This is a genomic window from Simiduia agarivorans SA1 = DSM 21679, from assembly GCF_000305785.2.
In the GTDB taxonomy this organism is placed as follows: domain Bacteria; phylum Pseudomonadota; class Gammaproteobacteria; order Pseudomonadales; family Cellvibrionaceae; genus Simiduia; species Simiduia agarivorans.
In genome coordinates, this window is sequence record NC_018868.3 from 2027329 (window position 1) to 2075000 (window position 47672).

Consider the following 47672-nt stretch of genomic DNA (forward strand, 5'->3'; position numbering starts at 1 on the left):
GTCAACGATGTTCTTATACATCTTGGTCCGGCCGTTCACGTCATCCGACTTAACGGTAAGCATTTCCTGCAGGGTGTATGCGGCACCGTATGCTTCCAGTGCCCACACTTCCATCTCACCGAAGCGCTGACCACCGAACTGCGCCTTACCACCCAGCGGCTGCTGGGTAACCAGGCTGTAAGAGCCGGTCGAACGCGCATGCATCTTGTCGTCCACCAGATGGTTCAGTTTCAGCATGTACATGTAGCCAACCGTGGTCTGACGCTGGAAGGCGTCACCGGTGCGGCCATCGTACAACTGTACCTGACCACTCTCTGGCAGATCAGCCAGACGCAGCAGGGCTTTGATCTCAGTTTCCTTGGCGCCGTCGAACACGGGGGTAGCCATGGGCACACCGGCACGCAGGTTTTGCGCCAGAGCGATCACTTCGTCGTCGGACAGGGAGGCGATATCCTCCTTGCCAACCACTTCGCCAGTCTTGTTGTAGATCTCTTCCAGAAACTTGCGCAGATCGGCAACTTTACGCTGCTCTTCCACCATGGCATTGATCTTGTCGCCGAGACCTTTGGCCGCCATACCCAGGTGCATTTCCAGCACCTGACCCACGTTCATCCGCGAAGGAACACCCAATGGGTTCAGTACGATATCCACGGGCACGCCGTTTTCATCGTAAGGCATGTCTTCAACCGGCATGATCACGGAGATAACACCTTTGTTACCGTGACGACCGGCCATCTTGTCACCGGGCTGGATGCGACGCTTGATAGCCAGGTAAACCTTAACCACCTTGAGCACACCGGGTGACAGGTCGTCACCGGTTTCCAGCTTGCGCTTCTTGTCTTCGAACCGCTCGTCGAGGATCTTGCGACGCTCAATCAACTGCGCTTCGGCGGCATCCAACTGCTCGTTGAGCGCGTCATCAGCCATGCGCAACTTGTACCACTGCTCGAACGGCAGATCGTTCAGAATCTCGTCGGTCAGGGCTTCGCCTTTTTTGACACCCTTACCGGAAGACACTTTCTGACCAACCAACGCGGCGCGCAGGCGCTCGAAGGTGGCCGCTTCCATGATGCGGTACTCTTCGTTCAGGTCCTTGCGCACCTTGTCCAGCTGGGCTTTCTCAATTTCTTTCGAACGCTGGTCTTTTTCAATGCCGTCGCGGGTAAACACCTGCACGTCGATCACGGTACCGCGGGTACCGGTGCCAACACGCAAAGAGGTGTCTTTCACGTCAGACGCTTTTTCACCGAAGATCGCACGCAGCAACTTCTCTTCCGGCGTCAGCTGGGTTTCACCTTTCGGCGTTACCTTGCCCACCAGAATGTCGCCCGGGCCCACTTCCGCACCGATGTACACAATGCCGGATTCGTCCAGTTTCGCCAGCGCACCTTCACCCACGTTGGGAATATCGGCGGTGATTTCTTCGCTGCCGAGCTTGGTGTCACGGGCAATACAGGTCAGTTCCTGAATGTGAATGGTGGTGAAACGATCTTCCTGTACCACGCGCTCGGAGACCAAAATGGAGTCTTCGAAGTTGTAACCGTTCCAGGGCATGAACGCGATGCGCATGTTCTGACCCAGTGCCAACTCGCCCATATCCACTGACGGACCGTCTGCGAGCACATCGCCGCGGGCAATCACGTCACCGGTTTTCACGATCGGACGCTGGTTGATACAGGTGTTCTGGTTTGAACGGGTGTACTTGGTGAGGTTGTAGATATCTACACCCGCATCACCGGTTTCCACCTCGGCGTCATTCACTTTGACCACGATGCGCGAGGCATCCACACGGTCAACCACGCCACCACGCTTGGCTACCACACACACGCCGGAGTCAACCGCAACGTGACGCTCCATACCGGTACCCACCAATGGCTTTTCAGCCTTCAGCGTAGGTACAGCCTGGCGCTGCATGTTAGAACCCATCAATGCACGGTTGGCGTCATCGTGTTCCAGGAATGGAATCAGGGACGCAGCCACCGACACTACCTGACGTGGACTCACGTCCATGTAGGTCACTTCGGACGGCGCCTTGAGGGTAAATTCGTTCAGGTGACGAACGGATACCAGCTCTTCGGACAGCTTGCCGTTTTTATCGACGCCGGCGGATGCCTGAGCAATTACCTGCTCGGCTTCGTTAATCGCAGACAGGTATTCGATATCGTCGGTAACCTTGCCGTCGATCACTTTGCGATAAGGGCTTTCCAGGAAGCCGTAATCGTTAGTGCGGGCAAAGGTTGCCAAGGAGTTGATCAGACCGATGTTCGGACCTTCAGGCGTTTCGATCGGACATACGCGACCGTAGTGGGTCGGGTGTACGTCACGCACTTCGAAGCCTGCGCGCTCACGGGTCAGACCGCCTGGGCCAAGTGCCGATACACGGCGCTTGTGCGTCACTTCAGACAGCGGGTTGTTCTGGTCCATGAACTGGGACAACTGGGAAGAGCCGAAGAACTCTTTTACTGCCGCAGCAACAGGCTTGGCGTTGATCAGATCCTGTGGCATCAGGCCTTCACTTTCGGCCATGGACAGACGCTCTTTCACGGCACGCTCAACGCGCACGAGACCAACGCGGAATTGGTTTTCTGCCATCTCGCCCACGGAACGCACGCGACGGTTACCCAGGTGATCGATATCGTCCACCACGCCTTTGCCGTTGCGGATTTCGATCAGGGTCTTCATCACGTCCACGATGTCGTCGTTGGACAGAACGCCTTCGCCGGTTTCGTCTTCGCGACCCAGGCGACGGTTGAACTTCATCCGGCCCACGCCAGACAGGTCGTAACGCTCCTGACTGAAGAACAGGTTCTGGAACAAGGTCTCGGCGGATTCCTTGGTGGGCGGCTCACCCGGGCGCATCATGCGATAGATTTCAACCAACGCCTCCAGTTCGGAGCGGGTCGGATCAACGCGCAGCGTATCGGAAATGAACGGACCGCAATCGATGTCGTTGGTGTACAGGGTTTCGATACCGGTAACATTGGCTTCGCGCAGTGTCTCGAGCACCTCATCAGAGATCTCGGTATTACACTCCAGCAGCAGCTCGCCCGACTTCTCGTCGATAATGTCTTTTGCCAGCGCCTTGCCAACCAGGTAATCGTTTGGCACCACCAACTCGGTAATACCGGCTTTTTCCAGATCGCGGATATGCTTGGCGGTGATGCGACGACCTTCTTCGATCAGAACCTTGCCTTTCTTGTCTTTGATGTCGAAGGTTGCCACGTCACCACGCAGGCGGGAAGGCACCAACTCCAACACAAATTCACCGTCTTTATTGATGGTGTACTTGCTGGTTTCAAAGAACATATCCAGCATCTGCTCACTGGTGAAGCCCAGCGCGCGCAGAAGAATAGTGGCCGGCAGTTTACGGCGACGGTCGATACGAACGAACAACAAATCCTTCGGATCGAATTCGAAGTCCAGCCAGGAACCGCGGTAGGGAATCACGCGCGCGCTGAACAGCAACTTGCCTGAAGAGTGGGTTTTGCCCTTGTCGTGGTCGAAGAATACACCGGGTGAACGGTGCAGCTGGGAAACGATCACACGCTCGGTACCGTTGATCACAAAGGTACCGTTGTCGGTCATGAGCGGAATTTCGCCCATGTACACTTCTTGTTCTTTAATGTCCTTGATGGACTTGTTCGCTGATTCTTTGTCATAAATGATCAGCCGAACTTTTACGCGCAGGGGAGCCGCGTAGGTCACGCCGCGCAGAATACATTCATTAACGTCGAATGCCGCTTTGCCCAAGGCATAGCTGACATATTCCAGGGCTGCGTTCCCTGAATAACTCACAATAGGGAATACCGACTTGAATGCTGCGTGCAAACCGAAGTCTGTGCGAGCATCGGCAGACGCGTCTGCCTGGGTAAACTTTCTGTAGGAGTCCAACTGAATCGCCAGGAGGTAAGGTACATCCATTACACTCGGCAGTTTGCCGAAGTCCTTGCGGATACGTTTTTTCTCAGTATATGAGTAAGCCATCAGTATTCCCCAGCTTGTTCACGATTTGGGCTTTTGGAATCTCTGAGCCGATAAGTGCGGGTGGCACTTAATTGCTACATTTCGCCAGCATTTGCTGAACGCGAAAACACCGGTTTTCGCTCGACCTTTTACCGTAGGTCGTAAACGGCAAAAAGGCCGGCGGGTTTTACACCCGCCAGCCCGAGTCAGCAGTGTTTGCTACCGACTGCGCTATGCAAAACCGAATTACTTCAGCTCTACAGTTGCGCCAGCTTCTTCCAGCTCTTTCTTAGCGGCTTCAGCTTCTTCTTTCGCAACGGCTTCCTTGATGGTCTTAGGTGCGCCGTCTACCAGCTCTTTAGCTTCTTTCAGGCCCAGACCAGTGATACCGCGAACGGCCTTGATCACGTTAACCTTCTTGTCGCCAGCAGCAGCCAGTACGATGTCGAACTCGGTCTTCTCTTCAGCAGCCGCACCAGCGTCACCGCCAGCAGCAACAGCTACAGCAGCCGCTGCAGAAACGCCGAATTTTTCTTCCATAGCAGAAATCAGTTCCACAACGTCAGTTACGGACATTTCAGCAATTGCATTGATGATATCGTCTTTAGTCAGAGACATGACTCAATTCCTAAATTGTTTGAGCGTTAGCTCGAAAATGTTTATGCCTGCAGATAATCGTATTGATTAAGCTGCGGCTTGCTCTTTCTGGTCGCGAATGGCCGCAATAGTGCGGACCAGCTTGCCAGCAGCTGCTTCTTTCATAGTGCTCATCAGGCGTGCGATAGCTTCGTCGTACGTTGGCAGGCTTGCCAACAGTGCGATATCTACCACATTGCCTTCGAAAGCGGCTGACTTCAGCTCCAACTTGTCGTTACCTTTGGCGAAGTCACGCAGAATACGCGCGCCTGCACCTGGGTGCTCGTTGGAGAACGCAATGATTGATGGACCCACGAATGAGTCAACCAGACATGCGTAGTCAGTGCCCTCTACTGCGCGACGAGCCAGCGTGTTACGTACAACTTTCAGCCATACGCCGTTATCACGGGCTTCTTTGCGCAGCGCAGTCATAGCCGACACGGTTACACCGCGTGCGTCAGCTACTACTGCAGACAGAGCGCTCTTAGCAGCTTCCTGGACTTCAGCGACAATCGCTTTTTTGTCTTCGAGTCCTAGTGCCACGATCTTACTCCTGGATTTGATTAGCTCAGCTAATCGTTAACAAATCGGCACAACCACCACATAGCTGCTGTGCCGCGTTTTTCGGTGTATCAAATCCAGCAAAAAACTGAATTGGGCCACCATCTGCGTAGGCGAATTACCATTAAAGGACAAACCTGCCTACGGTCTTTGATGGACCAGCTGACGCTGGCCCCCAAAGTACTTTTTGCTCTGGTCTTAGATGTCCAGAGACGCCTGATCGATCAACAAACCCGGGCCCATGGTGGTGCTCAGGGTGATACGCTTCAGGTAAACACCTTTGGAAGAGGCTGGCTTGGCGCGCTTCAGATCGCCTACCAGCGCTTCCAGGTTTTCTTTCAGTGCCTTCTCTTCGAAAGACAGCTTGCCGATACCGCCGTGGACGATACCGCCCTTCTCGGCACGGTAGCGAACCTGACCGGCCTTGGCGTTGTTAACCGCAGTCACAACATCGGGGGTCACAGTGCCGGTCTTGGGGTTTGGCATCAGGCCACGCGGACCCAGAACCTGACCCAGAGCACCTACTACGCGCATAGCAGCAGGTTCGGCGATAACAACATCAAAGTCCATCAGGCCGCCTTTGATCTCGGCTGCCAGCTCGTCCATGCCCACGTGCTCTGCGCCCGCAGCCTTGGCCGCTTCTGCATTGGCACCCTGAGCAAACACGGCCACGCGTACAGACTTACCGGTGCCGTGTGGCAGAGTAGTCGCACCGCGAACGGTCTGGTCGGATTTACGTGGGTCAATACCCAGATTGACGGCAACATCTACGGTCTCACCGAATTTAACGGAAGACACTTCTTTCAGAAGAGCTACGGCTTCGGAGATGCTGTACAGCTTGGCGCCGTCTACTTTTTCGCGGATAGCGCGCTGACGCTTAGTTAACTTAGCCATTCTTACAGACCCTCCACTTCCAGACCCATAGCGCGAGCAGAACCGGCGATAGTGCGCACTGCGGCGTCCATATCAGCAGCGGTCAGGTCAGGACGCTTGGTGTTAACGATCTCTTCCAGCTGAGCGCGGGTCACAGTGCCCACTTTCTGGGTATTCGGGCGGGGTGAACCGCTCTTGATACCAGCAGCCTTCTTCAGCAGGTAAGATGCCGGCGGCGTCTTCATGGTGAAGGTAAAAGAGCGATCACTGTATACACTGATCACAACGGGCACAGGTGCACCTACTTCCATATCACCGGTCTGGGCGTTGAACGCCTTACAGAATTCCATGATATTCACACCGTGCTGACCCAGGGCTGGACCCACGGGCGGCGACGGGTTGGCCTTACCGGCCCCTACCTGCAGCTTAATATAAGCCTGAATTTTCTTAGCCATGATGTACTCCCATAGTTTGGGTGATTAACGCCTCGGATGGCATTGGCAGCGCCATCGTCTCCGGCTCCCCACACTCTGTACTTGACGAGCAAAATACAGAGACGCGAAAACCTCCCCGCACGGAGCCCGTGCAGGAAGGTGAATTTTACGAATTTACACTCAGGTCTTTTCGACCTGACCGAAATCCAGTTCTACCGGTGTGGAGCGACCGAAAATCAAAACTGCTACGCGCAGCTTGCTCTTTTCGTAGTTAACTTCTTCAACCACACCGTTAAAGTCGTTGAACGGGCCATCGCATACGCGGACCATTTCACCGGGCTCAAAAATTGTCTTGGGCTTGGGCTTATCTGCAGAATCATCAACACGCTGCAGAATGGCCTGAGCTTCTTTCTCGGTAATTGGCGCAGGCTTGTCGGCCTTACCACCAATGAAACCCATCACGCGAGGCGTTTCTTTTACCAGGTGCCAAGTGTCGTCATTCAACTCCATTTGGACCAACACATATCCCGGGAAGAATTTGCGCTCGCTCTTACGCTTTTGTCCGCCGCGCATCTCAACCACTTCTTCAGTGGGAACCAGCACGTCGCCGAACATATCCTGCATATTATGCAGTTCGATACGCTCCTTCAGCGAAGAGGCAACCTTCTTCTCAAACCCCGAGTAGGCGTGTACTACATACCAGCGCTTTGCCATTGCTCACCCTTAGTTATCAACCGATAATCAGTGATGCCAGCCAACCCAGCACTGAATCCAGAGCCCACAAAATCAACGCCATAACGAATACAACCGCCAGCACGATCAATGTGGTTTGGTTGGTCTCCTGGCGCGTGGGCCATACTACCTTGCGCACTTCCACCTGAGCTTCAAGCATCAGATTCCAGAACGCAGCGCCCTTGGCGGTTTTCACAGCGATGAAGATAGCAACCAAACCGGCAGCCACCAGACCGAGGATGCGATACAGCAATGCCACCTCACCGAACTGGGAGTTGGCAACCGCCATGCCGGCCACTATAGCCAACACCAGCAACCACTTAATCAGATCGAAACGATATTCCGGGGCTTCGACTTTCGCATTCATCAGGGAAACAACCCTTCATCACTCTTATAAAATGGCAGGCCAGGAGGGACTCGAACCCCCAACACCCGGTTTTGGAGACCGGTGCTCTACCAATTGAACTACTGGCCTGTATTAGCTCACGCTAAAACTAAAAACCGGCAAACCGGGGCTTCACCCCAGCCTGCCGGCACAGATCATTACTCGATGATCTTGGAAACAACGCCCGCACCTACGGTACGACCGCCTTCACGGATCGCAAAGCGCAGACCGTCTTCCATTGCGATAGGTGCAATCAGGGTAACTTCCATCTGGATGTTATCGCCTGGCATTACCATCTCAACGCCTTCTGGCAGCTCAACTGCACCAGTTACGTCAGTGGTACGGAAGTAGAACTGAGGACGGTAGCCTTTGAAGAATGGCGTGTGACGACCACCTTCGTCCTTGGACAGTACGTATACTTCGCCCTGGAACTTGGTGTGCGGCTTGATTGAACCTGGCTTACACAGAACCTGACCACGCTCTACGTCGTCACGCTTGGTACCACGCAGCAGAACACCTACGTTCTCACCAGCACGGCCTTCGTCCAGCAGCTTGCGGAACATTTCAACACCGGTACAGGTGGTCTTGGTGGTGTCGCGGATACCAACGATCTCGATTTCCTCGCCCACTTTCACGATACCACGCTCTACACGGCCGGTTACTACAGTACCGCGACCAGAGATAGAGAATACGTCTTCGATTGGCATCAGGAAGGCACCGTCGATGGCACGCTCTGGCTCAGGAATGTAAGAATCCAGAGTCTCTACCAGCTTCTTAACAGCGGTAGTACCCATTTCTTTGTCGTCCTGACCGTTCAGGGCCATCAGCGCAGAACCGATGATAATCGGGGTGTCGTCGCCTGGGAATTCGTACTGGCTCAACAGCTCACGAACTTCCATCTCAACCAGTTCCAGCAGCTCTTCGTCGTCTACCATGTCAGCTTTGTTCAGGAATACCACGATGTAAGGTACACCTACCTGACGGGACAACAGGATGTGCTCGCGGGTCTGCGGCATGGGGCCGTCAGCAGCGGAACATACCAGGATAGCGCCGTCCATCTGGGCAGCACCGGTAATCATGTTCTTAACGTAGTCGGCGTGGCCCGGGCAATCTACGTGTGCGTAGTGACGCACAGGTGAATCGTACTCTACGTGAGCAGCAGAGATGGTAATACCACGCTCACGCTCTTCTGGCGCAGAATCGATACCGTCGAAAGCAACTGCTTCACCGCCCCAAACTTCCGCACATACGCGAGTCAGAGCTGCGGTCAGAGTGGTTTTACCGTGGTCAACGTGACCGATGGTGCCCACGTTTACGTGGGGCTTGTTACGTTCAAACTTAGCCTTAGCCATTGCCATCGTCTCCTGTTTAGAGGGGCGCGAAACCGTTTTTCAAACAAAACAAAAATCCGCAAAAGGCCAGCCTTTGCGGAAACTGGAGCTCTTGACCGGAGTTGAACCGGTGACCTCACCCTTACCAAGGGTGTGCTCTACCAACTGAGCTACAAGAGCGTAAACCTTACATCTATTCACCCCAGCCAGAAGACTGGAGCGGGCAGCGGGAATCGAACCCGCATCATCAGCTTGGAAGGCTGAGGTTCTACCATTGAACTATGCCCGCATTGACTGACGAACATTTCCGGCAACAGCCAATCCGAAACTGAGCACCACCTTGGCGGCGCCTGCCAGATTCAACATCTGGACTTCAATAATGGTGCAGGGGGATGGATTATTCCCTACGGTCGCCGCTATCGCGGCGCTCGCCTGCGCTTCGCTGGTCGTCGAACCATCTCTCTGGTTCTCACTCCATCCCCAACGGGGATGCTTTCCAGCGACTGCCAGATTCAGCATCTGGACTTCAATAATGGTGCAGGGGGATGGATTCGAACCATCGAAGCTTTCGCGTCAGATTTACAGTCTGATCCCTTTGGCCACTCGGGAACCCCTGCCAAAGAGCCGGCAATTCTCCGGCTCAAGCTTGTGCTTGTCAACCATTTTTATGAATAAATTCACAGGCTTAGAGCACAATGCTTAATAAAAATGGAGCTGGTGAAAGGAGTTGAACCCTCGACCGCCTGATTACAAGTCAGATGCTCTACCAACTGAGCTACACCAGCAAAAAACCACCCAAAACACACCTTTTCAGGCCTGCCTGTAATGTGGAGGCGCGATTCTAGAGAAACTTATCCGAGGACGCAACAGCTGAACACAAATTTTGCCTAATCTCTTGTTTGGCGTCGGGCGGCAGCAGATTTGACCAGACCTCATCGCCAATCCGGGCAGCCTGGCCCGGTCCCAGCACCAGCCAGAGCTCTTTTTGAATGCGGGGTTTGGCCAACATTTTGGCGTCATACCCCAATCTGCGCATTTCGGCCATTCGCTGCTCGGCCAAGGGCTTTTGGGTAAACACCCCGAAGGAAATACCATTAGCCAGCTCGCCCCCGGGAATCAGGTAACTATCGATCTGCTTGGCCTGCAACTCGTGCAATCGCCGCAGCGCCTCCTGCTGGGATGGCTCGGGCGGGTTGTAGACCCAATAAGACTCGCCTGCATGTATTTCAAGGGACTGCAGATTAGACTCGGCCCCCAGCGCACGCAGACGCTCGCGCACAATGGCACCGCGATCCGAATCCACAAAAGGTCCCACCAGGGTACACACAGCTTCGCTGCTGTCCGGGGCGGGCTTCTGGGTTTTCTGCAACGCGGCCTGCACATCGCTATCCATTTCGGCAATCAGCGTCAGCGACTGCCCAGCAGGAGCCACATCCGGCGCGGCACGCACCACAGCCGCGGGCTCGTCCGCCGGCGACAGCAGGGTCCAGCCCAGCACCAAAAGGTTTAATGCCAACAATCCAAAAAATACCAATCGCATACTGAAAACCAGTGATCCTTGTTCTTTAACTCTATTCCAGCCTAGGGCAACACCAAGGCCAACCCATCCAGCACCAGATCGGGGACCAAACGCGAAGGCGTGAACTCCCGGGCCAGCAGGCCGCCCGCGCCGCCGGTAAACAGATAGTAATCCACCGGGCCAAATCGCCGTGCCGTCTCATGCACTAACCCGCTCAGCATCAGCGCCAAGGCACCAGACACCGCCTGCTGCGTATCCACCCCCGGTGCCAGCGGCATAGTGCCGGGCAAGTCCGGTACCTTGACGGCATGGGTGCCACTGTACAGAGCTGTGCGCATCAACTGAAGCCCGGGGCCAATAAAGCCACCCAAATGCCGACCAGGCTCACACACGTCCAGTGTGACCGCACTGCCTACATCAACCACCAACAACCGCGCGTCTGGCACCAATGCGAGCGCAGCCTGTACAGCCAGCCACCGGTCTATGCCCAGCCGCTCTGGCGCTGCATAACCACAGCTAACGCCATTAGCACCCGGCACCACCTGCGCCAATGCCACCGGAATACCGGGCGTGCACGCCAGGTAATTCACTAACGCACCGGTTCTTGCCTCGCCGGCCACAGAAGCCAAGCGCGCCCTCGTCAGCCCCGCAGGCAAGCCAAGCCCGCTGAAATCAAAACCGGCCTTGGCCTTCAGCGCCGCCCAGGGTTGTCCACCCCGCTGCGCGCCATCCGCCGTGCGCCATTTAACCGCCGTGTTCCCGCAGTCAAACTCAACGATCATGACCTGCCCGCAAACTCAGCTCTCCGCCATGCATTGCCTGAACACCATCATCGGTTTCCAGCAGCAGGGCGCCGGAGGCATCGACACCCCGCGCCACCCCCCGATGCACAGTGGCGGCACTGGACAAGGTCACAGGCACACCGGCAAATGCGTCGAGCCCCATCCACTCGCTGCGGAAAGCACTGAAACCCTCCCGGGCAAACTGCTCCAGCGCTGCGTGCATCTGGCTCAGTACCGCAGCCGCGAGATCATTGCGGGTCACCTTGACACCCAGCGAGGCCAGATCCACCCACGGCTGGTCGATCGCAGTCGCTGGCGGCATCGCCACATTCAGCCCGACCCCGACAACCACCCGGCACTCACCGGCCGGGTCACCCGTCATTTCAAGCAGAATGCCGCCCAACTTTTTACCGTTCACCAACAGGTCGTTCGGCCACTTGAGCTGCAGCCCCGTCAACCCAAGCGATGCGAGAGCACGGGCGCAGGCCACCCCCACCGCCAGACTGAGTCCGCTCAGGGCGGCAGCGCCACCAAAGAAGTGCCAACCCATGGACAGATACAGATTGGCCGCAAACGGGCTGACCCAGGCGCGCCCGCGGCGCCCGCGACCGGCAGTCTGTTGCTCTGCCAGCCAAACCCGCCCGTGAATGCCTTGCGCACTCGCCTCCACGGCCCGGGTATTGGTGGAGTCGGTGCAATATAGATGAACAATATCCAGGTGGCTTCGGGCCGGGGCGGACAACTGTGTGGTAATAATGGCCGGGTCGAGCAGGTCAAGGACGGCGGGCAGCCGATACCCTTTACCTTTGACCGACTCCACCGCCAGACCGTATTCATGCAACTTCTGTAGCTGTTTCCACACCGCCGTCCGGGATACGCCGAGCAGCTGCCCCAAATCCTCGCCCGAATGGAATTCGCCGTCCGCCAAACGCAACACCAGCGCATCCAGCGCCCTCGTCTCAGCCATCAGGACGCGCCACCCACATAGTTGCGGTGATAGCGGCTACCCAGGTTCGTCAACACTTCATAACCAATCGTATTCATGTGTTCGGCCACCAGGTTGACATCCAGTACCGGGCTCAACATATCGACCCAGGCCTCGCCGATGGGCGGCAGCTGCGCCTCAGGGATGGCGCTGACATCAAAAATCGTGGCGTCCATGGAGACCCGACCGATGATTGGCACCCGATGCCCGGCCAATTCGCCTTCGCCGCGATTACTCAGGCGCCGCAATAATCCATCGGCGTAGCCGCCTAACACCACAGCCAGTCGCTGACCCGCCTGAACCTGAACGGTGGCACTGTACCCGACCCACGAGGGCTCGGTAATGGTACGGTACTGAATCACCGGCAAACGCAAACTGACCACGGGGCGCATGGGGTTAGGCAAGGCCGGCGTCGGGTTCACGCCGTACATGGCGGCACCGGGGCGCGCCAGGTCGAAGTGAAACTCCTGACCGAGGAAAATGCCGGAAGAGTTGGCGAAGCTCAACACCACCTCGGGCCAGCGGGCCTTCACCGCCGGCACCAATTGGCTGTATTGGGTGAGCTGTTGCTGATTCAGCGGGTGCCCGGGCTCATCTGCGCAGGCCAGATGGCTCATGAAGATTTTTACATCCAGTCGCTCGGCGTCAGCGCTCTCAATAAAACGCTGCAACTCCTGCGGCGACATTCCCAGCCGGGTCATGCCCGAATTGAGATTTATTACGCAGGGCGCACTGGTGCCGCTGGCCGCCGTCGCCACCAACCAACGCTCGATGGCATCGAGGGAAAACAGGCTGGGCCACAATCCCGCCTCCACAAAGCCCTGCTCTCGCCCGGGCCGCACGCCGCCCAGCACCACTATGCGGGCTTGCGGTAAAGCTTCTCGCAGGAGAAGGCCTTCGTCAGTGGTGGCCACAAAAAAATTGGCACAACCCGCGCGCCACAGCGCCTGCGACACCGGCACCATCCCGAGCCCATAGGCATTGGCTTTGACCACTGCCGCACACACACTGGGCGCCACACGGGCCGCCAATTGCCGCCAATTGGCGACGATCGCATCGAGATCAATGGTCAGAATTCCGTCGTGCATAGGCACCTCCACTGCAGGCGCACAATATTACGCACTAACCCACACTGACGGTAGCCGCTCTGACAGTTTCTTTTTGCCGGGTGACACCAACCGACGAGTGATAGGCCGCCATCAACACAGCGCTGAACAGCAAAACCGCGCCGGCCTGGTGCAGTGCGCCCAGCCAGATGGGCACCGCCAACAGTAGCGTGCTGATGCCAAGACAAACCTGCAACGCCAATGCTGCGAGCAGAAACAGCGCCCATGGACGCGTATGTGCACTATCCCGCCACAAACGCACGGCCAACAGGACTAACAAGACAGTGAGCAGGTACGCCAGCAGACGGTGGTTGAACTGTACTGTGGTGATCTGCTCAAACGCAGCCAGCCAGGCGGGCGAATAGTCATAGAGGCCGGGCGGAATCCACTGGCCCGCCATCAGCGGCCAGGTATTGTAGGCATGTCCTGCGCGGATCCCAGCCACCAGCCCGCCAGACAAGATCATCACAAAGGTGGCCGGCACCGCCAGCCGGGCCAGCCAGTGACGTGCACCCGATTGCGCAGGCCACAGCAATCGGGCAATCAGCCAGAGTATGTAGCCATAAATAAGCACCGCCAACCCCAAATGGGCGGTCAAACGGTACTGGCTGACGCGCGGGTTATCCACCAGCCCGCTTTTGACCATATACCAACCCAGCACGCCTTGCAGGCCGCCCAATACAAACAAAGCCGACAGATGTGGCTTAAACGCCGGACGGATCTGACCACGCCACCAGAACACCACCAACGGGAAAAAAAACAGCACGCCTATCAGACGGCCCAGCAACCGGTGCAGATATTCGAACCAGAAAATCTGCTTGAAGCCCGCCAGGTCCATGCCGGTATTGACCTTTTGGTACTCGGGATACTGCTGGTACTTTTCGAACTCCTGCAGCCATTCGCCTTCGTTCAAGGGTGGCAACACCCCTACTACAGGTTTCCACTCCACGATGGACAAGCCCGACTCGGTCAGGCGGGTTACTCCGCCCAACACAATCATGCCGTAAATGGTGAGGGCGCATACGAACAACCAGATCACCAGGTTGCGGTCATTCAGGCCCGGGGTGCGGTCAATCATTTTTATTCTCCAGCACTGCATAAGCAGCCACAGTCTAAGTTTGATTCCGTATAACTCACAAGTGCCAGGCTGGATAAACTTAATTGAATATCCTGCAGGTCAAACATATGAGTACCGCACGCTTGGGCGATATTTTGCTCGCCCGTAACTGGATTGGTGAAGAACAGCTGAACCGCGCGATCAGGGAGCAGGCCCGCAGTCAGTTGCCGCTCGGGCAGATCCTGTTGGCACAGGCCAGCATCAGCGAACGCCAGTTAAAGCGGGCGCTACGCTGGCAGCGCTTTGCCCGCGCAGCGTTGCTCATGGGCAGCCTCGGCGCGGCAGCGGCACCGGTTGGCGCATCAGAAGCCCAACGGCTGACGGATCAACTGGTGGAGCGGATCGGCGCGCAATCGAGCAGTGCGCGTACTGGCGCCAAGAAGTCCACCGGCGAACGGCAAAACCCCGTTAAAACACTGCTTGGCACCCCCACATGGACGCTGTTGCAAGGCCGTTACTCTCTGGGCGCCGATAGCAGCACCGAAGGCGTGCGATACCAGGCCCGCTGGAGTGCAAGCAAAGTATCACTGGAGATTCGCTACCAGTTTTGATCTGCGACCAATTCCGCTAAGCTAGTCGCACCACAGGATTGATTCGGGACCGGCATGGTGCAGGGAGAGTTCCAGTTCACGCTTAATGATCGCGCCGGTGAGCTGCAGATCAACGGCGATTGGTTGCGCGGTAGCGCGCCCTTGGGATCACAGCTGCTATCACAACTGCCCGAAAACCTCACAAGCCTCAGCCTGTCTGCTGAGCACTTAGGACGCTGGGACACCGCCCTGCCCGCGGCCTTGTATCCTTTAGCCCGCCACTGCCAAACACAAGGCATCCCGCTGACAACCGACCAACTCCCCGCCAGCCTTCAGCAATTACTGGCACTGGCTACCGGCGTCAAAGTGGCCGATGCCGATCAGACCGAGGCCCGGCACAGTCTGCGCCAACGCTGGATAGAAGCCACCATCCGGGCCGGCCACCGGATACAGGACCAGATGATATTCATCGGCGATCTGACGCTGGCCTTTGGCCGATGGCTCGGCGGGCGCACCAAAACGCGCCGGCGGGACATCGCGTTTTTCATACGACAATCCGGTCCCGAGGGCCTGGCGATCATCTCCCTGATTGCGCTGCTGGTCGGCATGATTCTGGCTTACCTGGGTTCCATTCAGCTGCGCCAGTGGGGCGCACAGGTTTACGTTGCCAACCTGGTGGCGCTGGGCATGGTGCGGGAGATGGGCGCACTGATGACCGCGGTGATCATGGCTGGCCGCACCGGCGCGGCCTACGCCGCGCAGCTCGGCACCATGCAGGTCAACGAAGAAATAGACGCACTCAAGGTCATGGGCGTGAGCAGCATGGAGTTTCTGGTGCTGCCGCGGGTGCTGGCGCTGGTATTCGTGATGCCACTGTTGTGCATTTATGCCGATATCATCGGCATCATCGGCGGCTCCATCGTGGCGGCCGGCATGGACGTAGGGCTGCTGCAATACCTGCAGCAAACCCAGGGCGCCGTGGACTGGCTGGATATTTTTACCGGCATCATCAAAAGCCTGGTATTCGGGCTGCTGATTGCCCTTGCCGGGTGCCAGGCGGGAATCAATTGCGGCCGCAACTCCACCGCAGTCGGAAGAGCCACTACCGAGGCAGTGGTTCGCGCCATTGTTTACCTGGTGGTAGCAGACGCAGGCATCAACATTATTTACGACAAGCTGGGCATATGAACGACACGGCAGCCTTTGTTGAAGTGCGCGACCTGGCCATTGGCTACGGGCAACGGCGGGTTCAGCAGGCGCTGAACTTTACCGTCAACCGGAACGATATTTTTTTTGTGATTGGCGGCAGTGGTTGCGGCAAGACCACGCTGCTGAAAAGCATGATCGGACTGCTGCCACCGTTACAGGGACAGATTTTATACAACGGCACTGAGTATTACGGCGCCAACCACGACACCCAACTCTCACTCATGCAGAACTGGGGTATTACCTTTCAGACCGGCGCCTTGTTTTCCAGCATGACGCTGGGCGAAAACGTAGCCCTGCCCCTGCAACTTTATACCGACTACAGCGAGCAGCAGATCGCTGAAGCCGTGGATTACAAATTGGCGCTCGTGGGCCTGGCGGGCTATCAAAAATATTACCCCGCCGAACTTTCCGGTGGCATGCAAAAACGCGCCGGTCTGGCACGCGCCATTGCGCTCGACCCCGAGCTGCTGTTTTTTGATGAACCTTCGGCAGGGCTCGATCCCATCAGTTCGCTCAGACTGGATCAATTAATCGTAGAGATTTGCCAAGCGCTGAATTCAACGGTCATTATAGTGTCCCACGAGTTACCCAGTATTTTATCCATTGGCACCAACGGGGTTTTCCTGGACAACCAGACCAACACCATGCTGGATGCCGGGCCACCGCAGCAAATGGCGGCCCGCGGCGCCCACCCCCGGGTTACACAATTTCTCAATAGAGAGACGTCATGAGTCACAACAGGAAACTCAGTTTTGCCATCGGCGCGTTTATTTCCGGCGCCCTTATGCTGGCGTTCTTTGCCATGCTGTTTTTCTCCGGCGGCCGGCTGTTTGCCCAAAAGGAACCGGTGGTGATGTACTTTGGTGGTTCAGTGCAAGGCCTACAGGTGGGCGCCCCGGTAAAACTGAAAGGTGTCATCATCGGTGAGATCACGGATATCCGCATCAGTTTCCAGGAAAGTGCCGCCTCGGTATTCACCACCGTGGAAGCCGACCTTGTACTCAAGCGTGTCACCGCCCAAGGCCGCGAAGCCGGCACCCAGTTTCTGACCGAAGCCATCGCCAACGGCCTGCGCGCGCAATTGAACTTTCAGAGTCTGTTGACCGGGCTGCTGTATGTGGAACTGGATTTTCATCCGGACGTCGACGCCCTCTTCAAAGGTGTTGCGAGTGATGCCATTGAAATCCCGACCATGGCCACCAACTTTGAGCAGCTGTCGGCCAAATTCCAGAATATCAATATCGAAAGTCTCGTCAGTAACATCAACACGCTGGCTGTGCGCGTGACCGAGCTGGTGGAAAGCGGCCAGATTGAAACCACGTTCGAGGGCGCCAAACGCACCCTGTCTTCCATCGAGGCGGCGGCAAACAATCTGAACCGCGAATTGAAAACCACCAGCGACGAACTCAATGCGGGGCTGCAGGACACCCGCCGGCTGGTGAATCGGCTGAACCAGGAAGTGCCCAATATCAGCAATGACCTGCAGGCCAGTCTGGACCAGCTGCATCAAAGCCTGCTGAGTTTTGACAAGGCCGCCAAGAATATCGACCACACGTTTTCTGAAGACTCTATCGTGCTCAACCGACTGGATCGCAGCCTGCAGGATGTGAGCCGGGCCGCGCGCGCGTTGCGGCAACTGTCCGAAAGTCTTGACGCTGAACCGGACGCCCTGTGGCGTGGACGGGAGGAAGAACGCTGATGAAACACCTGTTATTGATTGTTATTGCCAGCGGATTATGGGCCTGCGCAGCCAGCCCTGCACGCCAACACTTTTTGCTCCAGGCCCAATCACCTGGTGCCTGGCAAAGCGCTACCCCGGTCACCCGGGTGGTGGGTGTGGGGCCGGTAAAAGTGGCTGATTATCTGACCCGGCCGACACTGACCGTGCAGAATGCAGACGGCAGCCTGTGGAGTCCTGCGCGCATGATGTGGGCAGAACCCCTGCAAGCGGGGATTGCCCGGGTCATTGCCCTTAACCTAACCGGCCAGCACGCGGACACCGGCTTTACCTTGTTTCCCTGGCGGCGGGACCAGGCCCCATCCATCAGTGTACGATTAGATATGCACGACCTCAGTCGTCGAGACCAGCAACTCTGGCTCAGCGCCAGCTGGTCCCTATGGACCGTTGACCAACCCGCACCTGTGATTCAGCAGCATTTTTATCGATCTACGCCACTTGATCGCGACAACCAGGCTGTGCCGCGGGCGCTCAGCGCACTCCTGCAACAACTGAGCGATGAGATCGCGCCCCATCTGGCCAATGCCACACCGTCGCCGGCAAAATGACGGTCAGAAGGGCGCGTAAGGACACAGTGAAAAACAGCCATTCGCCTGGACGCGCCGCCACCCTCCGGTTTTGCTTGCCCACACGAAAACTGCACAAGTAGCCTGTAAAGGGCCTGCTAGACTTGGCCTATGAACCGGCCACCCCCACTTCGCATCCTGCTTCAGTTGCTCCTACCGGCGCTGGCCTACTACCTCGCCGGTAAGCTGGGCCTGCTGTTGGCCATTCCACCCGGCTTCGCCTCCGCCGTCTGGCCCGCCGCGGGGGTCGCATTGACGTTTGCGTTGCTCAGACCAGGCCTCATTACACTGCTCGGCATTGGATTCGGGTCGTTTGCCGTTAACCTCGGTGTCATCAGCAACGTAGCACAGCTGAATCTGATCAGTCTGATCACGCCGGCAGTGATCGCCTGCGGCGCCATACTCCAAGCCGCGGCCGGCGCCTGGTTGTTCCGGCAACTGCTTGGCCAGGCACGGACCTTCGACGCCCCACAGGCGATCGCCCGCTTCATGCTGATTGTTGCACCCGCAAGCTGCCTGATTGCCGCCACAATCGGCGTCAGCATCCTGTATGAGCGGGGCATTATTACGCCGGATAACGCCTTGTTCACCTGGAGCACCTGGTGGGTGGGTGACGCGATCGGCGCATTACTGATTACCCCGTTGGCGCTAGAAATATTTTCGCGCAAAGCCTCGCCATTCCGCGCCCGCCGCTGGCAAATTCTCGTGCCCTCCTGCGTCCTGTTGCTGTGCGTCTCACTGCTGTTCAGCTTCTCCAAGCAAAGCCGGCATCAACAGATTGAGGCAGATATTGATGCCGATTGCGCCGAGCTGTTTCATGCATTGGAGCAGGTGTTTTCAGGAGCAACACAAAACCTCGCGGCGCATCAGGCACTGTTTACCAGCCAGAGTGAGTTTGACTGGGCGGCGTTTGAACGGTTTTCACAAACCCTGTCGATCCACAACCACGGCTTGTTCGGGGTAGCCTGGAACCCCAGAGTGACAGCGGAACAACGCGCACAATTTGAGCGGGACACCCAGGCGCAGGGGCTCGACGGCTTTCACATACGCCAGTTGAATGGCCGCAACGAGCTGGAATCGGCGGATCTGAGAGATACCTACTACCCGGTACAATATATTTTCCCTTTGGAGGCCAATACACGCGCGCTGGGCTTTGACCTGGCGAGCCGCCCGGACCGACGAGCGGCACTGGACCAGGCGATCAGCACCGGACGTCCGGCCGCCACCCGGCCGCTGACACTGGTACAGAATAACGGCGAACATGAAGGACTCATTCTCTACCTGCCGGTCTATCGTGAACAGCAATTACTGGGCTTTGTCAGTGGCATTTTCAGGACCATCGATCTGTTCAACCAGGTGACGCAACAAGCGCAAGCACTGCGGTACGGGCTGCAGTTACGCGACATTACCGAGGCCGATCAACCAGTGCTCATAATCGCCGCCCCCCAGCCCCCGCTCGGCGGATTCAGTGCGCGCCACTTCACCCTGGATTTTGGCGGTCGCACTCTGGAGGCCAGCATCTATCCAGACCAAACCTACCTGTTGGCAACCAAAGACTGGACCAGCTGGAGCATACTGACGCTTGGCTTCCTGATTACCGCGCTGCTCCAGACCTTGCTGCTGTTACTGACCGGGACCAATGAGCAAATCGGGCGGGAAGTGCTACGTAAAACACGCAGCCTGAAAAAAGCGGTGAAGCAAGCTCAAGCCGCCGACCAGGCCAAATCAGATTTCCTCGCCAACATGAGCCACGAACTCAGAACCCCGCTCAACGCGGTCACATTATTAATCAATCGCTGCCTGAAAACGGACCTGGACCAATCTCAATCCAGCCTGCTTACCAATGCCCGCCTGGCAGCCGACACGCTGATGTCGCTGATAAACCACACGCTCGACTACTCGAAAATCGGTGCGGGTCAACTCACGCTGGAACACATTGATTTTTCACTGCAGAAAATTCTGGAAAAGATGACGGCCATTTTTTCCATTCAGGCCGAAACCAAGCAGGTGGCGTTTGAGCTCGACGTGCCTCACCCCCTTCCCCCATTATTCAACGGTGACCCACTCCGGATTGAGCAAATACTTTTCAACCTGTGTGGCAATGCCCTGAAATTCACCCCGCAAGGCCAGGTAACCCTGAGCGTCAATTATGTTGCCTCTACGCCCGCCGGGCCACAGGTAGAGATTATTGTGTCGGATACCGGCATCGGCATCAGCCATAACAAACAGGCCCAGTTGTTTAACGCCTTCTCACAGGCCGACAGCTCCACCACCCGCCAATATGGCGGCACCGGGCTTGGGCTGGCTATCTGTAAAAGCCTCACCGATCTGATGGGGGGCAGGATTGCGATAGAAAGTCAGGAAGGAACAGGCACTCGCGTGAGCGTCACATTGCCACTCAAACCGGCCGCGACCGCAACGGACTATCCGGTTCAGGTGCCCCTCGCCGAACAACCTTTGGCAGATAAACACCTGCTGCTGGTCGAAGATATCGCCATTAACCGCGAACTAGCCACGTTCCTGCTGGAAGACTTTGGCGCCAAGGTTACCGGGGCAGAAAATGGCCGCCATGCGCTGGCACAGCTGGCCCTGCACCCGGATATTGATCTGGTACTGATGGATATTCAGATGCCCGAAATGGACGGCTACCAGGCCACGGCCGCCATCCGGCAAATGCCCGGCCATGAGAATCTGCCGATCATCGCCATGACCGCCAATGCCGTTAACAGTGATATCGACGCCTGCCTTGCGGCCGGTATGAACGACCATGTGGGTAAGCCCATCGACGAAGCCGCACTGATCAGCACAATCTGCAAGCACCTGCCGCAATGATCGGTAAAAAATACGGCCAATAAAAAAGGGGCTGCCTTGCGGCAACCCCTTTTCAAATATGGTAGCTAGAGGCGGACTTGAACCGCCGACCCCAGCATTATGAGTGCTGTGCTCTAACCAGCTGAGCTATCTAGCCATACTACCCGCACAAGACCAGCCTGCTCGAGAGGGCGCGAATTTTGGCAATTCACCCTTGTGATGTCAAGGGTAAAGTGTACTTTTATCGCCCCCTCAACAGCGCCGCCAGCATGGAGCCCAGTACCACCAGCAAGGCGCCCAACCAACTGAGCCAATTCATGGGCTCGGGCTCGAGGAAGCTCGGCGCCAACAGGTCAACCACGTGCACGCTGAGCATGGTAAACACCGGCACCAGGGTGATCGACGCACTCACCCGGCTGGCTTCCCAGTGCTGGAGCGCGATGGCGAAAGTGCCGTAGGCCACAATGGTGTTCAGGGCGGCAAACAACAGGCATGCCCAGGCCAGAGGGCTCAGACGGGCAAAAGCAGTATAATCCGCAAAGGGTGCAAAACTGATGGCGCCCACGGTAAAGATCAACCACAGGATCTCCATGCTGCTGAACTGGCGCTGCAGCTGCTTCTGAATCACCCCATAGACGGCCCAAACCACTGCGGCAATGACAATCATAAATAAGCCAAAGGCATAGCGCCCCTGCCCGCCGATGAGCGATTGCCAGATCTCGTCCAGACGCAAATTGAAAAACAGCACCAGGCCCAACCCGAACAGCAACACACCCACGGCCTGCCCAGGTGAAAAGGACTCTTTGAAAACCAACAAGCTCAGCAACAGCATCAACATGGGCGCCAGCTGGATCAACACCTGTGATGCCGATGCGGTGGTGTAATCCAGGCCGATCACATACCAGAGGAAGTTACTGAGCAGGCAGATACTCGCAAGCAGGAATGGGCCCCGGGCACCTGGGGCCAGCATGCGTCCCACGGGCAAGCCAGTGGTACGCAGCAAATAAAGGCCAATCAATAGCGCCGAGACAGTAAACCGGAACCAGGTCACGGTGGTGGGGTCCATCGGCCCCAACACCCCCTTCAGGGCAATCGGCAGAAGGCCCCACATAATGGCTGTGCACAACGCCAGTGCAAACCCCAACTGCCAACGGCCACTTACCTGATGCACTCAACGCTCCCATACATGGTACTTAAGTAGAGGGCCATGAGACGAATAAGCGTTTCCTGCCCTCATTGATTGCCACATTGGTCGTGCAATCTATATATTGTGACCGATAGGTCTCAGAAGGTCATTGACCATTTTGTGTAATCCTTTATGTTAGACCGGATGGCAATGGATATTGCCCGCCGGGGTACCGCGTTTGTGGTCCCGCCCCGGACCACAATAAAGGCACCTTGCTAACAATAACAACCAAGAGAGCCGATTTATGACATCGCACAAGAGCACGTATCGTTTTACCCGCGGCGTTCTGTCGCTGGCAGTAGCCACTGCCATCGCCGGCGTAGCCACGCCCAGTGTCGCCCAGCAGGATTTTGCACTGGAAGAAATCGTCGTCACCGCCCAGAAGCGCGCGGAATCCGTCGATGACGTCCCAATTACCATCAACGCCTTCGCCGCCGACGGCATCCGCGAAATGGGCGCCCAGAACGTCAATGACATGGGCACGTTCATCCCCGGCGTTGAAACCAACGTGGGCGACACCAGCCAGGCGAGCTTCACCATTCGCGGTATTTCCACCAATGACTTCGGCTCAGGCTCAGACCCAGCCGTTGCCGTCTATGTAGACGGTGTTTACACCGGTCACGGCGGTTCAGCACTGGTCAACTTCAATGACATCGATCGCGTTGAAGTGCTGAAAGGCCCGCAGGGTACGCTGTTCGGCCGTAACGCCGCCGCCGGTGCAATCAGCATCACCACCAAAGCCCCGTCTCAGGAGACCGAGGGCTATGTGGATGTCCAGATGGGCAACTACAACAAACAGAAAATTGCCATGGGTTTCAGCACCGGCCTGAGCGACACAGTGGCATTCCGCGTAGGTGGCTACACCAACAAGCGCGACGGCTTTATCAATAACGCCTCAGACACCGGGATTGCCGGTGACAGCCTGTGGACCGAAGACGACCATGGCGTGGTAGCTTCATTGCTGTGGCAACCCGGCGAGAACACCGATGTGATCCTGCGCGGTGACTACAACAAAGAAGACACCGATGGCCCTATCGGCTCTTCCTTTACACTGGCACCCGACAATATTTACGACGATTACACCACTGACAACGCCGGTTTTAATGATCGCACCATCCAGGGTGCCAGCCTGACTATCACCCACGGCTGGGATGACTTCACGTTGACATCTATTACCGCCCAGCGTGGTTACGAATTCCATCAGAATGAAGAGGAAGACGGTACCGACAACGCGCGCTTCTTCCTGACCACTGACACGATTGAAGACCAAAGCCAGTTCAGCCAGGAATTCCGGTTGAATTTTGAAAATGAAGATATCAAGTGGTTCGTAGGCGCCAGCTACTTCAAAGACAAGATTGACCAGACCTATCTGGTGGATGCCACCACTATTACGCTGGATACATTCTTCCTGGTGGATGCTTTCGGTGCAGTATTTGAAAATCCTGCTGCCTATGTAGCGGCCAATCCGCAGTTGACTGGCGGCGGCATGCAGGGCTTTCTGACCACTGGCATAGCACCAATGCTGAATGCCCAATTGGCTCCCTTCGGCTTGTCTATGCAGGCTGTAGATATCGGCAATGCCACTGTAAGCAACCTGAATGCGGCCAACGGCGGAACGCCTTGGCAGGAAGCGATGCACAACAGTCGAGAGCTCACGAGCTACGCAGTTTATGGTGATGTGACTTACTCCATAACCGACACCATCGATGCGACCCTGGGTCTGCGCTGGAGTAAAGACGAAAAAGACTTCGCGATTCAGTCCAGCTACACCAATCTGATCCAGATCCCGACATTGACTGTCAATGCTCTGAACACCAGCCTGCCTACTTCTGCTATTCCAGGCGCTCCGCAGGCTATTCCGTTCGGCCTGATCTTCTTTGAGCAGATTGGCACCCCAGGAAACCCCGAGCTGAAAAATGACGCCTGGAGCTCTGTCGACCCACGTCTGGTTGTGAATTACCGCCCAACCGACGACATGATGATCTTCGGTTCACTGGCCAAAGGCTACAAGGCCGGCGGCTTTAATAGCCTGGGCGACGACCCAAGCTTCGATAATGAAGATGTGATCAACGGTGAAGTTGGTATGAAATCCAAATTCATGGATGGTCGCATGCGTCTTAACGCTTCCTACTATTACTTCGAATACGACAACCTGCAAATCCTCAAGCTTTCCGGGCCTGCAGGCGTGATTCCCACTTACAACATCAAAAACGCCGACGCGAAAGGCCAGGGTGTTGAGCTGGAATGGCAATTCCTTGCCACCGAAAACCTGATGCTGGCCGCCAACTATGGCTGGACCACCACCGAGTACACCCGCTACGAACAGTTTGATGGTGACGAACCCGGATTTACCCTCGTGGGTGAGCCCTTGTCTTCTATGCCTGAAAACAAGTTCAACGCCATGGCGGAATACACCTTTAACTTCGCCAATGACCTGGCCTTCCGCATTCGTGGTGATTACAACTACACCGGCGACCGTGTGAATAACTCAGGCGTAGGTGCAGGCCAAGAAATCGAAGGCTTCCAGGTAGTCAACCTGCGCGCCACGCTGGAAAATGCAGCGGGCGACTGGTCTCTGGCCCTGTACGCCAACAACCTGTTTGACGAAGAGTACCTGTGGGATATCGGCGGTACTGGTGACGGTATCGGCTCTCCTGTGGCGACCCGTGGCCTGCCACGCATGTACGGCCTGCAGGCACGCTATAACTTCTGATCGGGTAGCTGATCTGAAGGCATAGTTTTACAGGGGGCTACGGCCCCCTTTTGTTTTAAAAATAAAAAATACGCGGCTAACAACCTATTTGTCGCGAGAGGCAAACAACGAGAGAGCAATACCATGGCGAGTTTAATCACAGTGCTGGCCGCCCCTTTCTATCTGCTGTTAATCGGCATTGAGCTGTGGGTAGACAAAAAGCGCGGTACCGGGCACTACCGGATCAACGATGCATTCGGCAGCATGGCGCTGGGCATCATCTCGCGCACCCATCGGTTGATTCTATTTGCGTTTGGCGCCTACATCCTGAGCGAATTTGTCCCCAAACTGACGGTCATCGATTGGCAGGAAAATTTACTGCTGGCGTGGGTCATCGCCTTCGTTGGTTACGATCTGACCTACTACTGGAGTCACCGCTTTGGCCATGAGATCAACTGCCTCTGGGCCGGGCACGTGGTGCACCATCAGTCCGAAGACTACAACCTGACCACTGCTTTACGCCAAACCAGTGGCGGCTTCTTCGATTGGATCTTCAGCATTCCGCTCTACATGCTTGGCATTCCGGTGGATATCATCGTTGCCAGCGCCGGATTCAATCTGATCTATCAGTTCTGGGTGCACACACAACATATCGACAAGTTGGGCTGGATGGAAAAGTGGTTTGTCACACCCAGCCATCATCGCGTGCATCATGCACAGAACCCCATTTATTGGGATAAAAACTACGGTGGTGTCTGGATTATCTGGGACAAAATGTTTGGCACCTTTCAGCCCGAACGCGAAGATACGCCGATCATCTATGGTGTCAGCCGGCCGCTCAACACCATGAACCCGCTGAAAGCCAATTTGCAGGTATGGTGGTATCTGTTGCGCGATGCCATCCAGTGCAAAAGCTGGTGGGACAAAATCAGAATCTGGTTTATGCCCACTGGCTGGCGCCCGGCCGATATGGAAACCCGGCTGCCAATAGCCAAAACTGACATGGACAACTTCACTAAATACGACCCGTTTACCAGCGATAAAATAAAATTTTACGCGCTGTTCCAATTGGCCGCGGGGATGGTGCTGGGCATCTATTTCATCTTTCATTTCGCCAACCTTGATTTCTGGCTCAAGCTGCTGGGCTGGCTATTTGTCACCCTGCCATTAATCAGCGCCGGCCACTTGCTGGACGGCGGCAACATCCGCTGGGAAATTGCGCGCTTCATCTTGTCGTGCCTGGGCTTTTTCGCCTGCCTCGGGTTGATGAGTACACCCAGCTTGTACCTGCTGGGCGGCTATTTGCTTCTCAACATCCCACTGCTCGTGCTACTGTCCCCTTCACCTGAGCCCCGGCCAGCCTGAACGGCCAGCCGGTTGCGCAATGGAATGAAGAAAAAAACAATAAACAACAAGGACACCCCATGAACAAATCCTTTATTGCAGCAATGGTATTGCTGGCGGCTTTACCTGCCGCCTTACAAGCCCAGACAGTCGACGCCGACAATCCGGCAAGCGAAACCAGCACCGAAGTACAGAGCGAAGAACAAGCCTATCAGGCGTGGGCCGAACAGTTCCTCAACAGTCTCGATCCACAGACCGGCACCATCGAGTTACCGGGCGGCATTGCCAGCCTGGAAGTACCAGACAGTTTTTATTACCTGTCGCCCGAAGATGCAAAAAAAGTACTTGAAGATGCCTGGGGCAATCCGCCTTCGGAATTAGGACTGGGCATGCTGTTCCCCTCAGCCTACACCCCGCTGGATGGCGACTCCTGGGGCGTGACTATCGACTTCGAGCAGCAGGGCTATGTGTCTGACGAGGATGCAGCCGACATTGACTACAACGATCTGCTGGCAGAAATGCAAGCCGATACCCGGGAAGAATCCAAATACCGGGTTGAACAGGGCTTTGAAACACTGGAGCTGGTTGGCTGGGCCGCACAACCTTACTACGACGCCAACACCCACAAACTGTATTGGGCCAAAGAATTACGCTTTGGCGATATGGAACAAAACACGCTGAACTACAACGTCCGTGCGCTTGGTCGCCGCGGTGTACTGGTGATGAATTTCATTGCGTCTATGCCCCAACTGCCTGAGATCGAAGCCTCCCGGGACCAGGTGCTGGCCATGGCGACGTTCAATGACGGCCACCGCTACAGCCAGTTCAACCCCGATATCGACGAGGTGGCAGCCTATGGCATTGGCGGACTGATTGCAGGTAAGGTATTGGCGAAAACCGGATTCCTGGCGATCGCGTTGGTTTTCCTGAAGAAGTTCTGGTTTGTATTATTGTTGCCATTGCTGTGGCTGAAAAACCTGGTGTTCAAAAAGAAAACTGCCTGACCCTACGCAGGTAAAAAAAAGCCCCGGAAATCCGGGGCTTTTTAGGTTTCACACGTTAAACAGGAAGTGCAACACATCCCCGTCTTTCACCACGTAATCCTTACCTTCTTTGCGCGACTTACCGGCAGTCTTGGCTCCCTGCTCACCCTGATACTGAACAAAGTCGTCATATGCAATGGTTTCGGCACGGATAAAACCGCGTTCGAAATCCGTATGGATCACGCCCGCAGCCTGCGGGGCGGTGGCGCCTACCGGAATCGTCCAGGCACGCACCTCTTTAACACCCGCGGTAAAGTAGGTGTGCAGATTCAGCAGCTTATAACCCGCACGGATAACACGGTTCAGGCCCGGCTCTTCCATGCCCAACTCGGCCAGAAATTCTGCCTTTTCATCGTCTTCCAGCTCGGCGATTTCAGACTCGAGCTTATTACAAATAGGCACCACCACCGCGCCCTCTTCGGCCGCGATCTTATTCACCACATCCAGGTACGGATTGTTTTCGAATCCATCCTCATCCACATTGGCAATGTACATGGTGGGTTTCACGGTCAGTAGATTCAACTCTTTGAGCGCAGCCAGTTCATCGGCATCCAGACCAAACGAACGAAGTGGTTTGGCTTCATTCAGGTGCGGTAGGATTTTTTCCAACAGAGCTTTTTTGGCAATGGCATCTTTATCCTGCCCTTTGGCTGCCTTGGTGAAACGCTGCAACGCGCGCTCACAGGTATCCAGGTCGGCAAGTGCCAATTCTGTGTTAATCACATCGATATCGGCGGCCGGGTCCACCTTGTTGGCCACGTGGATGACATTGTCGTTTTCGAAACAACGCACCACATGCGCAATGGCATCGGTTTCCCGGATATTGGCCAGGAATTTGTTACCCAGGCCTTCACCCTTGGAAGCACCCGCCACAATGCCGGCGATATCAATAAACTCCATGGTGGTAGGCACCACGCGCTCGGGCTTTACAATTTCGGCCAACTTATCCTGACGCGGATCGGGCACTGGCACCACACCCGCATTGGGCTCAATAGTGCAGAAAGGAAAGTTCTCTGCATCAATACCCGCTTTGGTCAGGGCATTAAACAGTGTGGATTTGCCCACATTGGGCAGGCCGACAATGCCGCAATTAAATCCCATGATACTTTCCTCAGAAAATTATTTTTTGGTGTGCAGCTCACGCATGGCAGCTTCCATATCGCCGTCCACTATGGCGCGAATCTGGCGCAGACTGTCTGCAATGGCGTCATCGATTAATTGTTGCTCGGCCTGCGGCGCGCGCTTGAGCACATACCCCGAGACCTGACTGGCATTACCAGGATGACCTATACCAATGCGTAAGCGTTGAAAATTTTTGTTGTTGGCCAGAGCAGAAATTATATCCCGCAGACCATTGTGCCCACCGTGTCCTCCGCCGACTTTCAAACGGGCAACACCTGGCGCCAGATCCAACTCGTCGTGAGCAACCAGAATAGATTCGGGCTCAATCTTAAAGAAGTTACACATCGCACCCACCGATTGACCGCTACGATTCATGTAGGTGGTAGGCACTAATAAACCCACATCGCGCGAGCCGATGGTAATGCGGGCCGTCAGCCCGAATGCCTTGCTATCGGGCACCAGCGTGGTGCTGTATTGGCGAGCCAGTTCAAAAACGAAATCGGCCCCGGCATTATGACGGGTCCTGTCGTATTCCTGGCCTGGATTTCCCAGGCCAACAATCAATTTGACAGTCTCAGTCATAACAGCGGGGCCGATTCAGGCTAGTGCGTCGAATTACTCGGCGTCAGCTTCGCCTTCAGCTTCGGTAGCAGTGTCGTCAGACCCCATGCCGCGCGGCTTGATGATGGTCACTACGGGCAGGTCATGGCCGTGTGCCAGTTCAACAGACTCCAGCGCCTTGGGCAGGTTAATCTCGGAGATGTGCAGGGTAGCGCCCAGCTCCAGATTGGCCACGTCCACTTCGATGAACTCTGGCAGGTCTTTTGGCAGAACGTTAACTTCCAGTTCGGATACCAGGTGAGACACGATGCCACCGCCCTGCTTAACGCCTTTGGCGGAAGCTTCGTTAATGAAGTGCAGCGGTACGCTCACTTTCATCTTCTGGCCTTTCACCACGCGCTGGAAATCAGCGTGCAGGATTACCGGCTTGGCAGGGTGACGCTGCAGATCCTTCAGGATCACGTCTTCGGCCTTGCCATCCACAACCAGTGAAATGATGTGTGAGTAGAAGGCTTCGTTTTCCAGATGATGAACCAGGTCTTTGTGGCTGATCTGGATATTCTGTGGCTCTGACTTACCACCGTAAATGATGGCAGGGACTTTACCAGCGAGACGACGAAGGCGGCGGCTCGCACCTTTCCCTTCTACGTCACGCTTTTCTACGTTCAGAGTAAAAGCATCAGACATTGTGTTGTCCTCAATAGTTCCATCAACACCTGCGACCGGTGACTGATGGGGTTAACAGGCGGGTGCCTGCAGTTGCGAGTGCCGGTTCCGCTTACATGCGGAACATGGCACTCAGTGATTCTTCATTGTTCAGGCGACGCACCGCCTCTGCCAGCATTTTGGACAGGGTCAGCGTACGCACGCGGCCACAGCCTTTGGCCTCTTCGCTCAACGGGATAGAGTCGGTTACCACCAGCTCGTCCAAGGTTGAGTTGTTCAGATTGGTGATAGCCTTGCCAGACAATACCGGGTGGGTACAGTAGGCCACGACTTTTTTCGCGCCGCGATCTTTCAGTGCTGCCGCCGCGCTGCACAGGGTGCCAGCGGTATCGACCATGTCATCAATCAGCAGACAGGTGCGACCTTCCACCTCACCGATCAGGTTCATCACCTCGGCCATGTTGGCCTTGGGGCGACGCTTATCGATGATAGCCAGCTCGATATCCAGCTGTTTTGCGATAGCGCGGGCGCGTACAACACCACCGATATCGGGGGATACCACCACCAGGTCTTCAAAGCCCTGGGCTTCGATATCTTCAATCAGTACCGACGAGCCGTAGACGTTGTCCACCGGCACATCGAAGAAGCCCTGAATCTGCTCTGCGTGCAGATCGACGGTCAACACCCGGTCTACACCCACAGACACCATCATGTCTGCAACCACCTTAGCGGTGATGGGTACCCGGGCAGAACGCACGCGGCGATCCTGGCGGGCATAACCAAAGTAAGGCACGACAGCGGTGATGCGACCGGCAGAGGCCCGACGCAGCGCATCGACCATCACGATCAGTTCCATCAGGTTGTCATTGGTGGGTGCGCAAGTGGATTGCACCACGAACACGTCGCAACCGCGCACGTTTTCGTTCAGCTCAACGGAGATCTCCCCGTCGGAAAACTTGTTCACACTGGCATCGCCAAGCGGCAACCCCAACTGATCCACAATCATTTGGGCCAACGCCGGATTGGCGTTACCGGTAAAAACCATGAAGTTGTTCACGCGGGTTACCTTCGCTGCCAGTTATAGTCGCTGATAATTTTCAACACACCAATAACAAATCAGGTGCAACCGTTGGGATGCACCTGATTTAAATATGGCTGGGGCAGAAGGATTCGAACCTTCGCATGACGGGATCAAAACCCGCTGCCTTACCGCTTGGCTATGCCCCAGTATCGTCAATTTGCTGTAACAGGTCATGTAACGGCGATGTGTTTACAGCTTGCGCTACAAACCCTTGCCACTGCTTCGGCATCACGCACAAAACGGATTGTGCGGCCTCTGCACTGGCGAAGGCGCAGTACACACTGGCACCTGTTCCAGTCATCTGAGCAGCACCAAATTGATTAAGCCAATCAATGACTTGGCGCACTTCCGGGTGGAGTCTGGCTACCAGATCCTGACAGTCGTTCCGACCACCCTGCTCAAGAAAGGCCGCTACTGTAATGTCGGCCGAGTCTCTTGTCAAATCTTTGTGGGAAAATATTTCAGCGGTGGAAACATGGCAATTTGGGGTGACCACCAGGTACCAGATCTCGGGCATTTGCACTGGCTGAAGGCGCTCACCCACCCCCTCGGCCCAGGCTGTTTTGCCTTCGATAAAGACCGGCACGTCGGCACCCAGCTGCAAGCCCAACTCCGCCAGATGCGACAGACTGAGCCCGGTTTGCCAGTAGTGATTCAAGGCAACCAAGGTGGTTGCCGCATCGGATGAGCCGCCACCAATGCCACCGCCCATGGGCACCCGCTTATCCAAATCGATTATTGCACCTTTCTGGCAACCGGTGGCGGACTGCAGCAATCTGGCCGCCCGCACCACCAGGTTTTGCTCGTCGTCGACCCCTGGCAAGGGATTGCGCAGGAATACCCTGGCATCTTCCAGCGGTCTGAAGCTCAGAAAATCGCCGTAACGGAGCAGTTGGAACAGGGTTTGGAGGTTGTGGTAGCCATCTGCCCGCCGGCCGGTAATGTGTAAGCACAAGTTAAGCTTGACCGGTGCCGGCCAGCGCAGACCGGATCGCTCAATCATTGGCACCACCCAATTGCCAGCCCTTGATCACCAGCGTCAGGCGCACGCCAAGCGTATCGGCTTCGGCTTTCACGCGCCCAGGCATTGCCTGACCATCGACCCATTGGTACTGGCTGTAGTGCAGCACCCAATCGCCCTGCGCCTGACTGACCAGCAACCCTTGCTCGTCGCGGATCAACTCAACCACCTCTCCCCGCGCGGGCGCAGGCAGGCCGCGAAGCCAATAACGCAAATCGCTCACGGGCAGGCGCCAACCGAATTGTTGTTGCACCAGCGCCTCGGCACTAGCGCCGGCCCAACGCTGGTCGCCCTGCACCAGCAACACGCCGGCGGGAGAGCCGGTAATTTCCGCCGCGCCCTGCCCAAGCGGGCCCTGCAAGCGGATCTGGTAATCGTCCTGCTGTTGCCGCCAGTCCAGGTATACGCTGCCGCTTTCGCCCGGTACGCGAAAGCCCATTTTGCCTTCGAATTGCCACTGCTCCAACGCCAACAAAGCATCATCGCGGCCTTCAAGGTCTGCCTCAGAAGGCACTGGCGTCAGGCTACTGCAGGCCTGCAATAGCAACAGTAACAACAACCACCCCCAGCGGGCATTTACCGTGGGCCTGGCTAACGCTGTAATCATCAGTGGGCGCACTAGAGTTCAGCCCCCAGCCGGCGCAGTGTGTCCGGAATAACCTGATTCTGAGGATTCAATGCCATGCCGCTGGCCCACACGGCGCGCGCTTCGGCCTGATTACCTGTCACCCACAGCACTTCTCCCAGGTGGGCCGCGATTTCAGGGTCGGGAAACAGCTGTAAGGCTTCTCGCAACCTTAACAGCGCTTCTTCATAGTTACCCAGGCGGTAATGCACCCAGCCCAGGCTATCAATAATGGCGGCATCGCCGGGCTTGAGGCTGTGGGCCTGACTGATCAATTGATAGGCCTCATCGTACCGGTCAGTGCGATCGGCCAGGGTGTAGCCCAGTGCGTTCAAGGCCGTGGCATTGTTGGGCTCATAACGGATCACCTTGCGTAAATCCTGCTCTGCCAGATCGAGCCGGTCGAGCTGTTCATTCACCAGCGCGCGGCTGTATAGCAAGCGGGTACTGGTGGGGTAGGCGGTCAAGCCGCTCGACAATACCTGCTCGGCCGCGTCGTAATGCTGGTATTTGCCGTAGACCTCGGCCTCCAGCGCAAACAGGCGCTCGGCCTGCCCCGCCAGCTTGGCGCGCACCGCGTTCATCCGGGTATTTGCGGCCTTGAGTTCACGCGCCGCCACCAGAATTTCGAGCGTCTGCACCAATGCCGGCATGAAGTCCGGTCCGAGCTCTACTTTCAGGTAATGCGACAGGGCGTCCTGATAGTCGCCGTTGGCCTGTGCGATACGCGCCATATAATAGTGGGCGGTGGAGCGCCGTGACTCCTCCTCCATTAACTGCATCAACAGCGGCTCCGCTGCCGCATAGTCCTGTTGTTCAAAGCGGATTAACGCCAGCGACAACATCAGGTCTGGATCGCCTGGGTTGTTGTGCAGCAACATCTCAAATTGATCGGCCGCTTGCGCAAGATCGGTTGCGGCCAGCAGGCGGGCGTATTGCAGCCGCAGGCGCTGGTCATCCGGTGATTTATCCACCAGCCCGGCCATTTGCCGGAGCGCCCCCACCTGATCCCCTTGCTGATAGCGGATGCGGGCCTGCAGCGCCTGCGCCTGTAGATGCTGGTCATCCAGCGCCACGGCTTTGGCGACAGACCTGGCGGCGGCATCCAGCTGGTCGACCTGCTGTTGAACCAATGCCATCGCCATCCAGTACTCCACAGCCGACTTTTGCGTCGGTTCAAGCGTGGTCAGCGACTGCAGCAGTTTCTCCCGCTCGATGTCAGTGCCCTTGCCGGCATAGGCGGCCACGGTTTGCAGCAACAGCGGGTTGCCCTGCCGGGCCAGGAAAGCCGCATGGTCAAAGGCCTCACCCAGACGCCCCACTTCCGACAGTTCAGATGCCGCAATGACTCTCGCCTCTGAATTCTCCGGCTCTATCTCAACCCACAATAAGGCCATCTCCAGAGACGGTTTACGCAGCTCCAGAAAGCGGGCAATGCGGGTTGCACGCGCCACCACACCGGGATCGCGGGTGGACAGCGCCTGCTGCATGTAGTTGTTGAGCGCTATGTCATAACGTTCCCGGTTACCCGCCAACTCAGCCACCATCAGCGAGTAGAACGTCTCGGCCGGGAAGGCACGCTCGGGAACCGGCTTAGCCGGCTCTATGGGTACCTCAGCGTCTGCCACCGGCACATCGGCTGGACTATCCTTTACATCCGTGGTCCCACAAGCAACCAGCAACAATGCCAATGACAGGCCCGTGAGAGGTTTGAATAATTGCGCCATACAACTCCAATGTGTGTGTTGAATACCGGCAAAGACCGAAAGCTTACCACTAAGGCGCCCACAGGCTCACCTGTTCTGCGCACGCACCTTTGCGCGCCCGCCTTCTTAGGCAGTTTAGACCAGCGACAGTTCCGCCTTTTACTTGTGTTTGCCGCACGCAAACGGGACAATTGCGCTTTTGCGTAACCCCTGTCCTTCATGACCTTTCTGGCCCTCGGTATCAACCATCACTCTGCCCCGCTGGCATTGCGGGAAAAGGTCGCCTTTTCGCCCGAAGGCGTGATGGCAGCCCTGCGTGATGCGGCCGACGCCCTCAAGCTGGACAATGTGGCCATCCTCTCCACCTGCAATCGCAGCGAGATCTATTGTTACGGGCTGGACGAATCGACCCGATTACTGGACTGGCTGAGCCAGTTCCACCAGGTCAATGCCGACGAGCTGCGCCCGTTTCATTATGCCCACGCGGGTGATGCGGCCATCAATCACATGATGCAAGTGGCCTGCGGGCTGAACTCGCTGGTGTTGGGCGAACCCCAGATTCTGGGCCAGATGAAGTCGGCTTACGCCGTCGCATGCGAAGCCGGCACCGTGGCCAGCCCCCTGCATGCCGCCTTTCAACAGGTTTTCAGCATTGCCAAAAAAGTGCGGACCGAGACTGCCATCGGCGAAAACCCGGTATCGGTGGCCTACGCGGCGGTCAGTTTAGCGCAACAGATCTTTGCCAATCTGAGCGAACAAAGCGCCCTGTTAATCGGCGCCGGTGAAATGATTGAGCTGGTGGCGCGCCACCTGCGGGAGCAGGGCGTCACCCGTATCATGGTAGCCAACCGCACATTGTCGCGCGCGGCCGATCTGGCCGAGCGCTTCGGCGCCACCCCCATTTTACTCAGCGACATTCCCGAGCAATTGCACAAGGCAGACATCGTGATTTCCTCCACTGCCTCGCAGCTGCCGATTCTGGGCAAGGGTGCGGTGGAGTCGGCGCTGAAACAACGGCGTCACCGCCCGATATTCATGGTGGACATCGCCGTGCCGCGCGATATCGAACCGCAGGTCGCGGAGCTGGACGATGTGTTCCTGTTCAGCGTGGATGACCTGAAAGAAGTCATTGACGAAAACCGGAAATCACGTGAACAAGCGGCCACAGCCGCTCGTGAAATTATCGATCAGGGCGTCGAGCGTTTCCTGCGCGAACACAACAGCCAGGGCGCCGGCCATACCATTCGCGCCTTGCGCGAGCAAGCCGAGCAGATGAAGCAGGACGAATTGCGCAAAGCACTCAGGGCACTCGCATCCGGTACGGCGCCCGAGCAGGTGGTGAACCAATTGGCCAATGCGCTGACCAACAAATTACTCCATCAACCCAGCACCGCACTGCGCGATGCCAGCGCGGAAGGCCGCGCAGACATGCTTACCTTAGCGCAACAATTATTTGCGCTCGACGGCAGCCAACAGGACAAAAAATGAAAGACTCCATTCGCCTCAAACTGGAATCGCTGGCGGATCGCTACGAAGAAGTATCGGCACTCCTGTCCGACCCGGACATCATCGGCGACCAGAACCGGTTTCGCGATTTATCGCGCGAGTACGCAGAACTCGAGCCGGTGATTCAGTGCTTCCGCAAATACCTGAGCCTGACTGCAGACCGCAACGAGGCAAAAGAATTACTGAAAGACAGCGACCCCGAGATGCGCGAAATGGCGCAGATGACCATCGACGAGTGCGATGAACAACTGGAACCTTTGGCGGCAGAATTACAGGTACTGTTGCTACCCAAAGATCCCAACGATCATAAAAACGTGTATCTCGAAATCCGCGCCGGCACCGGTGGTGACGAAGCCGCCATATTCTCCGGCGATTTGTTCCGGATGTATTCAAAGTATGCCGAATCCCGTGGCTGGCGCATTGAGATAATGAGTGAAAGCGCCGGCGAACACGGCGGCTACAAAGAGATCATTACCCGCGTGGTGGGCCAGGGCGTATATTCGCAACTGAAATTTGAATCCGGCGCGCACCGGGTGCAGCGCGTACCCGAAACGGAATCGCAGGGCCGCATCCACACCTCGGCCTGCACGGTGGCGGTGATGCCAGAAGCCGATGAGCAGGAAGAAGTGAACCTGAATAAAAACGACCTGCGCATCGACACCTTCCGCTCCTCTGGTGCCGGTGGCCAGCACGTGAATACCACAGATTCGGCGATTCGCATCGTGCACATACCCACGGGCATCGTGGTGGAGTGCCAGGACGAGCGCTCGCAGCACAAAAACAAGGCACGCGCCATGAGTTTACTGGCGGCCAAAATCGCGTCGTCGCAACAGGAGCAAGCTGCCGCTGCCATTGCATCCGAACGTCGCAGCCTGGTGGGCAGCGGTGACCGGTCCGAACGCATTCGCACCTACAACTACCCGCAGGGTCGGGTCACGGACCATCGCATCAACCTCACCTTGTACAAACTCTCGGAAATCATGGAAGGCAAACTGGACGAAGTGGTTCAACCCCTGGTGCAGGAACACCAGGCCGACTTGCTGGCATCACTCGCCGGCAACGGGTAAGTCACATGCTTTCCATCCGCGATGCGCTGACCTATGCCAATCAGCTCTCCAGCGACAGCGCTCGACTGGATGTTGAGCTACTCCTGTGTCACGTGCTGAAGCAGAACCGAACCTGGCTCTTTACCTGGCCTGAAAAGACACTGAACGCTGAACAGGAAACCCGGTTCCTGCAACTGTTTGCGCGTCGCGCTGCCGGCGAGCCCGTGGCCCACATTACCGGTCTGCGGGACTTCTGGTCGCTGACGCTCAAAGTCAACAATTCGACATTGATTCCGCGCCCGGATACGGAAACGCTGGTGGAATGGGCACTGGCATTACCTCTGCCCACACACGCCAATGTACTGGATCTGGGCACAGGTACCGGCGCCATTGCGTTGGCACTCGCATCGGAACGGCCCGGTTGGTCCATCACCGCGACTGATATCAGCGCAGATGCACTCGCATTGGCGCAGGACAATGCGCGCACCCACCAACTGGACGTGACTTTCATTGAAAGCAATTGGTTTGCAGCCATCGCACCGCAAAGATTTGATCTGATTGTCAGCAACCCACCCTACATCCCGGCCGGCGATCCCCACCTGCAACAAGGTGACGTGCGCCATGAGCCTTTGTCTGCACTGGTGGCGGACGATCATGGCCTGGGCGATATCGCGCGAATCTGTCAGCGGGCGGGTGATTACCTAGCACCGGGCGGATGGCTCGGCCTGGAACACGGATTCGACCAGGCCGCCGGCGTGCAAGACATTTTGGTCGGCGCGGGTTATCGCGAGGTGCACAACCTTGTGGATCTGGCCGGACAGCCACGGATTTCCGTCGGCCAATCCCCAGAAAAGGTGACCTCATGAATAATGATGATCTGCTCCGCTACAGCCGACACTTGCTGCTCGATGAAATCGACATCGCCGGTCAGGAAAAATTGCTGGCCGCGCGCGTGCTGATTATTGGCGTAGGTGGGCTGGGCTCACCGGCAGCGCTTTACCTCGCCAGCGCCGGCGTGGGGCAATTAACCTTGTGCGATGACGACCAGGTTGAACTCAGTAACCTGCAGCGTCAGATAGCGCACGATGAGTCCCGCCTAGGTCAAGCTAAGGCCGAATCGGCCGCCGCCCGGCTCCGGCTGATTAATTCCCGCATAAAAATCTGCGCGCGCACCGAGCGTCTGCAAGACGACTCTCTGTTACAGGCCGTGGCCGAGCACGATCTGGTGTTGGATTGCACCGACAACCTCAACACCCGTTTTGCCATCAATGCCGCCTGCCACGCACACAAAAAACCGTTGGTCTCCGGTGCCGCGATCCGCTGGGACGGGCAGATCAGCGTATTCAATCACGCCGCTGCGGATTCGGCTTGCTACCGCTGCCTTTATCATCCGGATGCAGAACAATCACTGACCTGCTCGGAATCCGGTGTTGTGGCTCCACTGGTGGGCATTGTGGGTGCCATGCAGGCGCTGGAGGCCATCAAACTGATCGTCGGTACAGGCGAATCTCTGACCAACCGGCTGCTGTTGCTGGATGGCAAGTACCTGCAGTGGCGCGAGATCAGGCTGGTGCGCGATCCCCACTGCCCCGTGTGTAGCATTTAATAGAGAAAGCCGGCAGAATCGACGGATCATCACAAAAACGCACGCAAAGGAAGGAAACGTGGAACAACGCTTCGACATCTACATTACCGGCAACTTTTCAGAGGGAACTGACCCACAAGCGGCAATCGCCGCCTTTGCCAAAGCCGCCGGTCTCGATACTGACAAAGCACAGCAACTGTTCGACCAGGCGCCCAGTGCCATCAAGCGCAACGTGGATGAAGCCACGGCAACCAGTTATCAACGCAAGTTGGCCTCGATTGGGATCGAGACAGAATTGCGTGCTGTCGCAGATTCGACAGAAGCCCCAGCCCTTACCGCCACCGACGAAAGTGACGCCACAGAGTCCGGTGAGCACAAGCAGATTGAGCCGGCAACGGCAGCACTCGACGACAACACCGGTCAACGGCGACTGATCAACTTTGTATTTTCCGGCGAAGGCTACGAATACTTTAAAATCTGGATCGTCAATATCCTTCTTACCGCTGTGACCATGGGGATTTACGCGCCCTGGGCCAAGGTACGCGACACCCAGTATTTCTACGGTAACACCACGCTGGATGGCGCCAGCTTTGCGTTCACCGCAGATCCGGTCAAAATGTTGATTGGGCGCTTGATCGCACTGGGATTATTCATCGTCTATATGGTGATGTCAGTGATGCTGCCGCTGGTTACCAGCATACTCAGTATTGGTTTTATTTTTATCCTGCCGTGGGTGATGGTGAAGTCCATGGCGTTTTATGCCCGTAACACCAGCTACCGCAACATCCGGTTCCGCTTTACCGGCGATTATTGGGGCGCCTTTAAAGTCGCCATACTTTGGCCTCTGGCCGGCATGCTGACCCTGACCCTGCTGTTGCCGCTGGCGGTAAAAAAACAGCAGGAGTACATGATCAACAACCACAGCTACGGCAACAAGAGTTTCGCATTCGCCACTGATACCTGGAACTACTACCGTATCTTCCTGATCTTTATCGGCATTGTTTTCGTTGGGGGTATTTTCACCGGCGTGTTTGCCGGCATCGCGCCTGCCATTGCCCCCATAGGCTTATTTGTCGCCTATGTGGGCGCCATTGTGTACATGATGGTGCAAATGCAAAACCTGGTGATGAACAACTCGTCACTTGCTGAGCACAACTTTGTTTCCGATTATCAGTTCAAATCCTTCGGATTGTTAATGCTGGGTAATTTCCTGCTCACCATCGTCACGCTGGGTTTCTACATTCCATGGGCAAAAGTGAAACTCGCACACTACGCAGCCAATCACACCCAATTGGATGCCATGGGCGACCTGGATAAATTTGCCGCCATCAGTCAGCCTGATCCCTCCGCCTTCGGCGAAGAGTTCGGCGATGTATTCGATATGGAGGTGGGCTTTTGAGCCTGCTGACTATCGAGGGGTCCTGGCAGGATGGCGCGTCGAGCGCCGCCTGTCCTGCCCGGTTAGTGGTTACTGAACAGCAGGTTGAACTGACGCCTGCTGGCCAGCCCGGCTTTACCGCCGCACTGGAAGATATCAGCATTTCCCCCAAGCTCGGCCGTACCCCCCGGTACCTGACCTTCAGCTGTCACCCGGGCCGATTGGAGTGCCAGGACCATGCCAGCCTCGATGCGTTAGACCAGCGCATCGGCAGTAAGGGCATGCAGCTGATTCACCGGCTGGAAAACCACCTGGGCATGGTGGCTCTCGCCGCCGTCACCGTATTGTTTATGGGCTTCAGCTATTTCTATTGGGGTATCCCTGCAGCCAGCGATTTGGTGTCCCGCTACCTGCCCGACAATGTCTTGCAGCAAGCTTCAGATGACACCTTGCTGGTAATGAAAAAGCGCTATTTTGAAACCACAACCTTGCCGGAGGAAACCCAGAATCGCTTGCGTGAAAAGGTTGCCACTTACGCGCCGGACTATCCGTTGGACAAACTGCATTTCTTCGCAGCACCCGACATGGGCGCCAACGCCTTCGCCCTGCCCGACGGCACCATTGTGTTTACCGATGAGATCATTGCCCTGACCGACGGCAATGATGATGAGATGCTGGCGGTTTTCGGCCATGAGCTGGGGCATGTACGTGAGCGCCACGCCTTGCGTCACATGCTGCAAAGCTCCGGCATCGCGCTCACCATTGCCCTGATAGGCGGCGATGTGAGCTCGCTTGGCGATATCGTACTCACGCTGCCTGTGGTGTTTACCCAGCTGTCATTTTCGCGCAAATTCGAACTAGAAGCGGACGCTTACTCTGCTGAGTTTATGCGCAAACACCAACTTGACCCGGAGGCGTTCGCCCGCATCCTCACCAAGCTGCATGAAAGCCATGGTGTATGCACGGACGACACTAAAAAAGACGCTGACGACTGCGACAGCACGCCGAAATGGATGGAGTACCTGAGCACCCACCCGCATTTAGAAGAACGCATCAAATCGCTTTCTCACCAACATTGACCGTTGGTTCACTTTAGATATCCGCTGTAATAAGATCCCTATCGAGTCATCGATTGGGATCTGCTATGTCTATCCTTCGGTACGCAACCGTCGCCCTGTTGTTGGCACTTTGTCTGCCCTCCCACTTGGCACAGGCCGCATCAACGGCCACAGCCCCGCACATAAACGTTGCGCTGATCGCCGAAACCGACAGCTATCAGGCGGACCAGCCTCTGTGGGTGGGCGTGCTGTTTGAGCCTGATCCCGAATGGCATACCTATTGGCTGAATCCGGGGGACTCCGGGGAACCCCCGGTCATCAATCTGTCCCTGCCGCCAGGCGTCAGCGCGGGTCCCTGGCGCTGGCAAACGCCCGACGCCATCTCCGTCGCCCACCTGGTGAACTTTGGCTACGGCCGCAATCTGCTGATGACGCAATTAATGATCCCGGGGTCATCAGACGTCCCTTTAACCATCGGCGCAGACGTCACATGGCTTGTCTGTAAAGAAGATTGCATCCCGGGCGATGCAGTACTCGAACTCACATTACCGGCCACAGATACCAAACCATCACTTTCAGTAAACGCCACGGCTTTTCGATGGTCTCGCGCGCAACATTATGAGACTAGAGCGATACCTGCTTATTTTCAGGTCACGGAGCAAACCATCGCATTGGAATTACCGGCAGGCTTCGCTACTCAATGGCTGTTTTTCCCGTTTCAGAATGATTGGGTCAATCATGCCCTGCGCCCGCAAGCGATGGAACAGGACGGGTTTACCCGGTTGAGTTTCAACAAGAGTGACGCTTTCTGGGAAACGCCGGTCAAGATGCGTTGGCTGGCCAAACACATTGAAACTGGCGAAGCCTTCAGTTTCACCGCACTACCGGCAAGTCCCGCGTCAGAGGCTGGCGACCACTGGGTATGGTTTCTCGGCCTGGCGTTTATGGGTGGGCTTATTCTCAACATTATGCCTTGTGTACTGCCGGTGCTGGCCATCAAGGCGTTTTCGTTGGCACAACACAGCAATCAGCGCTCGCATGGCCACGCCTATGCGGCGGGCGTACTCGTTAGCTTTTGGGTTTTTGCCTTATTGATAGAGTTTGCTAAAACCTCTGGCGAGTTGCTGGGCTGGGGATTCCAAATGCAATCTCCCGGATTTGTTGCATCACTGACGCTGTTGTTTTTTACCCTCGGACTTTGGTTACTGGACGGTTTCAGATTGGGCGGCTCGCTGCAGAATGTTGGCAACGGCCACATCACACAACAGGGTATTTTTGGCAGTTTCAGTACTGGCTGTCTGGCCGTCCTCGTTGCCACGCCCTGTACCGCGCCGTTTATGGCGGTAGCACTGGGCTATGGCTTACAAGCGAGCAGCCTGCAGAATCTGCTGATTTTCACTGCACTCGCCATCGGATTTGCTGCACCGCTGTGGGTAATACATCTGAACCCTCAGGTGACGCACTGGCTCCCAAAACCCGGACCGTGGATGGAAACCGCGAAACATGGCTTAGCCTTTCCGTTATTCGCCACCAGTATATGGCTGAGTTGGGTTCTGCTCGGGCTGGGTGATCCCTCGTTGCTGATACTGTGCCTGATCGCGGCACTGATCATCGGCATCGCAGGATACTTAACACGCGCTAGCGGTTACATCCGGGTGTTTGGCACCTTGCTTGCGCTGTCTGCGTTCATCTTGCTACCGATAGCAACCAGCGAGGTCAATGAAGCACAAGGCGAGCAACCAATTGCCAGTACCGATTCTTTAGCAGCTATCGATGCTGCCCGGGCCCAAGGAAAAAGCGTGCTGGTCAATGTCACCGCCGACTGGTGCATAACCTGCAAAGTGAACGAGCAAGTGGCCTTTCAGACTGATGCCGTGCGAGCACGTCTGGAGCAACCGGATATCGCGTACATAGAAATAGACTGGACCCGCAAAAACCCGGAGATTTTTGCATACTTGCAACGCTTTGGCCGTAGCGGTGTTCCGCTCTACGTGTATTACCCGGAGAACGGTGATCCACGCGTACTCCCTCAAATCCTCACCCCGGATCTTGTGTTAAGTCACCTGACAGGAGAAGCACCATGAAGAAACTGATTCTACTCATTTGCGCATTTTTCGTTTCCAGTTCATTGGCCTTTGCAAAAGCCGCTATCAATCAACCCGCACCCGATTTCACGCTCACCACCAGTCAGGGCGAGTCAGTGAAGTTATCCGACTACAAAGGAAAAACCGTCATCCTCGAATGGACCAACCACCTGTGCCCCTATGTACAAAAGCATTACGACAGCAACAATATGCAAACCCTGCAAAAGCAGTACACCGAAAAAAATGTTGTATGGCTTTCTATCATTTCATCTGCGCAGGGCAAACAAGGCTACGTCACTGCAGACGAGGCCAACACACTCACCCAGCAACGGAGCGCGGCACCAACCGCCGTGCTGTTTGACCCGGATGGCACCGTTGGCAAAGCCTACAACGCCAAAACAACACCCCACATGTACATCATCGACGCCAATGGAATATTGAAATACCAAGGCGCCATCGACAGCATCAAGTCCACCAACCAGGCCGACATACCCAAAGCAGAAAATTATCTCGTGACCGCGATGAATGCGCTGGAAAAGGGCGAGAAAATACAGCGCCCGGTGACGGCGGCGTATGGGTGTTCGGTTAAATATAAGTGACGGTAGTCTCTGGTCTCTATAAACAAAAAGCCCAACCGGGTACCGGTTGGGCTTTTTGTTTTTGTTATCGCGTGCAATCTGCAAGCTTGATTGGTGGGTTACGCTATCGCTCAACCCACCCTACGGGTATGCACCCTGCTTCCGCCAGCAGCGCAAGCTGCGAGGCGTGGTCTTATTTTCCCAACCCACTACTGGCACGCTCTCACATGGGGGCGGAGCGATGCGCTTAGGCTGCGATTAGCAGCCTGCATTGTGGAGCGCCGGAGGCTATGCCGACGGCCGGACCGCGTCAGCGGCCCCACAAACAAAAAGCGGGTCTCCCTAGGTGGGAGTAGGTCATCATTTGCCTAAATCCCAGACAAAGAAAAACGCCCGACAGGATTACCTATCGGGCGTTTTAATTAGAACGGTTCGCCGGCGCGACTTGACGATGTCCTACATTGGGTTGCGAGCAGTGCTCGCAATCGCTTCGCGACGCTGGGGCGCCCCTCCGCCGTGCCTGCGGCACAGGCTGCGTCACATGAGCCTTTGTAGTGAAACTAAAACAACGTATTCTAAAAAACAAAACCCCCGCTGGTGTCCCAGCGGGGGTTTTCTTTTTTAGAAGCTTGACGATGTCCTACTCTCACATGGGGAGACCCCACACTACCATCGGCGCTAAGTCGTTTCACTACTGAGTTCGGAATGGGATCAGGTGGTTCCAACTCGCTATGGTCGTCAAGCAAACTGGTTTGATCTGTGGCTGGTCTTATCTGATATTTCAGGGCCTCATCACACAATCAAATAGGGTTGTAAATGCAAAGTCTTTGCTGACTGAGACAGATGTTTCTCTCATCTTATCCAGCTTTGTTGAAGGATTAAATCCATACAATCATCTCTGTTATATGGTCAAGCCTCACGAGCAATTAGTATTGGTTAGCTCAACGCCTCACAGCGCTTCCACACCCAACCTATCAACGTCGTAGTCTTCAACGGCTCTTTAGGGGGCTCAAGGCCCCAGGGAGATCTTATCTTGAAGGAGGCTTCCCGCTTAGATGCTTTCAGCGGTTATCCCGTCCGAACATAGCTACCGGGCAATGCCATTGGCATGACAACCCGAACACCAGAGGTTCGTTCACTCCGGTCCTCTCGTACTAGGAGCAACTCTTCTCAAATCTCCAACGCCCACGGCAGATAGGGACCGAACTGTCTCACGACGTTCTAAACCCAGCTCGCGTACCACTTTAAATGGCGAACAGCCCATACCCTTGGGACCGGCTTCAGCCCCAGGATGTGATGAGCCGACATCGAGGTGCCAAACACCGCCGTCGATGTGAACTCTTGGGCGGTATCAGCCTGTTATCCCCGGAGTACCTTTTATCCGTTGAGCGATGGCCCTTCCATACAGAACCACCGGATCACTATGACCTACTTTCGTACCTGCTCGACGTGTCAGTCTCGCAGTCAAGCTGGCTTGTGCCATTACACTAAACTCCTGATTTCCGACCAGGATTAGCCAACCTTCGTGCTCCTCCGTTACTCTTTGGGAGGAGACCGCCCCAGTCAAACTGCCCACCATGCACTGTCCGCAACCCGGATAACGGGCCGACGTTAGAACCTCAAACATACCAGGGTGGTATTTCAAGGACGGCTCCACCACAACTAGCGTCATGGCTTCAAAGCCTCCCACCTATCCTACACAAATAGGTTCAAGTTCAGTGCAAAGCTACAGTAAAGGTTCACGGGGTCTTTCCGTCTAGCCGCGGGTACACTGCATCTTAACAGCGATTTCAATTTCACTGAGTCTCGGGTGGAGACAGCTCCGCCATCATTACGCCATTCGTGCAGGTCGGAACTTACCCGACAAGGAATTTCGCTACCTTAGGACCGTTATAGTTACGGCCGCCGTTTACTGGGGCTTCGATCAAGAGCTTCGCTTACGCTAACCCCATCAATTAACCTTCCAGCACCGGGCAGGCGTCACACCCTATACGTCCACTTACGTGTTTGCAGAGTGCTGTGTTTTTAATAAACAGTTGCAGCGGACTGGTTACTTCGACCACCAACAGCTTACGGAGTAAATCCTTCACCGTCAGTGGCGCACCTTCTCCCGAAGTTACGGTGCCATTTTGCCTAGTTCCTTCACCCGAGTTCTCTCAAGCGCCTTGGTATTCTCTACCTGATCACCTGTGTCGGTTTACAGTACGGTTCTTTGTTATCTGAAGCTTAGAAGCTTTTCTTGGAAGCAGGGCATCAACCACTTCGCCAACTAAAAGTTAGCTCGTCATCAGTTCTCAGCCTTAGGGATCCGGATTTGCCTAAATCCCCAGCCTACAACCTTAAACACGGACAACCAACGCCGTGATGGCCTAGCCTTCTCCGTCCCTCCATCGCAATAACAAAAAGTGCACGAATATTAACGCGCTTCCCATCGACTACGCATTTCTGCCTCGCCTTAGGGGCCGACTAACCCTGTCCCGATTAACGTTGGACAGGAAACCTTGATCTTCCGGCGGGGGAGTTTTTCACTCCCCTTGTCGTTACTCATGTCAGCATTCGCACTTCTGATACCTCCAGCATGCCTGACAACACACCTTCAACAGCTTACAGAACGCTCCCCTACCCCGTGTCATAAGACACAGCCACAGCTTCGGTTGCTAATTTAGCCCCGTTACATCTTCCGCGCAGGCCGACTCGACTAGTGAGCTATTACGCTTTCTTTAAAGGATGGCTGCTTCTAAGCCAACCTCCTAGCTGTCTAAGCCTTCCCACATCGTTTCCCACTTAATTAACATTTGGGACCTTAGCTGGTGGTCTGGGTTGTTTCCCTCTTGACGACGGACGTTAGCACCCGCCGTCTGTCTCCCGGATAGCACTCACTGGTATTCGGAGTTTGCATGGGGTTGGTAAGTCGGGATGACCCCCTAGCCCAAACAGTGCTCTACCCCCAGTGGTGTTCGTCCGAGGCTCTACCTAAATAGATTTCGGGGAGAACCAGATATCTCCGAGCTTGATTAGCCTTTCACTCCGATCCACAGGTCATCCCCTAATTTTTCAACATTAGTGGGTTCGGTCCTCCAGTTGATGTTACTCAACCTTCAACCTGCCCATGGATAGATCGCTCGGTTTCGGGTCTATTGCATGCGACTAAAACGCCCTATTAAGACTCGCTTTCGCTACGGCTCCCCTAAACGGTTAACCTTGCCACATACAATAAGTCGCTGACCCATTATACAAAAGGTACGCAGTCACCCCACGAAGAGGCTCCTACTGCTTGTACGCACACGGTTTCAGGTTCTATTTCACTCCCCTCACAGGGGTTCTTTTCGCCTTTCCCTCACGGTACTGGTTCACTATCGGTCAGTTGGGAGTATTTAGCCTTGGAGGATGGTCCCCCCATGTTCAGACAGAATATCACGTGTCCGTCCTACTCGATTTCACAACAAGTGCCTTTTCGTGTACGGGGCTATCACCCTGTATCGCCCAACTTTCCAGAAGGTTCCACTAAAACACAAGTTGCTTAAGGGCTGGTCCCCGTTCGCTCGCCGCTACTAAGGGAATCTCGGTTGATTTCTTTTCCTCCGGGTACTTAGATGTTTCAGTTCCCCGGGTTCGCCTCGTACACCTATGTATTCAGTGCACGATACTGAGCAAGCTCAGTGGGTTTCCCCATTCGGACATGTTAGGATCAAAGCATGTTTGCCGGCTCCCCTAACCTTTTCGCAGGCTCCTACGTCCTTCATCGCCTCCAACTGCCTAGGCATCCACCGTGTGCGCTTAGTCGCTTGACCATATAACACAAACGACTGTATTGACTTAATCTATCTGATTTTCCAGTTCAAACTCGGTTAAATTCGAACATGGAGTCAATTGCAACAACAAATTTACGCCGGATAAGCATGCTTGAGAAACATACTCATCTCATATATCAGCAATTTATTACAACTTTACATTTACATTTTTAAAGAGCGTCTGGGTAAAACCAGGAAGCTAACTTCGATCGTCTTCCCGACAAATCAAAATCAGGTTTCTGATTTCGCGTAGTGAATCAAGCGTTGTTTCAATCACACCAGGTTAATGGTGGAGCTATGCGGGATCGAACCGCAGACCTC

Annotated in this window: 39 protein-coding genes, 8 tRNA genes and 2 rRNA genes (2 of these 49 only partly in view); 17 read left to right on the top strand and 32 right to left on the bottom strand. The window is 55.9% G+C overall.

Annotation, left to right across the window (positions count from 1 at the left end):
* From rpoB to M5M_RS09115, 19 genes are all read right to left on the bottom strand, one after another.
* Positions 1-3984, bottom strand: partial view of a DNA-directed RNA polymerase subunit beta gene (gene rpoB / locus M5M_RS09030; protein WP_015047191.1) — the 5' portion only. The gene continues 102 nt to the left of window position 1, outside the view; the window shows 3984 of its 4086 coding nt (coding positions 1-3984); the start codon lies at positions 3982-3984; its stop codon lies beyond the left edge, outside the window.
* A 225-nt stretch (positions 3985-4209) separates the two neighbouring features.
* Complete coding sequence (gene rplL, locus M5M_RS09035) at positions 4210-4581, bottom strand: 50S ribosomal protein L7/L12 (protein ID WP_015047192.1); 372 nt, start codon at positions 4579-4581, stop codon at positions 4210-4212.
* 66 nt (positions 4582-4647) lie between these two features.
* Positions 4648-5142, bottom strand: a complete 495-nt coding sequence (gene rplJ, locus M5M_RS09040) for a 50S ribosomal protein L10 (RefSeq protein WP_015047193.1) — start codon at positions 5140-5142, stop codon at positions 4648-4650.
* 216 nt (positions 5143-5358) lie between these two features.
* Positions 5359-6054, bottom strand: a complete 696-nt coding sequence (rplA, locus tag M5M_RS09045) for a 50S ribosomal protein L1 (RefSeq protein WP_015047194.1) — start codon at positions 6052-6054, stop codon at positions 5359-5361.
* 2 nt (positions 6055-6056) lie between these two features.
* A complete protein-coding gene (gene rplK, locus M5M_RS09050; RefSeq protein ID WP_015047195.1) occupies positions 6057-6488 on the bottom strand; it encodes a 50S ribosomal protein L11 in 432 nt (143 codons plus the stop codon).
* A gap of 159 nt (positions 6489-6647) precedes the next feature.
* Positions 6648-7181: a transcription termination/antitermination protein NusG gene (gene nusG / locus M5M_RS09055; protein WP_015047196.1), complete on the bottom strand. Its 534-nt coding sequence runs from the start codon at positions 7179-7181 to the stop codon at positions 6648-6650.
* Positions 7182-7197: 16 nt separating this feature from the next.
* Positions 7198-7566 carry a preprotein translocase subunit SecE gene (gene secE, locus M5M_RS09060; protein ID WP_015047197.1) on the bottom strand — a complete coding sequence of 123 codons (369 nt, stop codon included), beginning with the start codon at positions 7564-7566 and terminating at the stop codon, positions 7198-7200.
* A 32-nt stretch (positions 7567-7598) separates the two neighbouring features.
* A tRNA-Trp gene (locus M5M_RS09065) sits at positions 7599-7674 on the bottom strand.
* Positions 7675-7742: 68 nt separating this feature from the next.
* Positions 7743-8936: an elongation factor Tu gene (tuf, locus tag M5M_RS09070; protein ID WP_015047186.1), complete on the bottom strand. Its 1194-nt coding sequence runs from the start codon at positions 8934-8936 to the stop codon at positions 7743-7745.
* Between the two features lie 83 nt (positions 8937-9019).
* Positions 9020-9095 (bottom strand) — tRNA-Thr (locus M5M_RS09075).
* 35 nt (positions 9096-9130) lie between these two features.
* A tRNA-Gly gene (locus M5M_RS09080) sits at positions 9131-9204 on the bottom strand.
* On the bottom strand, positions 9195-9434 hold the full coding sequence (locus M5M_RS19875; protein ID WP_015047198.1) for a hypothetical protein: 240 nt from the start codon (positions 9432-9434) through the stop codon (positions 9195-9197). The genes M5M_RS09080 and M5M_RS19875 overlap by 10 nt, the downstream gene beginning before the upstream one ends.
* A gap of 14 nt (positions 9435-9448) precedes the next feature.
* A tRNA-Tyr gene (locus tag M5M_RS09085) sits at positions 9449-9532 on the bottom strand.
* 92 nt (positions 9533-9624) lie between these two features.
* Positions 9625-9700: transfer RNA gene (locus M5M_RS09090), tRNA-Thr, on the bottom strand.
* Between the two features lie 56 nt (positions 9701-9756).
* On the bottom strand, positions 9757-10455 hold the full coding sequence (locus M5M_RS09095) for an SPOR domain-containing protein (protein ID WP_015047199.1): 699 nt from the start codon (positions 10453-10455) through the stop codon (positions 9757-9759).
* Positions 10456-10496: 41 nt separating this feature from the next.
* On the bottom strand, positions 10497-11216 hold the full coding sequence (locus tag M5M_RS19485) for a type III pantothenate kinase (protein WP_015047200.1): 720 nt from the start codon (positions 11214-11216) through the stop codon (positions 10497-10499).
* Entirely contained in the window at positions 11206-12183 is a 978-nt protein-coding gene (birA, locus tag M5M_RS09105) for a bifunctional biotin--[acetyl-CoA-carboxylase] ligase/biotin operon repressor BirA (protein WP_015047201.1), read from the bottom strand. Before birA ends, M5M_RS19485 begins: the two co-directional genes overlap by 11 nt.
* The gene (alr, locus tag M5M_RS09110) at positions 12183-13289 is read right to left on the bottom strand and encodes an alanine racemase (RefSeq protein WP_015047202.1); all 1107 of its coding nucleotides are present in this window, start codon (positions 13287-13289) and stop codon (positions 12183-12185) included. The genes birA and alr overlap by 1 nt, the downstream gene beginning before the upstream one ends.
* Before the next feature lie 34 nt (positions 13290-13323).
* Complete coding sequence (locus M5M_RS09115) at positions 13324-14385, bottom strand: COX15/CtaA family protein (RefSeq protein ID WP_016389322.1); 1062 nt, start codon at positions 14383-14385, stop codon at positions 13324-13326.
* A gap of 107 nt (positions 14386-14492) precedes the next feature.
* On the opposite strand from M5M_RS09115, the gene M5M_RS19490 reads away from it, so the two are divergent.
* The 6 genes from M5M_RS19490 (at position 14493) to M5M_RS09145 (ending at position 21299) form a co-directional block, all read left to right on the top strand.
* On the top strand, positions 14493-14975 hold the full coding sequence (locus tag M5M_RS19490; protein WP_016389323.1) for a cyclic di-GMP-binding domain-containing protein, MshE-related: 483 nt from the start codon (positions 14493-14495) through the stop codon (positions 14973-14975).
* Positions 14976-15029: 54 nt separating this feature from the next.
* On the top strand, positions 15030-16142 hold the full coding sequence (locus M5M_RS09125; protein WP_015047204.1) for an ABC transporter permease: 1113 nt from the start codon (positions 15030-15032) through the stop codon (positions 16140-16142).
* Entirely contained in the window at positions 16139-16894 is a 756-nt protein-coding gene (locus M5M_RS09130) for an ABC transporter ATP-binding protein (protein ID WP_015047205.1), read from the top strand. The genes M5M_RS09125 and M5M_RS09130 overlap by 4 nt, the downstream gene beginning before the upstream one ends.
* Positions 16891-17862: an MlaD family protein gene (locus M5M_RS09135; protein ID WP_015047206.1), complete on the top strand. Its 972-nt coding sequence runs from the start codon at positions 16891-16893 to the stop codon at positions 17860-17862. The genes M5M_RS09130 and M5M_RS09135 overlap by 4 nt, the downstream gene beginning before the upstream one ends.
* Entirely contained in the window at positions 17862-18449 is a 588-nt protein-coding gene (locus tag M5M_RS09140) for a PqiC family protein (protein ID WP_015047207.1), read from the top strand. Before M5M_RS09135 ends, M5M_RS09140 begins: the two co-directional genes overlap by 1 nt.
* Positions 18450-18578: 129 nt before the next feature.
* Positions 18579-21299 (top strand): CHASE domain-containing protein, encoded by a 2721-nt coding sequence (locus tag M5M_RS09145; protein ID WP_015047208.1) that lies wholly within the window; start codon positions 18579-18581, stop codon positions 21297-21299.
* Between the two features lie 59 nt (positions 21300-21358).
* On the opposite strand, the gene M5M_RS09150 is transcribed toward M5M_RS09145, so the two are convergent.
* Positions 21359-21435: transfer RNA gene (locus M5M_RS09150), tRNA-Met, on the bottom strand.
* 84 nt (positions 21436-21519) lie between these two features.
* Positions 21520-22449 carry a DMT family transporter gene (locus M5M_RS09155; protein ID WP_015047209.1) on the bottom strand — a complete coding sequence of 310 codons (930 nt, stop codon included), beginning with the start codon at positions 22447-22449 and terminating at the stop codon, positions 21520-21522.
* Positions 22450-22708: 259 nt separating this feature from the next.
* Here M5M_RS09155 and M5M_RS09160 point away from each other — a divergent pair, with 259 nt between their 5' ends.
* From M5M_RS09160 to M5M_RS09170, 3 genes are all read left to right on the top strand, one after another.
* Positions 22709-25177, top strand: coding sequence for a TonB-dependent receptor (locus M5M_RS09160; RefSeq protein ID WP_015047210.1), 2469 nt, complete (start codon positions 22709-22711; stop codon positions 25175-25177).
* 123 nt (positions 25178-25300) lie between these two features.
* On the top strand, positions 25301-26521 hold the full coding sequence (locus M5M_RS09165; RefSeq protein ID WP_015047211.1) for a sterol desaturase family protein: 1221 nt from the start codon (positions 25301-25303) through the stop codon (positions 26519-26521).
* A 59-nt stretch (positions 26522-26580) separates the two neighbouring features.
* Positions 26581-27504, top strand: a complete 924-nt coding sequence (locus M5M_RS09170; protein WP_015047212.1) for a DUF2167 domain-containing protein — start codon at positions 26581-26583, stop codon at positions 27502-27504.
* Positions 27505-27552: 48 nt separating this feature from the next.
* Here M5M_RS09170 and ychF read toward each other — a convergent pair whose 3' ends face one another.
* From ychF to M5M_RS09215, 8 genes are all read right to left on the bottom strand, one after another.
* The gene (ychF, locus tag M5M_RS09175; RefSeq protein WP_015047213.1) at positions 27553-28644 is read right to left on the bottom strand and encodes a redox-regulated ATPase YchF; all 1092 of its coding nucleotides are present in this window, start codon (positions 28642-28644) and stop codon (positions 27553-27555) included.
* Between the two features lie 18 nt (positions 28645-28662).
* Complete coding sequence (gene pth / locus M5M_RS09180) at positions 28663-29247, bottom strand: aminoacyl-tRNA hydrolase (RefSeq protein ID WP_015047214.1); 585 nt, start codon at positions 29245-29247, stop codon at positions 28663-28665.
* 33 nt (positions 29248-29280) lie between these two features.
* A complete protein-coding gene (locus M5M_RS09185) occupies positions 29281-29913 on the bottom strand; it encodes a 50S ribosomal protein L25/general stress protein Ctc (RefSeq protein WP_015047215.1) in 633 nt (210 codons plus the stop codon).
* Positions 29914-30004: 91 nt separating this feature from the next.
* Positions 30005-30937, bottom strand: coding sequence for a ribose-phosphate pyrophosphokinase (locus tag M5M_RS09190; protein ID WP_029880127.1), 933 nt, complete (start codon positions 30935-30937; stop codon positions 30005-30007).
* 107 nt (positions 30938-31044) lie between these two features.
* A tRNA-Gln gene (locus M5M_RS09195) sits at positions 31045-31119 on the bottom strand.
* On the bottom strand, positions 31110-31976 hold the full coding sequence (gene ispE, locus M5M_RS19495) for a 4-(cytidine 5'-diphospho)-2-C-methyl-D-erythritol kinase (protein ID WP_015047217.1): 867 nt from the start codon (positions 31974-31976) through the stop codon (positions 31110-31112). The genes M5M_RS09195 and ispE overlap by 10 nt, the downstream gene beginning before the upstream one ends.
* Entirely contained in the window at positions 31969-32601 is a 633-nt protein-coding gene (lolB, locus tag M5M_RS09210) for a lipoprotein insertase outer membrane protein LolB (protein WP_042455571.1), read from the bottom strand. The genes ispE and lolB overlap by 8 nt, the downstream gene beginning before the upstream one ends.
* Before the next feature lie 11 nt (positions 32602-32612).
* Entirely contained in the window at positions 32613-34346 is a 1734-nt protein-coding gene (locus M5M_RS09215; RefSeq protein WP_015047219.1) for a tetratricopeptide repeat protein, read from the bottom strand.
* 198 nt (positions 34347-34544) lie between these two features.
* Between M5M_RS09215 and hemA the strand changes: the two genes are divergently transcribed.
* The 8 genes from hemA to M5M_RS09255 all read left to right on the top strand — a co-directional run bounded on the left by hemA (position 34545) and on the right by M5M_RS09255 (position 43581).
* The gene (hemA, locus tag M5M_RS09220) at positions 34545-35813 is read left to right on the top strand and encodes a glutamyl-tRNA reductase (RefSeq protein ID WP_015047220.1); all 1269 of its coding nucleotides are present in this window, start codon (positions 34545-34547) and stop codon (positions 35811-35813) included.
* Complete coding sequence (prfA, locus tag M5M_RS09225; protein WP_015047221.1) at positions 35810-36898, top strand: peptide chain release factor 1; 1089 nt, start codon at positions 35810-35812, stop codon at positions 36896-36898. The genes hemA and prfA overlap by 4 nt, the downstream gene beginning before the upstream one ends.
* Positions 36899-36903: 5 nt before the next feature.
* Positions 36904-37743: a peptide chain release factor N(5)-glutamine methyltransferase gene (gene prmC / locus M5M_RS09230; RefSeq protein ID WP_015047222.1), complete on the top strand. Its 840-nt coding sequence runs from the start codon at positions 36904-36906 to the stop codon at positions 37741-37743.
* Entirely contained in the window at positions 37740-38483 is a 744-nt protein-coding gene (locus M5M_RS09235) for a HesA/MoeB/ThiF family protein (protein WP_015047223.1), read from the top strand. Before prmC ends, M5M_RS09235 begins: the two co-directional genes overlap by 4 nt.
* Before the next feature lie 58 nt (positions 38484-38541).
* On the top strand, positions 38542-39861 hold the full coding sequence (locus tag M5M_RS09240; protein WP_015047224.1) for a YjgN family protein: 1320 nt from the start codon (positions 38542-38544) through the stop codon (positions 39859-39861).
* Entirely contained in the window at positions 39858-40919 is a 1062-nt protein-coding gene (locus M5M_RS09245) for a M48 family metallopeptidase (RefSeq protein ID WP_015047225.1), read from the top strand. Before M5M_RS09240 ends, M5M_RS09245 begins: the two co-directional genes overlap by 4 nt.
* 65 nt (positions 40920-40984) lie before the next feature.
* The gene (locus tag M5M_RS09250) at positions 40985-42982 is read left to right on the top strand and encodes a protein-disulfide reductase DsbD family protein (RefSeq protein WP_015047226.1); all 1998 of its coding nucleotides are present in this window, start codon (positions 40985-40987) and stop codon (positions 42980-42982) included.
* On the top strand, positions 42979-43581 hold the full coding sequence (locus M5M_RS09255) for a thioredoxin family protein (protein WP_015047227.1): 603 nt from the start codon (positions 42979-42981) through the stop codon (positions 43579-43581). Before M5M_RS09250 ends, M5M_RS09255 begins: the two co-directional genes overlap by 4 nt.
* Before the next feature lie 606 nt (positions 43582-44187).
* On the opposite strand, the gene rrf is transcribed toward M5M_RS09255, so the two are convergent.
* The 3 genes from rrf to M5M_RS09270 all read right to left on the bottom strand — a co-directional run.
* A 5S ribosomal RNA gene (gene rrf, locus M5M_RS09260) occupies positions 44188-44303 on the bottom strand.
* A gap of 162 nt (positions 44304-44465) precedes the next feature.
* Positions 44466-47351 (bottom strand): 23S ribosomal RNA (locus tag M5M_RS09265).
* 287 nt (positions 47352-47638) lie between these two features.
* Positions 47639-47672 (bottom strand) — tRNA-Ala (locus M5M_RS09270); it runs 42 nt beyond the window's last position.

What these genes read in the sequence shown, in the direction of transcription:
- M5M_RS09250 (WP_015047226.1), top strand. Translation starts at nt 40,985, where the DNA reads ATGTCTATCCTTCGGTACGCAACCGTCGCCCTGTTGTTGGCACTTTGT.
- M5M_RS19490 (WP_016389323.1), top strand. Translation starts at nt 14,493, where the DNA reads ATGAGTACCGCACGCTTGGGCGATATTTTGCTCGCCCGTAACTGGATT.
- M5M_RS09190 (WP_029880127.1), bottom strand. Translation starts at nt 30,937, where the DNA reads ATGGTTTTTACCGGTAACGCCAATCCGGCGTTGGCCCAAATGATTGTG.
- secE (WP_015047197.1), bottom strand. Translation starts at nt 7,566, where the DNA reads ATGAATGCGAAAGTCGAAGCCCCGGAATATCGTTTCGATCTGATTAAG.
- M5M_RS09140 (WP_015047207.1), top strand. Translation starts at nt 17,862, where the DNA reads ATGAAACACCTGTTATTGATTGTTATTGCCAGCGGATTATGGGCCTGC.
- alr (WP_015047202.1), bottom strand. Translation starts at nt 13,289, where the DNA reads ATGCACGACGGAATTCTGACCATTGATCTCGATGCGATCGTCGCCAAT.
- rplA (WP_015047194.1), bottom strand. Translation starts at nt 6,054, where the DNA reads ATGGCTAAGTTAACTAAGCGTCAGCGCGCTATCCGCGAAAAAGTAGAC.
- M5M_RS09170 (WP_015047212.1), top strand. Translation starts at nt 26,581, where the DNA reads ATGAACAAATCCTTTATTGCAGCAATGGTATTGCTGGCGGCTTTACCT.
- M5M_RS09160 (WP_015047210.1), top strand. Translation starts at nt 22,709, where the DNA reads ATGACATCGCACAAGAGCACGTATCGTTTTACCCGCGGCGTTCTGTCG.
- M5M_RS19875 (WP_015047198.1), bottom strand. Translation starts at nt 9,434, where the DNA reads ATGCTGAATCTGGCAGTCGCTGGAAAGCATCCCCGTTGGGGATGGAGT.
- M5M_RS09255 (WP_015047227.1), top strand. Translation starts at nt 42,979, where the DNA reads ATGAAGAAACTGATTCTACTCATTTGCGCATTTTTCGTTTCCAGTTCA.
- rplL (WP_015047192.1), bottom strand. Translation starts at nt 4,581, where the DNA reads ATGTCTCTGACTAAAGACGATATCATCAATGCAATTGCTGAAATGTCC.
- M5M_RS09145 (WP_015047208.1), top strand. Translation starts at nt 18,579, where the DNA reads ATGAACCGGCCACCCCCACTTCGCATCCTGCTTCAGTTGCTCCTACCG.
- birA (WP_015047201.1), bottom strand. Translation starts at nt 12,183, where the DNA reads ATGGCTGAGACGAGGGCGCTGGATGCGCTGGTGTTGCGTTTGGCGGAC.
- tuf (WP_015047186.1), bottom strand. Translation starts at nt 8,936, where the DNA reads ATGGCTAAGGCTAAGTTTGAACGTAACAAGCCCCACGTAAACGTGGGC.
- prmC (WP_015047222.1), top strand. Translation starts at nt 36,904, where the DNA reads ATGCTTTCCATCCGCGATGCGCTGACCTATGCCAATCAGCTCTCCAGC.
- ychF (WP_015047213.1), bottom strand. Translation starts at nt 28,644, where the DNA reads ATGGGATTTAATTGCGGCATTGTCGGCCTGCCCAATGTGGGCAAATCC.
- ispE (WP_015047217.1), bottom strand. Translation starts at nt 31,976, where the DNA reads ATGATTGAGCGATCCGGTCTGCGCTGGCCGGCACCGGTCAAGCTTAAC.
- M5M_RS09135 (WP_015047206.1), top strand. Translation starts at nt 16,891, where the DNA reads ATGAGTCACAACAGGAAACTCAGTTTTGCCATCGGCGCGTTTATTTCC.
- M5M_RS09115 (WP_016389322.1), bottom strand. Translation starts at nt 14,385, where the DNA reads ATGATTGACCGCACCCCGGGCCTGAATGACCGCAACCTGGTGATCTGG.
- nusG (WP_015047196.1), bottom strand. Translation starts at nt 7,181, where the DNA reads ATGGCAAAGCGCTGGTATGTAGTACACGCCTACTCGGGGTTTGAGAAG.
- M5M_RS09215 (WP_015047219.1), bottom strand. Translation starts at nt 34,346, where the DNA reads ATGGCGCAATTATTCAAACCTCTCACGGGCCTGTCATTGGCATTGTTG.
- M5M_RS09165 (WP_015047211.1), top strand. Translation starts at nt 25,301, where the DNA reads ATGGCGAGTTTAATCACAGTGCTGGCCGCCCCTTTCTATCTGCTGTTA.
- rplK (WP_015047195.1), bottom strand. Translation starts at nt 6,488, where the DNA reads ATGGCTAAGAAAATTCAGGCTTATATTAAGCTGCAGGTAGGGGCCGGT.
- M5M_RS09185 (WP_015047215.1), bottom strand. Translation starts at nt 29,913, where the DNA reads ATGTCTGATGCTTTTACTCTGAACGTAGAAAAGCGTGACGTAGAAGGG.
- prfA (WP_015047221.1), top strand. Translation starts at nt 35,810, where the DNA reads ATGAAAGACTCCATTCGCCTCAAACTGGAATCGCTGGCGGATCGCTAC.
- M5M_RS09235 (WP_015047223.1), top strand. Translation starts at nt 37,740, where the DNA reads ATGAATAATGATGATCTGCTCCGCTACAGCCGACACTTGCTGCTCGAT.
- M5M_RS09125 (WP_015047204.1), top strand. Translation starts at nt 15,030, where the DNA reads ATGGTGCAGGGAGAGTTCCAGTTCACGCTTAATGATCGCGCCGGTGAG.
- M5M_RS19485 (WP_015047200.1), bottom strand. Translation starts at nt 11,216, where the DNA reads ATGATCGTTGAGTTTGACTGCGGGAACACGGCGGTTAAATGGCGCACG.
- hemA (WP_015047220.1), top strand. Translation starts at nt 34,545, where the DNA reads ATGACCTTTCTGGCCCTCGGTATCAACCATCACTCTGCCCCGCTGGCA.
- pth (WP_015047214.1), bottom strand. Translation starts at nt 29,247, where the DNA reads ATGACTGAGACTGTCAAATTGATTGTTGGCCTGGGAAATCCAGGCCAG.
- M5M_RS09095 (WP_015047199.1), bottom strand. Translation starts at nt 10,455, where the DNA reads ATGCGATTGGTATTTTTTGGATTGTTGGCATTAAACCTTTTGGTGCTG.
- M5M_RS09130 (WP_015047205.1), top strand. Translation starts at nt 16,139, where the DNA reads ATGAACGACACGGCAGCCTTTGTTGAAGTGCGCGACCTGGCCATTGGC.
- lolB (WP_042455571.1), bottom strand. Translation starts at nt 32,601, where the DNA reads ATGATTACAGCGTTAGCCAGGCCCACGGTAAATGCCCGCTGGGGGTGG.